This window comes from Enemella evansiae, from assembly GCF_004362375.1.
Classification (GTDB): domain Bacteria; phylum Actinomycetota; class Actinomycetes; order Propionibacteriales; family Propionibacteriaceae; genus Enemella; species Enemella evansiae.
The window spans coordinates 1-56029 of the sequence record NZ_SNXA01000015.1; the positions used below are offsets into that span (position 1 = coordinate 1).

The window sequence follows — 56029 nt, forward strand, 5'->3', positions numbered from 1 at the left end:
GCCAGTGTCGAGATCGGTCAAACGAACAACCCAGACCCCAAAGACATCATCCCCAAGGCCACCGGACCCCCACCACCATCCTCACTGTGTCGAGATGACCGCGTCGGGCTGGGCTCAGTCGGCGCCTGCCTGGTCGAGGAGGGCCTCGGCGATCGCCAGGTCCACGGGTTCGGTGATCTTCATCGCCAGCCGGGAGCCCTCGACGAGTTCGACCGGGACGCCGATCGCCTCGCAGCAGGCGGCGTCGTCGGTGACCACTGCGCCCGCCTCGGCCACGTGCTCGTGGGCCCGGCGCAGGGTGGCCAGGTCGAATCCCTGCGGGGTCTGTACGCCGACCAACGCGCTGCGATCGACGACCGTCGATGTCCGTCCGGCCGGACCGGATGACACCCGGCGGATCGAGTCGATCACCGGCAGCACCGGTACCACGGCGGCATGGCCCGCGCGGACCGCGGCGATCACCCGCGCGACCAGCGCGGCCGGGACCAGCGGGCGGGCCGCGTCGTGCACCAGCAGCACGGCATCCCCGCCGTCCGGCGCGCAGGCGGCCAGGCCGCGGCGTACCGAATCCTGACGCTCCGCCCCGCCGACGACCAGCTCGGTCGCTATCGGTGCGCCGGCCAGGGCCGCGGTGAACTCGTCCGCCAGACCGGCCGGGACGGTGACCACGGCCCGTTGCACCCCGCCGGCGGCGAGCTGCTGCACCGACCGCCGCACCAGCGGTACCCCGCCGAGCTCGCGCAACGCCTTGGGCAGGCCGCCGCCGAGTCGGGAACCAGAACCGGCCGCCGCCACGAGGGCGACGACCGGTTTCAGTGAATCAGTCAACTCTTGCAAATCACACTGTGGTTGAAGATCAGGACGCGAGGACCTCGTCGAGCATGGTCTCGGCCTTGTCCTCCTCGACCTTCTCGGCGAGCGCGAGCTCGGACACCAGGATCTGACGGGCCTTGGCGAGCATCCGCTTCTCGCCGGCCGACAGTCCGCGGTCCTTCTCACGACGCCACAGGTCACGCACCACTTCGGCAACCTTCATCACATTGCCGGAGTGCAGCTTCTCCAGATTCGCCTTGTAACGCCGCGACCAGTTGGTGGGCTCCTCGGTGTGCGGAGCACGCAGGACGGAGAAGACCTTCTCCAGTCCGGCCGCGTCCACCACATCCCGAACCCCGACCAGATCCAGGTTGCACGCCGGCACCCGAACCACCAGGTCGTTCTGGCCGACGATCCTCAGCACCAGGTAGAGCTTGTCCTCACCCTTGATCTTGCGGGTCTCGATGTCCTCGATGACGGCCGCCCCATGATTGGGATAGACCACCGTTTCGCCGACTGTGAAGGTCATATGTTGTAACCCCTTTCCCGCAGACCAGTTTAGCACGGCCCGCGACCACACCTCCGGGCGTTTCCCGTAGCCAGAGCGGGATCGGCGCCCCTTCTCGATCTTGACAAGCCGGTCAGCGTGTGCATCGGGACGGGGCCCGGCGGATTCTTGGTACGCTGCCACCGACATTCCCAGGTGAGTCAGGAGCCCAGCAGAAGTGGACCCCGTGAAGATGAAGCGTGCCAGGTTCGCCCGCGGCGTTGCCGCCCTCGCACTGACCGGTGCCCTGGCGGGCGGGCTGGCCGGCTGCGGTGCGCCGCAGACCCTGCAGCCCTACACCCCGGCCGCCGGTGTGAACACCGACATCGGTCCCGAGGGGGCCACCCCGCTCAAGGTGCGCAACCTGCTGGTGATCAGCAGGGAGCCGGGTCAGGGCTTCCTGTCCGGGGCGATCGTGTCGCCGACCGACCAGGTCGTGCCCGAGGGGATCGTCACCCGCCGGGTGCCGGTGCCGGCGGACGCGCTGGTCGGGGTGAGCGGTGCCGCACTGGCGCCGAACGATGCCCCCGAGGGCCAGTTCGCCCCGGTCCAGACCAATGTGACGCTGCCGCCCGGCCAGCTGGTGGTGCTCACCGATCAGCAGCCCATCCAGCTCACCGCGCCCGGACTGACACCGGGCCTGCTGGCCGACGTCACGCTCACCTTCCGCAGCGGCGCGACCACCACGCTGCGGGTCCCGGTCGTCGACGGCAACCTGCCCGACTACCGCACGGTGACCCCGGGCCCGCCGGCCGGCTCGGCCTCCCCGTCCGCCGGGGCGACACCGGCCGCCGGGGCGACACCGGCCGCCGGGGCGACACCCTCCCCCGCGGCGACCCCCGGCTGAGATCCCGCGGACAGCACAACGGCCCGGTGGCGTGACCACCGGGCCGTTCGCGTTTCCCGCTCCGATCAGTTGAACAGCGAGGACACCGATTCCCCGGAGTTGTGCCGGCGGACCGCCTCGGCGAACAGCGGCGCGACCGAGCGGGTCTCCAGCTTGTCCGGGGTCCGCTCGGCGGTCAGCGGGACGGTGTTGGTGGTGACGATCTCCGACACGTCGTCCTGGTTGTTCAACCGCTCCACCGCCTTGCCGGTGAACAGGCCGTGGGTGCAGGCGATCGAGATCGACTTCACGTTCTCCTCGCGCAGCCGGTCCATCAGCTCCAGCATCGAACCGGCGGTGGCGATCTCGTCGTCGATGATGATGACGTCCTTGCCGGCGACGTCACCGACGATCCGGTCGATGACCACCTTGTCGTCGGCCATCCGCTGCTTCGAACCGGCGGCGACCGGCAGGTTCAGCAGCCGGGCGAACTGGGAGGCGACCTTGGCGTACCCGAAGTCCGGCGACACGACGACGGTGTTGCTGAGATCCTTGCTCTTGTAGTGATCGGCCAGCTCGTGCACCGCGGTCAGGTGGTCCACCGGCACCGAGAAGAAGCCGTGCACCTGCTCCGAGTGCAGCGCCATGGTGATCACTCGGGTGGCACCGGCCGCGGAGAGCATGTCGGCGACCAGCCGGCCGCCGATCGAGATCCGGGAGGCGTCCTTCTTGTCCGAGCGGGCGTAGGCGTAGTGCGGGATGACCGCGGTGATGTGGCTCGCCGACGCGCCCCGGGCGGCGTCCAGCATCAGCAGCAGCTCCACCAGGTTCTCCTGCACCGGCGGCACCAGCGGCTGGACGATGTAGACGTCCTTGCGCCGGCAGTTGGCCTGCAGCTGCACCTGGAGGCAGTCGTTGGAGAAACGGGTGATGTCCGCCGGGGAGAGTTCGACACCGAGGATGTCGCACATCTCCTTGGCGAATTCGGGAGAACCAGAGCCGGAGAAAACGGTGATGTCGTCGGTCACGGGGGCCACCCTAGCCGTTCACCTGCCGTTCAATCGACCTCACCGGTGGTGCCGAGCAGCTCACGGATCTCGCCGGTCAGCTCGGCGAAGACCGGGCTGGCCATGGTCTCGGCGTACCGGCGGTGATCGGGCAGGGGTACGCCGAAGGTCTCGACGATCCGTCCGGGTCGCGGACTCATCACCACCACCCGGTTGGCAAGGTAGACGGCCTCGGGCACCGAGTGGGTGACCATCAGCACCGTCACCCCGGTCTCCTCCCACAACCGCTGCAGTTCGACATTCATCTTCTCCCGGGTGAGCGCGTCCAGGGCACCGAAGGGTTCGTCCATCAGCAGCACCTCGGGGCGGTGCAGCAGGGCCCGGCACAGACTGACCCGTTGCTGCATGCCACCGGACAGCTCGTGCGGGTACGCCTGTTCGAAGCCGCGCAGCCCGGTCAGCTCGATCAATTCGGCGGCGCGTTGCTTCGCCTCCGCCTTCGGCATGCCGCGCATCTCGGCCTGCAGCAGGATGTTCCCCTCGGCGGTCCGCCACTCGGCCAGCGCGGCCCGCTGGAAGACGTAGCCGACATCGGTCCGCGGTTTCGTCACCGCCGTGCCGTTCAGACTGACCGCCCCGCGACTGGGTCGGATCAGGCCGGCGACGACCTTGAGCAGTGTCGACTTGCCGCAGCCCGAGGGCCCGACCAGGCTGATGAACTCCCCGCGCTGCACCGTCAGATCGATCTCGGTGAGCGCCAGGGTCTCGGTCTTCTTGCTGCGGAACAGCACGCCGATGTCGTCGATCTCGACGGTCGGGCCCGCGGTCGGTGCCGGGCCGGGGCGTACCGATTCGGTCTGCATCTCCACGCTCTCCACGCTCACGTTCAGCTCCCCGCCGGCTGGGCCGACCTGTCGAAGTAGGTGTCCACCGGCTTGGCGGATTCGATCAGCTTGGCCTCGGCCAGCACCTGGATGGTTGCCTGCCAGTCGCTGTCGGCATTGGTACCGGGCGCCTTCCCCCTGGTGGCCGAGGTCTCCAGCAGTTTGGTGGTCTCCTGCCACTGGTCCAGCAGCACCGGCTCCGGCGGCATCTGCGGATCCTTGCCGACCATCGACTTGACCGCATCCTGGGGTTTGGCCTGCGCGGCGGCGAAGGCCTCACTGGTGGCCGCGACCATCTTCTTCGCCAGCTCCGGCTTCTCCTTGGCGAGCGCGTTGTTCACCACCAGGCCGTTGGAATAGAAGCTCAGGCCCGCATCGGAGTAGCGGAAGTATTTGACCTCTTTGCCGGACTTGTTGGCGATCGTCGGCCCCTGGTCGTGGGCGAAACCGATCAGCCCGTCCACCTGGCCCGACATCATCGCCGAGATCTTGCCGGCCGCGTCCAGGTTCTGCTGCTTCACATCGTTGGGCTGCAGGCCGGAGCGCTGCAGGAAGATCGGGAAGGTGGTGGTCGGCGCGTCACCGGCGGAGACCGCGATGGTCTTCCCCTTCAGGTCCGCGACCGAGTTGATGTTCTTGTCGGCGAACACCTGCACCGCCGAGGGGGTCGTCTGCAGGAAGACGCCGACGCTCTTGATCGGCATCCCCTTGTCGATGTTCGCCAGCACGGCCGGGGTGTCCGCCCAGCCGAAGTCGACCTGCTTGCTGCCGACGGCCTGGGCGGTCTTGGTCGATCCCTGGCCGGCCTTCACGGTCAGGTTGATCCCGTGCTTGGCGAAGATGCCCTGGTCGAGCCCGTAGTAGAAGGGTGCGTGTTCACCGTAGGGGTACCAGTTGAGCATCAAGGTGACGTCCTGCGGGCCGGAGTCGGCCTGGGCGCCGGAACCGGCGCCGCTGCCGCAGGCGGTGGCGGCGAGGGTGAGCACGGTGGCCGCAAGGGTCGCGGCGATCTTCTTGAACTTCATTGTTCTGCCCTTTCGAGGTCAGGCCTGGACGGTGTTTGCGCCAGCTCCCCGGAAGGAGGAGTGCCAGCCGATGAGGAGTCGCTCCAGCAGCGCGATGGCGCCGAACAGGGCCACGCCGAGCAGCGACATGATGATCAGGGCGACGAAGAGGGTGGCGGTGTCGACGTTGCCGTTTGCCTGCAGGATCACGTATCCCAGCCCGGTGTTGGAGCCGACGAACTCCCCCACCACCGCACCGGTGACCGCCAGCGTCGCGGCCACCTTGAGGCCGCTGAACAGCTGTGGCAGCGAGGCCGGGAAGCGGATCTTGGCGAAGGTCTTCACCTTGGAGGCGCCCATCGTCGAGGCGAGTTCGAGCATCTCCGGATCCACCGCGCGCAGCCCGGCGAGCCCGGAGATGACGATCGGGAAGAAGGCCATCAGCACCGCGACCACGACCTTGGGCGTCATCCCGAAGCCGAGCCAGACGATGAACAGCGGCGCGATGGCGATCTTCGGGATCACCTGGGCGAACAGCACCACCGGATAGAGGGTGCGCTCGACCGGTCGGGAATAGACCATCAGGATGGCCACCAGCTCACCGATCACGAACGCGAGCAGGAAGCCGAGCACGGTCTCGATCAGGGTGACCAGGGTGTGTTCACCGAAGTAGGGCACGTTCGCCGCGAACGCCGCCCAGGTGTCGGCGGGTGAGGGCACCAGATAGCGCGGCAGCAGACCGGCGGCCGTGGTGGCCCACCAGAGCAGCAGCACCGCCACCGCGAAGGCCAGCGGCGGCCAGTGTCGACCCCATTGGATCGCGGCCCGCGCCGGCCGGTGACCGACGGCGGTCTGGACCGAGGCTGTCGTCATTGACATTCCTTCCTGAGGATCCGGGTCGTCACCGACCCGGGTTGGAAAGCGCTTCCCAAGATAGGTGTCGGGGGGTGCGCCGGTCAAGGGTGGTGGCCGAATCGAGACCTGTGGATTCAGGTGCGGGCCGGTTGCCCGGCGCCGGTCAGGTGCGGCAGGACCAGGTCGCGGTAGCGCCCGGTCATCTCGGTGAGCACCTCATCGGCCGACCGCGCGTAGATCTCGGCATTGAAGATCTCCACCTCCACCGGCCCGGTGTAACCGGCGCCCGCGACCATCGCACTGAGTGCGCCGAAGTCGATCACGCCATCACCCATCATGCCGCGGGAGAGCAGCGCGTCGGCCGCGATCGGCAGGTTGAAGTCGCAGACCTGGTACGCCGCCAGCCGGCCCTCGCGACCGGCGCGGGCGATCTGGTGACCCACCTCCGGATCCCACCAGACGTGGAAGGCGTCGACGACCACCGAGACCACCGAGGGATCGAACCCGTCGGCCAGATCGAGCGCCTGGCCGAGGGTGGACAGCACGGCGCGATCCCCGCAATACATGGGATGCAGCGGTTCGAGCACGAGTTGCACACCCCGCTCCGCGGCGTACGGGACGAGGTCGACCAACCGGTCCCGGACCCGCCGGCGGGCGGCGACCAGATCCCGGTCACCGGTGGGCAGTCCGCCGACCACCATGATCAGCTGATCGGTGCCGACGGCCACGCACTCGTCGATGGCGGTTCGGTTGTCGGCCAGGGCGGCCCGCTGCTCGGCCGGTTCGGCGGCGGTCAGGAAGCCGCCGCGGCACAGGCTGGTGACCCGCAGCCCGGACTCGGCGACGAGTTCGGCGGCCCGCTCGAGGCCGACCTCCTGGATCCGGTTGCGCCACAACCCGATGTGGCCGAGACCCGCATCCCGGGTCGCCGCCAACGCCTCGGCCAGGCTCAACCGGGGCGTGGTGCCGGTGTTCAGCGCCAGTTCGAAACTCATCGCACTCCCCCGATCGACGACAGTGCGGCGAATCGCTCGGCGGCCAGGTCGGGGCGGCGCAGCAGCCCGGCCTCCCCGGCCAGCCGGAGCGTCTGACCGAGGTGGACCAGCGACCGCGCCGACTGCATTCCGCCGACCATCTGGAAGCCCGGCTGGTCGCCGTTCAGCCAGGCCAGGAAGGCGATCCCGGTCTTGTAGTGGAAGGTCGGCGCGGCGAAGATGTGCCGGCCCAGCTCCCGGGTCGAATCGAGGATTTCCCTGCCCTGCTGGGGATCGCTGGCATCGTAGCGCTGGAGCGCGGCCGAGGCGGCGGGTGTGATCGCGGCGAAGATGCCGAGCAGTGCGTCGGAGTGCTGGTCACCGTCACCGTCGATCAGCTCGGGATAGTTGAAGTCGTCACCGGTGTAGAGGCGCACCCCGGCCGGCAGCGCGGCACGCAGTGCGACCTCGTGCCGGGCATCCAGCAGGGAGACCTTCACCCCGTCGACCTTGTCGGCGTGCTCCTCGATCAGGGACAGGAAATTCCGCGTCGCGGTGGGGATGTCGTCCGACCCCCAGTAACCCGCCAGCGCCGGGTCGAACATGGGGCCCAGCCAGTGCAGGATCACCGGCTGGTCGGCGCGGCGCAGCAGCTCGGCATAGGTGTCGCGATAGTCGCTCCAGTCCCGGGCGGTGGCCGCCAGGGCGCGGGAGCACATCAGCACCACCTTGGCTCCGGCGGCCTCGACGACCTCGAGCTGCTCGGCGTAGGCGCGGCGCACCTGCGCCAGGTCCGCACCCGGGGTGAGCTGGTCGGTACCGGCACCGCAGGCGATCAGGTCGCGTACGCCAAGCCCTGCCAGGGCGGGATTCCCGCGCCCCAGCTCGGCCGCGGCGGCCGCACTGGAGCGCTCGATCAGCTCGGCGGTGGCGGCCCAGTCCAGGCCCATCCCGCGCTGCGCGGTGTCCATCGCGTCGGCCACCCCCAGACCCAGTCCCCAGATCCGCCGGCGCAGTTCCAGGGTCGTCTCCCAGTCCAGCACCGCGGGAGCACCCGGGGTGTTGTCGGCGGTCATCACCGGTACCACGTGGGCGGCGGCGTACGCCTTGCGGGCGGTCAGCGGCTGCTGCGGGACCGGCCAGTCGGTCGGCTCGGGCAGCCGGTACGCCGACAGGGTTCCGTCGGGCTGCGGCAGTCGCACCGTCGACTCCAGCGTCGGCGCGCTCACAGCGAGAGCTCCGCGACGTCCAGGGTGCGACGCTCGTCGGAGGACTGCAGCCCCAACTCGGCGAGCTGGACGCCGCGGGCGGCCGAGAGCAGATCGAAGCGATGCGGCCGTCCGGCGATCACATCGCGCAGGAACTCCTCCCACTGCAGCCGGAACCCGTTGTCCAGGTCGCCGTTGGCGGGGACGTCGAGCCACTGGGCGCGGAAGGGTTCGGTGGCCGGCAGGTCGGGATTCCAGACCGGCTTGGGGGTGTGGGATCGCTGCTGGGCAACGCAACTGCGCAGCCCGGCGACCGCCGACCCGTGCGAACCGTCGATCTGGAACTCGACCAGTTCGTCGCGGAAGACCCGGACGGTCCAGGAGGAATTGATCTGCCCGATGACCGGATCACCGTCGGGGGTCTCCAGATCGAAGATCGCATACGCCGCGTCGTCGGTGTCCACGGCATAGGGCTCGCCGCGTTCGTCCCAGCGCTGCGGGATGTGGGTGACCGCGCGCGCGTTCACCGTGCGCACCTTGCCGATGATCCCTTCCAGGACATAGTTCCAGTGGCAGAACATATCGGTGGTGATGCCACCGCCCTCGGCCTTCTTGTAGTTCCAGGAGGGACGCTGCGCCTCCTGCTGCTCACCGGTGAAGATCCAGTAGCCGAACTCCCCGCGGAGCGAGAGGATCCGGCCGAAGAAGCCCTCATCGACCAGCCGGCGCAGCTTCACCAGGCCGGGCAGGTAGAGCTTGTCGTGCACCACTCCGGCGGTCACCCCGGTGCGTTCCCGCAGCCGCGCCAGCTCGACGGCCTCGGCCAGGGTCTCGGCGGTCGGCTTCTCCGTGTAGATGTGCTTTCCGGCCTCCATCGCCCTGGTCAGGGTCGGCACCCGCAGGTTGGTCATCGAGGCGTCGAAGACGATGTCCACATCGTCCAGCACCGAGTCCAGGTCGGTGGTCCACTCGTCGAGGCCGTGCTTCTGGGCGAGTTCGGACAGCTTCTCCGGGTTGCGGCCGACGAGGATCGGTTCCACCTGCACCCGGCCACCGTCGGGCAGCAGGATGCCGCCCTCGGCCCGGATCGGCAGGATCGAGCGCAGCAGGTGCTGCCGCAGGCCCATCCGGCCGGTCACGCCGTTCATGGCGATGCGCAACTTCTTCGGGGCCTCGTGCTGTGGGTCGGTCATGGCGTCCTCCGTGGGCTGGGACCAGGTCACCGGGACGAGGCGGATCGCCACGCCGGCACCGGCGCCGGACTATGTTGGAAAGCGGTTTCCCGAGTAGGTTATGCTGCAGGTACCGGGTCGTCAAGGCCCACCCCAGCGAGGAGGCGTCATGGCGATGGTCACCCTGTCCGAGGTCGCTCGGCATGCCGGGGTGTCCCTGGCCACCGCCTCCCGGGTGCTCAACGGCTCCGCCCGCACCCCCGCCGCCGACATCGCCGACCGGGTCCGGGCCGCCGCGACCACGCTGGGTTATGTGCCGAACGCGCAGGCGCAGGCGCTGGCCCGCTCCAGCACCTCGCTGATCGGGTTGGTGGTGCACGACATCGCCGACGAATACTTCGCCAGCATCGCCAAGGGGGTGCAGCGGGTCGCCGCCGACCGGGACCGGCAGCTGCTGCTCGCGGTGGCCGGATCGATCCACTCCGCCGCGCCCGAGGTGGACCGCGCGGTGACCGCGTTCGCCGCGCACCGCACCGACGCGATCATCCTGGCCGGTTCCCGGACCGCGGCCACCGACGCCGTCCGATCCCGGCTGGAGGCGTACCAGGGACGCGGTGGCCGAGTGGTCACCGTCGGCCAGTCCTGGGTGCCGGGAGCGGCCGCGGTGCGGATCGCGAACCGGGAGGGGATGGCCGAGCTGGTCGCCGCACTGGCGGCGGACGGGCAGCGGCGCTTCGCCTATCTCACCGGCCCGGACGCGGCACTGGCCACCGTGGACGACCGGTTGGCCGGTTATCTGGACGGCATCGTGGCGACCGGGGCGGAGAGCGTGGCGCTGATCCGGGGCGAGTTCAGCATGGCCGGTGGGCACGAATGCGGCCAGCGGCTGCTGGAACAGCTCACCAGCACCCGGCGCCGCCCGGTGACGGTGCTGGCCGGCAACGACGTGATGGCCCTGGGGGCCGCCTCGGCGTTCGCGGAGGCGGGCCTGCGGATCGGCCTGGACATCAAGGTCGCCGGCTTCGACGACATCGGCGTGCTCACCCACCTCTCCCCGGGCCTGACCACCTATCGGCTCCCGCTCGGCGAGATCGGCGGTCTGGCCGCGGAGCTGGCGATGGACCCCGAGCTGCCCGACCCGGCACCGGTCACCGGTGAGGTGATCCGGCGCGCCAGCGCCTGACCGCGATCCAGCGAATCTTGAGTGCATATCCCTAACCCTGTAGGGCTGGCGAGATGCACCGAGGATTCGCTGGATCGCACTGAGGGTGGCTATCCCTCGAACTTGTAACCCAGTCCGCGGACGGTGACCAGGTACCGGGGCTGGGCCGGATCGGGTTCGATCTTGGAGCGCAGCCGCTTCACGTGCACGTCCAGGGTCTTGGTGTCCCCGACGTAGTCGGCACCCCAGATCCGGTCGATCAACTGCCCGCGCGTCATCACCCGGCCGGCATTGCGCAGCAACATCTCGAGCAGCTCGAATTCCTTCAGCGCAAGGCGTACCGGCTCACCGTTCACCGAGACCGTGTGCCGTTCCACATCCATCCGGACACCGCCGCTCTCCACCACATCGGGGACCAGCTCGACATCCTGACCGCGGCGCAGCACCGCCCGGATCCGGGCCACCAGTTCGCGGTGCGAGAAGGGTTTGGTGACATAGTCGTCGGCGCCCAGTTCCAGTCCGACGACCTTGTCCACCTCGGCGTCCCGGGCGGTCACCATGATCACCGGCACGCTGCCGCGCAACCGCAGCTGGCGGCACACCTCCGTACCGGGCAGGCCGGGCATCATCAGGTCCAGCAGCACGATGTCGGCGCCGTTGCGGTCGTACTCCTCGAGCCCGAGCTGGCCGTTGGGCGCCTCGATGACATCGAACCCCTCCTTGCGCAGCATGTAGGCAAGTGCCTCGCGGTAGGACTCCTCGTCCTCCACCACCAGCACACGGGTCATCGCAGGACCTCCCCATTCTTCTGGCCGACCGGCCCGGTCTCGATCTCATTGGGCGCAACGTTGGAAAGTTCTACCAAATCGGCGTCACCGTCCCCGACCAGCTGCTGGTCGAGGTCGGCATGCGCCGGGATCCGGATGGTGAACGTCGAGCCCTGGCCGAGCTTGGACCAGACGCTCACCGTGCCACCGTGGGCCCCGGCGATGTGCTTGACGATCGACAGGCCCAGCCCGGTACCACCGTTGTCGCGGCTGCGGGCGTAGTCGACCCGGTAGAAGCGCTCGAAGATCCGGGGCACGTCCTTGGCGGCGATCCCGATCCCCGAGTCGGAGACGGTGAGCTCGACGTAGTCGTCGTCGGCATCGCTGGTACGCCGGGCCGCGACGGCGACGCGATGCCTGGGTTCGGAGTAGATCACCGCGTTCTCCACCAGATTCGACACCGCGGTGGTGAGCTGCTCGGTGTCGCCCATCACCTTGCATCCGCGCTCCCCCGCCACACTGAGGGTGACCCCGCGGGCACCGGCCCGCTCCTGGCTGCGGCGTACCGCGGTGGCCAGCACCCGGTCGATGTCGACCTCCTCGGCGGTGTGCAGCGGATCGTCGGCCTGCAACCGGGAGAGCTCGATGATCTGGGCCACCAGCTCGGACAGCCGCGCCGATTCACGACCCATCCGGGAGGCGAACCCGCGGACCGCCTCGGGATCGTCGGCGGCGTCCTCGACCGCTTCGGAGAGCAGCGAGATCGCCCCGATCGGGGTCTTCAGCTCGTGACTGATGTTGGCCACGAAGTCGCGGCGGGTCTCCTCCACCCGACGGGCCGCGGTGCGGTCCTCGGCGAGCACCAGCACCAGATCGGCGATCGGGGCCACCCGGGCGGTGAGATAGAGCGACGGGGCGCCGCGGCCGCGACGCAGCTCCAGTTCGGCGGTCCGGATCTGGCCGTCCCGGCGCACCTCGCGGATCAGATCGAGCACGATCGGTACCGCGATCCGGGTGCCGCGGACCAGCCCGAAGGTACGCGCCTGGCTGGTCGACTGCAGCACCTGGTCGTGCGGGCCGATGACGACGGCCGAGGAACGCAGCACACCGATCACCGCGGAGACCCCTTCGGGCACGACCGGCTCCGGCGTCGGCTCGGGCTGCACCGGCGCCTCCTCGGCGGCCCGGTCGCCGCGCCCGAAACGCGCGGCGATCAGCCAGCCGATGAGGACACCCAGGGTGACCCCGAGCAGGGTCCACCAGATCCACGTCACGCCTTGCATGGTAGGCCCGATTCGACGAGCCCGGCCCCACCCGGCGGGTCGATACCGGTCGGACCCGGCGCGTCTGGCATCTTGTTCTACAAGTGTTCACTCGGCGTTCATGCCCTTGGGGCCACGATGCTGTGGCATCCCGTAGGTTGGACGCCGAATGGGCCGCCGGCCCAGGACGCCCCGTCGGAGAACAGTGAGGTCATCTCGATGCGTGATTCCTACCGCGAACAGCTCGACACCGTGGTCAACGACCTGGTCGAGATGTCCCGGCTTGTGAGTTCGGCGGTGAAGCGGGCCACCCAGGCCCTGTTGACCGCCGACATCCAGCTCGCGGAACAGGTCATCTCCGACGACGCCAAGATCGACAGCGCCCACAACGACATCGAGCAGCGCTGCTTCTCCCTGCTCGCCCGGCAGGCTCCGGTGGCCGGCGAACTGCGCACCGTCGTCGCCGCGCTGCGGATGGTCGCGGAGATGGCCCGGATGGGTGACCTGTCCGCCCATGTGGCCAAGATCGCCCGGCTGCGTTACCCGGAGAAGGCGCTGCCGACCAACCTGGAGGGGAACTTCCGCCGGATGGCCGAGGTCGCCGACGAGATGGTGAACAAGGCCGGCAACACCCTGCACAGCCGCAATGTCGAGGTGGCCCACGAGCTCGCCGAGATCGACGAGGAGATGGACGACCTGCGCCGCAGCCAGTTCCGGATCCTGCTCAGCGACGACTGGACCCACGGTGTCGAGGCGGCCGTCGACGTCGCCCTGCTCGGCCGCTACTACGAGCGGATCGCCGACCACGCCGTCTCGATGGGCCGCCGGGTCGTCTACGTCGTCACCGGTGAGACCGCCGGCGACGACACCTGGACGACCGCCTGAGGCGTACGCCGATCCCCACGCTCATCGAGTGGGCCGCCATGCGCAGCGGAGCATGGCGGCCGTGTCGAGATGAACGTGAAGGGTCGGTACTACTTCTTGCCCTGGTTCTTGACGGCCTCGATGGAGGCGGCGGCGGCCTCGGGGTCGAGGTAGCGGCCGCCGGGGGTGACCGGGCGGTACTGGTCGTCCAGCTCGTAGTACAGCGGGATGCCGGTCGGGATGTTCAGCCCGGCGATGTCGTCGTCGGAAATGCCGTCGAGGTGCTTGACCAGGGCACGCAGCGAGTTGCCGTGCGCGGCGACCAGCACCGTCTTGCCCGCCGCCAGATCGGGGATGATGTCGGACTCCCAGTAGGGCAGCATCCGCTCGACGACGTCCTTCAGGCATTCGGTACGCGGCCGCTCGGCCTCGGGGATGTCGGCGTACCGCAGGTCGTTGAACTGGCTGTACTCGTCGTCGATGTCGAGCGGCGGCGGCGGGGTGTCGAAGGAGCGGCGCCAGGTCATGAACTGCTCCTCGCCGAACTCTTCCAGCGTCTGCTTCTTGTTCTTGCCCTGCAGGGCACCGTAGTGCCGCTCGTTCAGCCGCCAGCTGCGGCGTACCGGGATCCAGTGCCGATCACAGCCGTCCAGGGCGAGGTTCGCGGTGCTGATCGCGCGGCGCAGCAGTGAGGTGTGCACCACATCGGGCAGCAGCCCCTCGGCCTGCAGCAGTTCGGCACCACGCTTCGCCTCCGCGACACCCTTCTCGTTCAGGCCGACATCGACCCAACCGGTGAAGAGATTCTTGGCGTTCCACTCGCTCTCGCCGTGACGGAGCAGGATCAACTTTGCGCTCATGTCCCCCGAGCCTAGTGGGCGCGGTGCGAGCGTGCAGACCCCCGATGGCAGAATCGCGGCATGGACACCACACGTACTGCCGTTGTCACCGGAGCCAGCAGCGGGATCGGAGCGGCCACCGCGCGCACGCTCGCCGAGCTCGGCTTCAAGGTCATCTGCGCGGCCCGTCGGACCGAGAAGGTGGCCGCGCTGGCCGAGGAGATCGGTGGGATCGCGGTCACCTGCGATGTCACCTCCGACGAGTCGGTGGCCGAACTGGCGAAGACGGTCGGCGACCGGGTGGATCTGCTGGTCAACAACGCCGGTGGCGCACTCGGTCTGGAACCGGTCGCCGAGGCGGATCTCGCGGCCTGGCAGGCGATGTACGACTCCAACGTGCTCGGTTCGGCGCGGGTCACCAAGGCGCTGCTGCCCGCGGTCGAGGCCGCCGGGGGGCAGATCGTGTTCATCACCTCGGTCGCCGCCGACGGCGGTTATGAGGGCGGCGCCGGATACTGCGGGGTGAAGGCCGCCGAGCGCTCGATCGTGCAGTCGATGCGGCTGGAGTGCTTCGACAAGCCGGTGCGGATCGCCGAGGTGGTCCCCGGCATGGTGAAGACCGACTTCTCCCTGGTCCGCTTCGGCGGCGATGCGGAGAAGGCCGACAAGGTGTACGCCGGGGTGGTCGAGCCGCTGGTCGCCGAGGACATCGCCGAGTGCATCGGTTTCATCGCCGAGCGGCCCGGCCATGTGAACATCGATCGACTGGTGGTACGCCCCCGCTCCCAGCCCGCACAGCACAAGGTGCACCGGGTCTGACGGACCCCGGTTGCGATCCGGTACGCCGGATCAGTCCTCGCGGAGGTGTTCGAAGGCCGCCAGGTTGTGGGTGGGCTCGCCCCGGGAGAGCCGCCACCGCCATTCCTTGCGGATCGATTCGGCGAAGCCGAGCTCCAGGATGGTGTTGAAGGAGTCGTCCGCGGTGTCGGCAACGGCGCCGAGCACCCGGTCGACCTCCTCGGAAGTCACTGCGTGGTAGGGAATCCGGCCGATCAGGTAGATGTCGCCGAGCCGGTCGATGCAGAACGAGACGACGTAGAGCCGCAGGTTGCGTTCCAGCAGCCAGCGATAGACCGCCTGATGGTTCTCATCCGGGTTGCGGACCACGAAGGCGCGCACCTCGAGTGCCTGCGCGCTGAACACCAGCGCGCACTCGGTCTGCAGCTTGCGGGTGCCGGGCAGGGTGACGCTCACCGAGTCGGCGGTCTCCCGGCTCTCCAACTCCAGTTCGGCCAGGCAGGCCATCACGACCTCGTGGGCCCGATCGCGTTGCGCCAGCTGCTGATTCGCATCCATGCCCCAACGGTACGCCACCGATACCGACGTGAGATTGGGCACATCCGCACCCGGTGAGCGGCGCACCGCACACCCCTTCGGTGCCATTTCTCCTGTGCTGGTTGCGAATGCGGGAATCGACCAGCGGCTCGAACCCGGCGGAACGCCATCTCAAAAGGTACTACAATACGTAGTAGACGGGATCGGAGATCCGGTCCCGGAGGATGGATGAAGGAGCTGGACCGCCATGACCACCACCAGGACCGAGGAGGATCTCCTCGGCGCCCGCGACGTGCCCGCCGACGCCTACTGGGGAATCCACACCCTGCGCGCGATGGAGAACTTCCCGATCAGTGACCGGACCATCAACGACGCACCCGACTTCATCCGCGGCATGGTGCAGGTCAAGAAGGCCGCCGCACTGGCCAACGCGGAGCTGGGCGTCCTTCCGGTCGAGATCGCCGACGCGATCACCACCGCCTGCGACGAGATCCTCACCGAGGGGCGCTGTCTGGACCAGTTCCCCATCGACGTCTTCCAGGGTGGTGCTGGGACCAGCGTGAACATGAACACCAACGAGGTGATCGCGAATCTGGCGCTGGAGCAGCTGGGGCGACCCCGGGGGGACTACCGGACGATCAACCCCAATGACCATGTCAACCGCAGCCAGTCGACCAACGACGCCTACCCAAGTGGTTTCCGGCTCGGGGTGTACGCCGCCCTGCAGCGACTCACCGCTGCCCTGGCGGAGCTCGCGGATTCCCTGCAGCAGAAGGGAACCGAGTTCGCCGGCGTGCTGAAGATGGGGCGCACCCAGCTGCAGGACGCGGTGCCGATGACGTTGGGTCAGGAGTTCGACGGCTGGGCCGCGACGATCCGCGAGGAGATCGTGCAGCTCGACCACACCGCCGAACTGCTGCTGGAGGTCAACCTCGGCGCGACCGCCATCGGCACCGGGGTGAACACCCCGGTCGGTTATGCGCATCTGGCGGTGCAGAAGCTCGCCGAGGTGAGTGGCTACCCCTGCGTACCCGCACCGAACCTGATCGAGGCGACCAGCGACTGCGGGGCGTACGTGATGGTGCATGCGGCGCTGAAGCGGGTGGCGGTGAAGCTCGGCAAGGTCTGCAACGACCTGCGCCTGCTGGCCTCCGGGCCACGCGCCGGGCTCAAGGAGATCAACCTGCCCGAACTGCAGGCCGGCTCCTCGATCATGCCCGCCAAGGTGAACCCGGTGATTCCGGAGGTGGTGAACCAGGTCTGCTTCAAGGTGATCGGCAACGACCTCACGATCACCCTGGCCGCCGACGCCGGGCAGCTGCAGCTGAATGTGATGGAGCCGGTGATCGGCCAGGCGATGTTCGAGTCGATCGGCCTGCTGGTCAACGCCTGCGACACCCTGCGCACCCGCTGCATCACCGGAATCACCGCGAACGAGGAACGGTGCCGCGACTACGTCGAGAACTCGATCGGGCTCGTCACCTACCTCAACGACATCATCGGCCACCACAACGGTGACCTGGTCGGCAAGGAATGCGCCGAGACCGGCAGGACGGTCCGCGAAGTGGTGCTGGAACGCGGCCTGCTGACCGCCGAACAGCTGGACCGGATCTTCTCGGTGCAGAACCTGATGCATCCGCGCGATCTCTCCACCCTGGCAGAGATCCAGCACGACCCGCAGGCGACGAGGTAACCGATCATGATGCTCTGGATCCACCTGCTGATCGTCCTGCTGGCGATCTTCCTGGGGGCCCGCCTCGGCGGTATCGGCATCGGTTTCGCCGGCGGGCTGGGCGTGATCGCGCTCGGCCTGACCGGCGCCCAGGTGCGGACCTTCTACGTCGCCGACGGTGCGGTGAAGCTGGACATCCCGGTCGATGTGATGACCATCATCATGGCGGTGATCGCCGCGATCGCCGCCATGCAGGTGGCCGGTGGTCTCGACTATCTGGTGCACCTGGCCGATGTGGTGCTGCGCAGGAACCCCAAGCACCTGATGTTCCTGGCACCGATCATCACCTATCTGATGACCTGGATGGCCGGTACCGGGCACACCGCCTTCTCCACCATGCCGGTGATCACCGAAGTGGCGAAGGAGAACAACATCCGACCCAGCCGGCCGCTGTCGATCGCCGTGGTCGCCAGCCAGATCGCCATCACCGCGTCCCCCATCTCGGCGGCCGTCGTCTGGCTCTCCGGCGCGCTCGGCACCCCGCACGCCGGCCAACCCGCCGTCGACTATCTGCAGATCCTGGCGATCACCTTCCTGTCGACCTTCCCGGCCTGCATGATCGTGGCCGGACTGATGCTCGCCTGGGATCGCTGGGTGAACAAGAAGTCCGCGCTGGAGTTCGACCCGGTCTATCAGCAGCGGGTCACCGCGGGCCTGGTGCATCATCGCGACAACCACGACTACCGGGCGCCCAGGGGTGCCAAGGCATCGGTGCTCATCTTCGTCATCGGCCTGGTGCTGGTGATGGTCTATTCGGCGGCCATCAGCGACAAGCTGCAATGGATCGCGAATCCGCCGATGCCACGCGACGCAGCGATCATCGCGATCATGCTCTCGATCGCCGCAATCGTCGTGATGGTTGCGAAAGTGCGGCCCGCCGACATCCTCAACGCACCCACCTTCAAGTCCGGGATGAGCGCCTCGGTCTGTGTGCTGGGGGTGGCCTGGCTGGGCACGACCTTCGTGAACGCCCACATCGATACGATCAAGTCCGCCGCCGGTGGTCTCCTGCAGGATCACTCCTGGCTGCTCGCGGTGGTGCTGTTCTTCGCCGCCTCGCTGCTCTATTCCCAGGCCGCGACCGCCAAGGCACTGATGCCGGCGGCGATCGCCCTCGGGGTGAGCAATGTCGGCATCGTGGCCAGCTTCGCGGCGGTCTCCGCACTGTTCGTGCTGCCGACCTACCCGACGCTGATCGCCGCGGTGGAGATGGACGACACCGGTTCCACCCGGGTCGGGCGGGCGGTGTTCAACCACCCCTTCCTGGTGCCCGGGGTGCTGACCATCGGGATCGCCGTCGGGCTCGGCTACCTCTTCGGTGGGCTGATCCTCTGACATAGGCTGCCGATCATGACCGACAGCTATGACGTGATCGTGATCGGCGCCGGTCCGGCCGGTGAGAATGCCGCGGACCATGCGATCCGGGGCAGCGACCGGACGGCGGTCCTCGTCGAGCAGGAGCTGGTCGGCGGGGAATGCTCCTACTACGCATGCATGCCGAGCAAGGCGCTGCTCCGTCCGCTCGAGGTGGCCGCCACCGCCAATCAGCTGCAGGGCATCGGCAAACCGGTGGAACTCGATCCGGCCGGGTTGCTGGCCCGCCGCGACGCCTGGGTGTCGAACTATCAGGACGCGGGCCAGGTCGACTGGGCGCGCGGCGTCGGCGTGGACGTCGCCCGGGGCCGCGGCCGGGTCGTCGGCGAACGGGAGGTCGAGGTGGTCGACTCCGCGGGCGGGGTACGCCGCCTGACCGCGCGCCAGGCGGTGGTGATCGCCACCGGCAGCACGCCGACCGTTCCGGCACCGTACGCCGACATCGCGCCCTGGTCCTCCCGGGATGCGACCGGCGTGGTCGAGGTGCCGCAGCGGATCGCGATCGTCGGTGGCGGCGTGGTCGCCTGCGAGGCGGCGTACTGGCTGCGCGCCCTGGGTGCCGAGGTGACCATGCTGGTTCGCGGTGAACGACTGCTGGCGCAGGCCGAACCGTTCGCCGGTGAGGCGGTGCTCGCTGGATTGCAGGCGGCCGGCGTCGACGTCCGCCTGGGCGCCGACGTCGATTCGGTACGCCGCGACCGGGTCGACGACGAGCCGGAGCTGGGTCGCCCGCACGGTGGACCGGTGCGGCTCGCCCTGTCCGGTGTGGAGCTGGAGGTCGACGAGGTGCTGGTGGCCACCGGCCGCAAGCCGGCCACCGACGGCCTCGGGCTGGAGGCGTACCCGGACGCGGAGTGGCTGTTCTCGGTCGGTGATGCGTCCGGCGAGGCGCCGCTGACGCACTGGGGCAAGTATCGGGCGCGGCAGCTCGGCGCCCGACTGGCCGCCCGCGCCGAGGGGCGTCCCGAACCGGAGCAACGCACCGATGCGCCGGTACCGCAGGTGGTGTTCACCGATCCGCAGGTCGCCTGGGTGGGTCGGACGAAGGCCGCCGCCGAGGCCGACGGCATCGAGGTGACCACCAGGGATGCGGCCTACACCTCGGCCGCCGGCGCGGCGCTGCTCCGCGACGACGCCGACGGTCACGCGCGACTCGTCGCCGACGCCGCCACCGGCCGACTGCTGGGCGCCACCTTCGTCGGCCCCGAGGTGGCCGAACTGCTGCACTCGGCGACCGTCGCGGTCGTCGGCGGACTCACCCTCACCCAGCTCGAGGACGCGGTCCCGAGCTATCCGACCGCCAGCGAGGTCTGGTTGCGCCTGTTGGACCAATGACCGAACGCTCTCCGCTGCGCATGGTGGCCTACTCGATGAACGTCAGCGCAGCGCGGACTTCTGCTGCCACTGATCCCAGCTGAGATCCCACTCGCTCCAGCCGTTGCCGAACTCCGTCGGCCGGTCGGATCCGGTGAACACGACCGGATCGCCGATCTGCGCGTTCTCGAACAGCGCGTACATCTGCTCGGTGGACATCCCCACGCAGCCGTGCGAGGCGTTCACCTTGCCGAACTTGCCCTCGTTCCACGGCGCGGAGTGGATGAACTCCCCCGATGAGGTGACCCGGAGTGCGTACGCGACCTTGAGTGAGTAGCCCTCCGCGGAGTCGCGGGCGATGCCGGTGGTCTCGGACTCCATCTGGATGTTCTCGGCCTTCTCCATCACCACCTTGGTGCCGGAGCGGGTGGTGAAGCCCTCCTTGCCGGCCGACATCGGGTAGGTCTTCGGCGCCTGGTCACGGGTCTGCCAGGAGACGGTCTTGCCGGAGATGTCGACGCGGCCGATCTGCTTGCGACCGATCTTCAGCTTCAGCTTCCGGCTCTCCTGGCCGTAGCGGCCCTCCCCGGCGTTCACCCCGTTGAGATTGGCATCGAGGGAGATCTCGGTGCCGGGCTGCCAGTAGTCCTTGGGCCGGAAGTGCACGGTCTTGTCATCGATCCAGCCCCACGACCCCTCCTGGGCGGGAACCGAAGTGACATGGAGATTGCGCTCGAACTCGGCCTTGTTCGTCACCGGCTGGTCGAACTGGAGCACCACCGGCTGGGCGACCCCGAAGGGTCCGCCCTGCACCGGGGTGAGGGTCGGGAAGACCTCGTTGGCCCGCGACACCGCGGCGGTGGTGAAGGTGGCCTTCTCGGTCCTGGTGCTGCCGTCGGCGCCGGTGCCCTTCGCGGTCACGGTGTAACTGGCCGAGGGATCGAGCCGGCTGTCGGCGGTCCAGGCGCCCTGGTCGTTGACCGCGCCGCCGATCTTCGGGTTGGTGCTCTTGCCGGAGGCGGTGGTGCTGACCTGCACCTGGTCGACCTTGCCGAACTTCGGGGTGACGGTGATCAGGGTGTCCACCGGTACGCCCTTGGCACCGTTGGCGACGTTGAGATCCAACGCGAAGGGGCCGCTCTCCGGGGTGGGGCGGTCGGGGTCTGACTGCTCGGCGCGGCCGTCGGGGGTGCCGCGCTCGCCGCCGGCGCGTCGCCCGCGGCGGGCGGCGTACTCCCCGCGGTGGCGGTGCTCGCGCCACCACTGCAGCCGACGAGCAGCAGACAGCTGCCGATCACTCCGACCAGTCCGACACCACGCATTGAATCCCCCGATCCGTTCCGCGGCCGATCCTGCCACGCGCCGATGGCAATCCGCGCGGCCGGCCGGCGGGCGAGCTGCGGATCGTGACCTGATCGTTGGGGAAGCCCAACCAGCGTGCTCAACCGAGGTCCGCGGCGATCCGTTCGGCACTCTCCTGGGCCAGCCCGCGGACCCGGCCGCGCAGATCGGCCACCGAGCAGCGGGCCGTCGGCGCGGAGACCGAGAGCGCGGCGGGTGCGAGGTGGGCGGGCCGGGGAATCCGCACCGCGACCGAGCGGACACCGATCTCGAGCTCCTCATCGGCGACGTCCCAGCCACGCTCGGCAACCGTCGCCACTCGCTCGATGATCCAGTCCACCTCGGTCGGGGTGCGGTTGGTGTGCCGCGGCCGGGGGCTCTGCCGCACCAGCTCGGCCACCTGCTCCGATGGCAACCCGCTGAGCACGGTGCGCCCCATCGCGGTGCAGTAGCAGGGCAGCTCGTTGCCCAGCGTCAACCGGATCGACAACCCGGTCTCGGCATTCGCCACCCCGACGAAACAGGCGGTCGCCCCCGACAGCACGGTCACCGCACAGGACTCCCCCGTCTCATCACGCAACGCCCGCAGCGGCTGCTCGGACGCCGCGGCCAACGGATCCGACCCCAGGTAGTTCCAGGCCAGCGTGAGGATCTTGGGGCGCAACCGGAAACTGTCCCCGGGCATCCGGGCCAGATAACCGAGCTGCTCGAGGGTGAGCAGGTAGCGGCGGACCACGGCCCGGTCGAACCCGGTCGCCTCGGCCGCCTGGCGCAGATTGAGGGTCGGCCGGTCCGGGCCGAACACCGCGAGCACCTCGAAGGCCCGCTGCACCGATCGCACCTGATCCCGTTCGGTGGCCATTGTGAACTCCTCCATTGACGTGCTGGCATCGGCATGCCTACGCTCGTGCGCACACCGCATCTATTATGCGCATAGCGCACGGAGGATGTCATGCGAATCGCCTGCACCGTGATCACCGCAACAGCCCTGCTGCTCGTCGCCGGCTGCTCGGACCGGCCCGCCGAACCGGCACCCGGCGCCGCGGCCAGCACCCCCGGCGGGTTGCCCGCCGATCTGAAGGCGAGAGGGATCGTCGCCGGGGCGGAGCTCACCGTGCCCCCGATGACCTTCTTCGAACCGGACGGCAGGACCCCGACCGGCGTCAACTACGAACTGGCACAGGCGATGGCGGAATCGCTGGGAACGAAGATCACCTTCCAGCAGTACGCCTTCGAGGGCCTGCAGCCAGCGCTCAAGGGCGGCAAGATCGACATCATCTTCGACGTGCTCAACGACACCAAGCAGCGCCAGCAGCAGTTGGACTTCGTCGACTATGTGAAGTCGGGCAACACCCTGTTGCTGCCGGCCGGGAATCCCAAGCAGATCAGGGATCTTGCCGGGTTGTGCGGAGCGACGATGTCCACCGTGCGCGGCTCGGTGCAGATCGCGATGGTGGAGAAGGCGTCGACCGACTGCACCGCAGGCGGCAAGCAGGCGATCACCATCAACCAGCTCCCGAGCGCGGCCGACGCTCGACTGCAGGTGCAGAACGGTCGCGCGGATGCCTTCATCGGCAACACCCCGGTGCTGCTCTATGTCGCCAAGACCGCCGGGGAGGGCAAGGTGTTCAGCACCGCGGTGCTGGAGGGCACCGGTTCGTACTACGGAATCGGCGTACCCAAGGACAAACCGGAGGTGCGCGACGCGCTGGTCCGGTCCTTGCAGCAGACGATGGATGACGGCACCTATCAGAAGGTGTTGGCGAAATACGGGCTGGAGCAGATCGCCCTCGACAAGCCGCTGGTCAATGCGGCGACCAGCTGAGATGGCCGAGCAGATCGACGCGCCGGCAGCGGAGGCCTGGCCGCCCCGCGTCCCCGACCGGCTCGTCGAACCGCGGCACCCCGGGCGCTGGGTCGGTGGCGTGCTGCTGGTCGCGGTCGTGCTCGCGCTGGTGTGGTCGGTGGCCACCAATCCCAAGCTGCACTGGCAATCGGTCGGTGAGTTCCTGTTCAGCCCGACGATCCTCGGCGGCCTGGTCACGACCGTCGTGCTCGCCTGCCTGTCGATGCTGATCGGCATCGGCATCGGTCTGCTGATGGCTCTGTTGCGCAGCTCGGCCAACCCGGTCGCCAGGGTTTTCGCCGGTGGTTACATCTGGCTGGTCCGGGGTACGCCGCTGCTGGTCCAGGTGCTCGTCTGGGGCAACCTGGCGCTGTTCGCCGAACGCATCTTCATCGGCATTCCGGGCACGGATCTCTATCTGCTCGACTATTCCACCAACAACCTGATCACCCCGTTCGTCGCCTCGGTGCTCGCCCTGTCCATCAACGAGGGGGCCTACATGGCGGAGGTGTTCCGTGGTGGTCTGCTGGCCATCGACCGGGGTCAGCATGAGGCGGTCGCCGCCCTCGGACTGTCCCGACTGCAGGGTCTGCGCAAGGTGATCCTGCCGCAGGTCGTCCGGGTGATCACCCCGCCGACGGGGAACCAGTTCATCAACATGCTCAAGATGACCTCGCTGGTCTCGGTGATCGCGGGTGGGGATCTGCTCACCCAGGCGCAGAACATCTCCGCCGGCAACCTGCGCACCTTCGAGCTGCTGATCGTCGCGAGCATCTGGTACCTGGCCGTGACCAGCATCGCCACCATCGGTCAATATCTGTTGGAGCGGCGGATGGATCACAGCACCCGGCGTCCGCGCACCGTCGCGGTGGCGAACGAACCGGCGGGTGAGCCCGCATGAGGCCCCCGGTGGTTGTTGATCAGGTTCACAAGAGCTACGGCTCCTTGAAGGTGCTGAAAGGCGTCTCGCTGACGGTGGAGCAGGGTGAGGTCGCGTGCCTGATCGGGCCATCGGGTTCGGGCAAGAGCACCCTGCTGCGCTGCCTGAATCTGTTGGAGGACATCGATTCCGGCGCGGTCTGGGTCAACGGTGAGCTGCTCGGGCGGCGGGTCGGCGGCGACCGGCAGCACCGTCTCGACGACGGCCGGATCCGGCAGCAGCGCCAGGGCATCGGAATGGTGTTCCAACACTTCAACCTGTTCCCCCATCTGACCGCGCTGGAGAATGTCACGCTCGCCCCGACACTGCGGCGCGGGGCGGATCGCGCCGAGGTGCGCCGTCGCGCGGAGGACCTGTTGGCGGCCGTCGGGCTGGCCGACAAGCGGTTGCATCATCCGGCACAGCTGTCCGGCGGACAACAGCAGCGAGTGGCGATCGCCCGGGCACTGGCGCTCGAACCGGCGGTGCTGCTGTTCGACGAGCCGACCTCGGCCCTCGATCCGGAGGTGGTCGGCGAGGTGCTCGCCGTGATGAGCGACCTGGCCGGGCAGGGCATGACGATGATCGTGGTCACCCACGAGCTCACCTTCGCCCGCGAGGCCGCCGACACGATCCATTTCATGGACGGTGGCACGATCATCGAGTCGGGTCCGCCGGAGACGGTGCTCGACCGCCCCGAACAGGCCAGGACCATCGAGTTCCTGCGCCGCTTCACCCGATGACCTTCAACCCCAGGAGCGCGACGTGACGACCCAGTTGGTGCTGCTCGGCACCGCCGGCGGACCCACCCCGAAGAAGGACCGCTCGGCACCGGCGCAGGCGATCGTCGTGGACGGCCGGGTGATCGTCGTGGACTGCGGGAACGGCATCACCAGGCGCCTGGTCCAGGCCGGGATTCCGTTCACCAGCATCGATTCGGTGCTGATCACCCACCACCACTCCGACCACAACGCCGACCTGGGGAACCTGTTCCTGCTGGGTTGGGCCGGGGGCCTGTCCGACCCTGTCCAGGTGCTCGGGCCGCCGCCACTGGGCGAGCATCTCGAACACTTCTTCGCCATGCAGCGCTTCGACATCGAGACCCGCATCCTGGACGAGGGCCGGCCCGATGTGCGGGCGCTGCCGCAGGTCACCGAGGTGACCGAACCCGGCGTACTGGTGGATCGGCCCGGGTTGCGGATCAGCTGCGCCCGGGTGAACCATCCGCCGATCGCACACGCCCTGGCGTACCGGATCGACACCACGGATCGGTCGATCGTGATCTCCGGTGACACCACCCCGTGTGACGAACTGGTCGAACTGGCCCGCGGTGCGGATCTGTTGGTGCATGAGGTCATCCACACCGAGAGCCTTGAGGCGACCCTGGCCCGCAGCAACGGCACCCGGTTGCTGGAGCATCTGGTGAACAGTCACACCCGCGTCCAGGACGTCGGCAAGCTGGCCGAGCAGGCCGGGGTCGGGACCCTGGTGCTGTCCCATCTGGTGCCCAGCGACGACTCGGTGCCCGAGAACGTCTGGGTCGAAGCCGCCCGGGAAGGGTTCAGCGGCGAGGTCGTGCTGGGCCGCGACCTGATGGTTCTCTAGCGACCCGGGGTGGTCTGGATCTGCAACCGGGCCAGCACCCCGAGGTGGTCGGAATACTGGGCGGTGCGCAGCTCACCGGACAGGGTGCGGATCGGGCCGGCGTGCAGCACGTAATCGATCCGGCGATCGGGAGCGTTCGTGGGATAGGTGTAGGCGTCGTCGCGGCCCAGCTCGCGGAAGGTGTCGGCGAAACGGGTCCGCAGCAGCTCCATCTCGGGGGTGTCCGGGATGGCGTTCAGATCACCGGTCAGCACCGTGGGGCGTGCCGGATCGTCAAGCCTGGAAAGGATCTCGCGGACCTGGGAGATCCGCTGCTCGGAGCGCTGGTGGTCCAGGTGGGTGTTCCAGACCTGGACGAACGCACCCCGCACGTTGATCGTCGCGGTCAGCAATCCGCGCTGCTCGGTCGGCCGGGTCGGGTAGGGGATGCTGGTCAGCGGGACGTTCTCGCTCGCCACGATCGGGTACCGGCTGAGGATCGCGGTGCCGTACTGCCGGCGTTCGGTGCGACCCTCCGGCGGCGCTTCGTCGAGGTTCGCGCCGTAGGCGAGCTGGTAACCGAGCAACCGGGCGAGCTCGGCGCCCTGGTCGGCCCAGTCGCTGCGTTCACCCCAGTAGCGGTCGACCTCCTGCAACCCGACCACGTCGGCACCGCTGGCCCGGATCTCCTCGGCGATCCGGGCGAGGTCGAGCCGGCCGTCCTCACCGACACCGTGCTTGATGTTGTAGCTCAGCACGGTGAGCTGGAAATCCTTGCGTGGTGCGGCATCCACGGCGGTGCTGAATCCGCCGAGACCGAGCAGCAGGGCGAGGGACAGGACGAGGGTGGTGACCAGTCGCATGGCGGTGACGTTACCGCTACGCCACCGCGGGATGGCGAGCGGTCACCGACGGTCACCCAGAATTCACCCGGGCGTACCAGCGACGGAGACCGCCGATCAGGAGTCCTTGTGGCGGATTCCCGGTACCCGCTTGCGGAACTCGGCGTTGAACAGATCCTGCACGGCCTTGGCGTCGATCACGCCGTCCAGCCCCTTGAGCCTACCGGCGATCAGTTGCTGGCAGACCGCCAGCCAGGCCTGCCCCATCGCGAAGGTGAACGTGGAGGCGACCCCGGCGCTGATCGCTCCCCCGGCGACGGTGCCGGCACCCGGGATCAGCTTGAGCAGGTTCGTGAAGGCGGCGCGCCCGCCGACGGTGGCCGCCGAGGTGGAGGCGACCGCCAGCATCGCCGCGCGTTCGAACTTGAGCTGATAGATCTGCGCGATCCGCGCCATCATGCCGAGCTGGATCGGGACCAGCATGGCGGCATCCGAGAACGGGATCGGGCTCGCGGCCGCGGCGGCCGAACCGGCCGCCGCCGTCGTTATCGCTTTCCGCGCCTCCCGGGCCTTGGCACCGAGATCCACCTGTTGCGACGCGGCGAGGGCTGAGTGGACGGCCTCGGGCGCGACCTGAAAGGTCGCCTGCATCAGGTCGATCAAGCCGTGGACCGACTGACCAGTGAACTGGTCCCTCACCGCGTTGGTCATGAACGGACGGCCACCGACGATCGGCAGTTGGAGGCTCTCCACGTAGCGGGCGAGCTGGACGGCATCGGGGTGATAGTTCGGCACACCGTTGTCGAGCTGGGCCGGCACCTGGGTGAAGACCACGATCACCGGCAGGCCGAGCTTGTCGATGCGGCGGATGAACTCGGCCTCGGCCTCCTCGAAGCGGCGGTCCATCCCGCGCACGCAGTACCAGGCCACATGCACCTGCTCGGTGATCGGCTTGCGGCGCTGCTGGGTGACCAGGGCGTCCAGGTCCTTCAGCAGCACTTTGTCATCGCGACCGACCTCGAGGCCCTGGGTGTCGACGATGCCGAGCTGGCCGCGATGACCCAGATAGAGGTGCGACCCCTTGGTGACCGGCTCACCGATGCCGGTCGGGGCGACGTTCTCGCCGAAAACCGCGTTCAACAAGGTGGATTTGCCCACCCCGGTCTTGCCGAAGATCGCCAGATTGAACCGGCCCATCACCTCGGCCTGCCGGTCGAACTCCGCTCGAAAGGAGTCGGTGAACCATTGCGCCATGGGCCTAGGGTACGCAGCCGTGCGGAACGCATGGTTGAATCCCCACCATGTCCTTCCAGGTCCTCGTGCTCTGCACCGGCAACATCTGCCGCTCCCCCGCCGGCGAACTCCTGCTCCAGCACGGTTTGGGCGACTCGGTGACGGTCCGCAGCGCGGGTACGCACGCCCTGGTGGGCAACCCGATCGAACCCCAGATGGCCGCACTGCTCCCCGCCGACATCGACACCGACGGCTTCGCGGCGCGCCAGCTGGGCGTACGGATGCTGCGGGACGCGGACCTGATCCTGCCGATGACCAGGTCGCATCGCGAGGTGGCCCTGCAGGAGTATCCCGCGGCGCTGAAGCGTGCCTTCACCTTCGTCGAGTTCGCCCGACTGCTGCGACTGCCCGAACTGACCGCGACCGCGGCCTCACCCGCCGAGTTCCTGGCCGAGGCAGTGCCGATGGCCGCCGCGCTCCGCGCCGGGGTGCGCGGCACCGATCCCCGTGCCGACGACGTGAGCGACCCCTACCGCCGAGGCGATGAGGCCTTCCGCACCGCGTACGCCGACATCCACCGGGCGACGAGGGCGATCGCCGATGCCGCCGGCGTCAGCCGACCCGCTTGACCAGTTCGTCGCGCCAGACCCGCGACCCCGTCCCGTTCGGCAGCACGCCGTCGCGGTCAAGCAACTCGGCCAGCGGTTCCGGTGCCTGGATGAACGCATCGAACACATCCACCGTCGGCGCCCTGTTCCGACTCGCCCAGTCGGTGACCGCACGCACCCGGTTGCGCTGCGCCTGCTGAGTGGCGCCGCGCTCCGGGTTCTGCAGCATCACCAGCCCCGTGGCGGACGGCGGGATCCTGTTCCACAACCGGTCGAGATCGGCCGAGATCGAACCCTCCGACTCCTGGTGCCCGAAGTTGAGGATCACCAGATCGGTGCCGGCCGGCACCAATTGGTCGAATCGGCTCGTCGCATCCCGCAGGGTCAATCCCGATTCGCTGACATTCCGCAGCACCGTGGAACTTCCCGAGTTGCCCAGGTTGCGGGTGCTGGTGCGACCGTTCTCGATGGCGCGCAGTTCGATCCGCCGGTTCGCGGCGAGACTGTCCGCCCACTGGGCGACCCACTTGTCCTCACCGGCCCCGGACGCGTCGCCCAGCACCACGATGTCGAGCTGGTCCTCGCTGCGGACGAGGTCGCGGATCGCCTCGAGTGATCGCTGCCGCGGGGTCGCGCTCGCGGCCGGGGTGGTTCTGGGTGTTGCCGCCGACGAAACCGTGGGCGCCGGCGATCCGGCCGCCGGCGCCGCCGGTGAGCCGGGACCGTTCATCGGGACGGCGTTCACACTCGGCGGCCGCGCATGGCGGAATGCCAGCACCACCAGGACCATGGTGATCACGGCCAGCACGACCAGGCCCAGCACGGGCCACCGCTTCAGCTGCATCTCGCCCGCCCGATCCCGTGCGGTGCGTTCACTCGCGCGCCTGGCGCGGGGTCAGCACGAGGTCGTCCGGACGCTCCCCCGAGGGCGCGGCCCGCCGGCCCGTCGCAGCGCTGCTCGACCGCTGTCGACCGGGCTCGGAGCCGTAGGCGTAGTAGCCATAGGCATCCCCACGCTCCTTGCGGCGCACCATGTTGAGCACCACACCCTGCACCTTGACATCCACCGTTTCCAATGCAGCAAGGGATTCCGCGAGCTGCGGTTTCTTGACCCGCTCGATCCCGGTCACCAGCAGCGCGCCACCGACGAGCTTGCCCAGCACCAGACCGTCGGAGACCGGCAGCAGCGGCGGCGAGTCGATCAACACCACATCGTATTCGGCCAGTGCCTCATCGAGCAGCGCACGCATCTGTGCGGAGTCGAGCAGCTCGGTGGGGTTGGGCGGCACCACACCGGAGGTCAGGACATAGAGATCCGGGTGCCCCGAGAACGGCTGCACCAGGTCCGACAGGGTCGCCTGACCGGCCAGAATCGTGGAGAGCCCGGCGGTCCCGACCAGCCCGAAATTGTCGGCCACCGTGGGCCGTCGCATGTCCGCATCGATCAGCAGGGTTCGGTTTCCGGCGTCCGCCATCGCCAACGCCAGGTTCGCCACGGTGACCGACTTTCCCTCACCCGGCACCGAGGAGGTGACCACCAGGGCGGTACGCCCCTGCGGTGCGGCCACGAACTGCACGTTGGTCCGCAGCCGGCGATAGGCCTCGAACCGCTGATCGGTGTGCGCCCCGAGCTCGAGCGGATGCTCGGGCGTACCGGCCACATAGGGAATCGAGCCCACCTGGGAGGCGGTGGTCACCGCCGCGACATCGGCCTCGTTGCGGACCCGGGTGTCGAGACGTTCACGCACCAGCGCGGCGGCGAACCCGAGCGCCAGGCCGAGCAGCAGCCCGAGCGCGAGATTCTGTGCCACCTTGGGAGAACTCGGGCTCGGCGGGGGCAGCGCCGGGGAGATGGTGGTGGCCTTCACGGTGTCCTGGCCGTCGCGCTTGGGCGACAGCTCACGGACGGTTTCGGCGACCTGGTCACCGATCGCGTTGGCGATCCGCGCGGCGCTCGCCGCGTCCGGATCGGTGACCGTCACCTCGACGATCACCGTCTTCTGCGGAACGGTCGTGGTCACCCGTCGGGCGAGTTCGGCCGGGGTGCTGTTCAGCTGCAGCCGTTGGATCACCGGGTCCAGCACCAGCGGTGAGGCGGCCACCTCCGCATAGGACTGGACCTGCTTCTCGGCATAGGTGCTGCCCTGGGCGAGGTCGCTGGCGCTGGCGGCTCCCTGGACCGCGAAGAGTATGGAGGTTCTGGCCTGGTACTGGGGTTGCATCAACAGGGTGGCAAGCGCCGCGAGCGATACTCCGCAGAGCGCGATCGCCGCGATCATCAATGATCTGCGGCGCGCCAGCCCCAGATAGTCACGCAGTTCCATAACGTCCTTCCGGCCGGTCGGCGGCAGCGTGGCCGCCGCGAGTTGGGGTGTTCCTGCTCAGCCCTCGAGGGTGGCCGTCTGTCAATCAGACCTCGAGGGTGGTCGTGCCAGCCTATTTCATCGCATGCTAAATTCTGCACGTCCACCCCCTGGATCGAAGGACCGGCATGAGCCCCCGCATTCCGGCCGCGTCGCCCCCACGACCGCGCCATCTTCAGTTGGCACTGGGCGACGCCCTCGCCTGGGGCGTGGCGACCCTGGTCGTCCTGGGTGGCCGATACGACTTCGAGTTGAAGCGGGTGCTCTGGGCGGAGGTGTTCGCCTATCTCGCCGCCGCGATCCTGCTGCATCTCGTCCTCGGCTGGTTCTTCCGGCTCTATCGGGGTCGCTATCGCATCGGCAGTTTCGAGGAGAGCCTCGGGCTCGGACTGGTCACCTTCATCAACTGGGCGACGCTGTGCCTGATCTTTCTGATCTTCCGGCCGGCGATGCCGCGCGGCCTGGTCGTTCTCGCCCCGATCGCCGCCCTGGCGGGAATGGCCGCGGTACGCCTGATGGCTCGGGTCTACCTCAACCGCATCGCTCCCAATGCCGAAGCGGAGAAGGTGCTGATCTACGGCGCCGGCAACGCCGGTACGCAGCTGTGCCGCCTGCTCGACCAGGATCCACACGCGCCCTACGTGGTGGCCGGGATGATCGACGACGACCGCGGCAAACGCAACCTTCGGATCGGCCGCCATCCGGTGCTCGGCACCGGTGGGGAGCTGCTCGAGGTCGCCGCCGCCAGCTCGGTCCGGACGATCATCATCGCCATCCCGACCGCGAGCCCGGAGTTCCTCCGCGAGACCATCGGGGCCATCGAGACCGCGGGCCTGAACGTGCTGATCCTGCCGCCGATCCGGGAGATGATCAACGGCCGGGTCAAGGTGGACCAGTTGCACCAGGCCGACGTGGCCGACCTGTTGGGACGACCCCAGGTGAAGACGGACCTGTCCCAGATCGCCGGCTATCTGAACGGCAAGGTGGTGCTGATCACCGGTGCGGGTGGGTCGATCGGCTCCGAGATCGCCCGTCAGGTGCACGGATTCGGCCCGCAGGAACTGGTCCTGCTGGACCGCGACGAGTCCGGTCTGCACGGGGTGCAGTTGTCCATCTACGGCAAGGGTCTGCTCGACACCCCGGACATGGTGCTCTGCGACATCCGCGACCCGGCGGCCCTGGACCGGGTCTTCGCCCACCACCAACCGCAGGTGGTCTTCCATGCGGCCGCGCTGAAGCATCTGCCGATGCTCGAGCAGTATCCGAGCGAGGCCTGGAAGACCAACGTGCTCGGCACTCTGAACGTGCTGGACGCCGCCCAGCGGCACGGGGTGACCCACTTCGTGAACGTGTCCACCGACAAGGCCGCCGACGCCACCTCGATCCTGGGTCGGTCGAAGCGACTGGCCGAGCAGCTCACCGCCTGGCACGCGCAACACCACCGCGGTGTCTGGCTGTCGGTGCGGTTCGGCAACGTGCTCGGATCTCGCGGATCGGTCCTGCACACCTTCATCCGTCAGATCGCCGAAGATCTTCCGATCACGGTCACCCATCCCGACATCACCCGTTATTTCATGACGATTCCGGAGGCCTCGCAGCTCACCATCCAGGCCGGTGCGCTCGGTGATCCGGGGGGCGTGCTGGTGCTGGACATGGGTGAACCCGTCCGCATTCTGGACGTCGCCGAGCGCCTGCTCAAACAGTCCGGGAAGCAGATCCCCATCCACTACACCGGGCTCCGGCCGGGTGAGAAGGTGCACGAGGTCCTGTTCAGCCGCAATGAGCAGTCGACCCTCACCAGCCATGAGCTCATCAGTCGTGTCGGCGTACCCCCGGTTGGCCCGGACGATCTCCCTCGGTACTGTTTCGTCACCGCTCCGGCGCGGGCAACCCCGCGTGCCCGGCCGACGCCGGCGCACGAACCGATCTCGGAGGGGATTGCGCTGTGACTCGCGATCAGGACCAGTTGTCATTCTTCGCTGACGACACCGAACCGACACCCGACGATCAGCCCGCCAAGGCTGAGACCGCTCCCCGACGCCGCGGCACGCGACGCGCGCTGATCGTGCTGCTGTCATTGGTGGCGGTGCTGGCGATCGGCGCGGTGGCGGCCGTCGGCTTCTACACGAACCGGTTGAACAAGGCCGTCTCCCAGATCCAACGCGACGATCTGATGCCCGCGCGTCAGGATCCTGCCCCGGCCGCGATCCCGACGCCCACCGCGGTTCCGCCCGGCGGGCTCAATTACGTCCTGCTGGGCACCGATTCCGCCCCCGGGGACGCTGGTCGCTCGGACTCCCTGATGGTCGCGCACATCCCGAAGGACCGCTCCAAGATCTATCTGATCTCCTTCCCCCGGGACTCCTGGGTCGACATCCCCGGCCGCGGCAAGGGGAAGATCAACTGGGCGTACGCGTTCGGCGGCGCCCCCCTCACCGTGTCCACCCTGGAACAGTTGTTGAACGTCAAGATGGACCACACCGCGGTGGTGGACTTCAGCGGATTCATCGCACTCACCGAGGCACTCGGTGGCGTCGAGGTCTACAACAAGAACAACTTCAGCGCCGGCGGGTATCGCTTCGAGCAGGGCTGGATCACCGTCCGCGGCGAACAGGCACTGGCCTTCGTCCGGGAGCGCAAGAGCCTGCCGAACGGCGACCTGGACCGTGCCGAGAACCAGCGTGCCGTCGTCACCGCCATCATGGAGAAGGCCAGCAAACCCGAGACCCTGGCCAATCCGGTCGCGGTGGACCGCTTGCTGACCGACGCCTCGAAGGTGGTCAAGGTCGACCGCGGGTTGAGCGACGACGAGATCCGGAAGACCGCGACGTCCATGCGGATCACCCGATCGAGCGACATCGTCTCCACCCAGGCGCCCATCGTCGGTTTCGGTTGGGCCGGTGACCAATCGATTGCCGTGGTCGATGAGAAGCAGACCGCCGAACTGGCCAAAGCACTGCGCGAGGACACGATGGATGACTATCTGAACCGGTTCCCCAAGTCCTGCACCGGCCCGGACTGTTGACCCTCCGAACACCCACCGGCCGGATCCCCTGCCCCGCAAGCAAAGGACCACGCGTTGCCCACCACTGATCTCGTCGTCGTAGGCCTTGGCTACGTCGGTCTGCCGCTGGCCCAGCAGGCGACCCGCAGTGGGCTCACCGTGCGCGGCTTCGACATCGACGCCGCGGCCGTGGACTCCCTGAACGACGGCAGGTCCCACATCGACGACCTCACCGATGCCGACATCCGCGAGATGCTCGATGCCGGTTTCACCGCGACGGCCGACCCCGGCAGCATTCGGGACGCGGCCGTCGTGACGCTGTGCGTACCCACACCGTTGTCGCCGCTCGGCGGGCCGGATCTCTCGGCCCTGCTGTCGGCCGCAGCCACGGTGTCGGAGAACCTGAGCCCGGGGACCCTCGTCATCGTGGAGTCGACCACCTATCCCGGCAGCACCGAGGAGGATGTGCTGCCCGTTCTGGAGCGGTCCGGGTTGACGGCGGGAGAGCAGTTCGGGCTCGCGTTCTCACCGGAGCGCGTGGATCCGGGCAATGCGACCTTCGGCATCAAGAACACCCCCAAGGTCGTCGGCGGCCTCACGCCCGAGTGCACCGACCGCGCCGCCGCGTTCTACGGTCGCTTCGTGGACAGTGTCGTCCGTGCCCGCGGCACGCGCGAGGCGGAGATGGCGAAGCTGCTCGAGAACACCTACCGGCACGTGAACATCGCGCTGGTCAACGAGATGGCCAAGTTCTCACACGAGATGGGCATCGACATCTGGAACGTGATCGAGTGCGCGTCGACGAAACCGTTCGGGTTCCAGGCGTTCCGGCCGGGACCGGGCGTCGGCGGGCACTGCATCCCCATCGATCCCAACTACCTGTCCTACAAGGTGCACGCCGATCTGGGGTATCGGTTCCGGTTCGTCGAACTGGCGCAGGAGATCAACGCGGGCATGCCCGCCTACATCGTCCAACGGGCCCAGTCGATCCTGAACGGTGATGCTTTGCCGCTGGCGAACTCCCGGGTGCTGCTGCTCGGTGTCACCTACAAGCAGGACATCGCCGATGCCCGGGAATCACCGGCGGTGGAGATCGCCGAACGGTTTCTGGCGGCCGGGAGCGATCTGCGGTTCCACGACCCGTTCTTCGAGCAGTGGACGGTCGGCTCGCGGACCCTGGACCGCGTCCCGGACGTCGTTTCGGCCGTGGCCGAGGCGGATCTGGTCGTGCTGCTGCAGGCACATGCGGCGTACGCCGATGGGACGATCACCAACGGCGCCAAGAGATTGTTCGACACCCGCGGCCGGCTCAGCGGCCAGGGAGTCGCGCAGCTGTGAGCGCCCATGGAGGGATCCACGACGCGACCTTCGCCATCACCGGTGGAACCGGCTCGTTCGGTTCGACGATGGCCGCCCAGTTGCTCGACCGGGGCGCCCGGCAGATCCACATCTTCTCCCGGGACGAGGCCAAACAGGACGCCATGCGGCGCCGCTTCGGCGACGAGCGGCTCCGTTTCTTCCTGGGTGATGTGCGTGACAAGGACTCGATCGTCCCGGCGATGGCGGGTGTCGACTACGTCTTCCACGCCGCCGCCCTGAAACAGGTCCCGTCCTGCGAGTTCTTTCCGCAGCAGGCCGTCAAGACCAATGTCATCGGTTCCCAGAACGTCCTCGATGTCGCCGCCGCGAGCGGGGTGCGCTCGCTGGTCTGTCTCTCCACCGACAAGGCCGTCTATCCGGTGAACGCGATGGGCATGTCCAAGGCACTGATGGAGAAGACGGTGCAGGCATTCGCCCGCAACCACCCGGACTCCCAGATGACCGTCTCGCTGACCCGCTACGGCAATGTCATGTATTCGCGTGGTTCGGTGATCCCCCTCTTCGTCGAGCAGCTCACTCAGCACAAACCGCTCACGGTCACCGAACCGTCGATGACCCGTTACCTGATGTCGCTCGCCGAGTCGGTCGACCTGGTCCTGCACGCGTTCTTCCACGCGACCTCGGGTGATCTGTTCGTGCAGAAGGCGCCCGCATCGACGGTCGAGGTGCTGGCCCGGGCCGTGTCCGAGCTGCTCGGACATCCCGATGCCGAGATCAGGACCATCGGCATCCGGCACGGGGAGAAGATGCACGAGACCCTGCTGAGCCGGGAGGAGATGGCGAAGGCGGAGGATCAGGGCAGCTACTTCCGCGTACCGCTGGATGCCCGGTCGCTGCAATACGAGCTGTACTTCGATGAGGGCGACCGTACGATCACCCGGGACCGCGACTACGACTCCCAGAACGCCCTGCGCCTGGATGTGGCGAGCACGAAGGAATGCCTGCTGCAGCTGCCCGAGATCCAGCGACTCGTGAAGGACGTGCCATGCGGGTGCTCCTGACCGGCGCGGCCGGTTTCCTCGGCTGGCACACCCGGTGCCGGCTGCACGCCCTCACCGAGCATGACGTCGTCGCGGTGACGCGAACCACCTGGGACGACCTCCCCACGTTGGCCGCGGATGCCGATGCGATCATCCACGTCGCCGGCATCAACCGCGCGGACCCCGACGAGGTCCGGAACGGCAATGCCGAACTGGCTCGCGCCGTGGCCGCCGCCGCCCGCGCGGCCAAGCAGCCGCCGGTGATCGTCCACGCCGACTCGATCCAGGCCGGCAATGGAACCGCCTATGGGGAAGGGAAAGCGGCCGCGGGTCAGATCCTGGCCGAGACGGCGGACGCGCTCGGTTCGGTGTTCGTCGACGTGCGTCTGCCCAACCTGTTCGGTGAACACGGCCGACCGCACTACAACTCCTTCGTGGCGAGCTTCGTCGACTGGCGCATCAGGAACGAGACACCATCCATCACCGATCGCCCGATCGATCTGCTGCACGCCCAGGACGCCGCCCAGGCGCTCATCGACGGCCTGGCGGCCACCGGATCGGGTGAGACCGCCCCCCAGGGACACCCGACCACCGTCCAGCAGGTGTGGGACCGGCTCAGCGTGTTCCACGAGCTGTATCCGGATCGTGGTGACATCCCGGCGCTGGCCTCGGACTTCGAGGTCGCGTTGTTCAACACCTACCGCGCCGCACTGTTCCCCACCGCGTACCCGATCGCTCTGACCCCCCGGGCCGATGACCGCGGCCGGTTGGTCGAGACGGTCCGCTCCCACGGTGGGCAGGGTCAGAGCTTCGTGAGCACCAGCAGGCCCGGAGTGGTGCGCGGCGACCACTACCACCTGACCAAGATCGAGCGGTTCGCGGTGCTGGCCGGTCGAGCGCGGATCGCGCTGCGCCGCATGTTCAGCGACGAGGTCATCGAGTTCGACGTCTCCGGCGATGCGCCGGTGGCCATCGACATGCCGACCCTGTGGACCCACAACATCACCAACACCGGGGACACCGAGGTGCTCACCCAGTTCTGGACCCACGTGCTGTTCGACCCCGACAACCCCGATACCTTTCCGGTGCAGGTCGATTCCAAGGAGTGCACCCAGTGACCAAGGTCATGACGGTCGTCGGCACGCGACCAGAGATCATCCGGCTCGCTGCCGTCATGAAGCATCTGGACGCCAGCCTCGACCACGTCGTCGTGCACACCGGGCAGAACTACGACTATGAGTTGAACGAGATCTTCTTCGACGAACTGGGGCTGCGGAAACCTGATCATTTCCTCAACGTCGACACCTCGAGCCTCGGTGCGGTGCTGGGCGGGGTGCTGACCGGTGTGGAGCGGGTCATCGCGGCGGAGCAGCCCGACGCCGTCCTGGTGCTGGGTGATACGAACTCCTCCATCGCCGCGGTGATGGCCAGGCGGATGCGGGTGCCGGTCTACCACATGGAGGCCGGAAACCGTTGTTTCGATGAGAATGTGCCCGAGGAGACCAATCGGCGCATGATCGACCACGTGGCCGACTTCAACCTCGTCTACACCGAGCACGCCCGCCGGAATCTGCTCGCCGAAGGCATCCACCCCCGCCGGATCCTGTTGACCGGTTCACCGATGCGGGAGGTGCTGCTGGCCCAGCGCCCGGCGATCGAGGCCTCCGATGTGCTGGACCGTCTCGAGTTGACCGCCGACGGTTATTTCCTGGTCAGCGCGCACCGCGAGGAGAACGTGGACAGTCCCGAACGATTGTCCGCACTGCTGGACTGTCTGGAAGCGGTGGCGGAAAGGTTCGACCTGCCGATCCTGGTGTCCACCCATCCGCGTACCCGCAAGCGTCTGGAGTCGCTCGGCCGGGAGGTCGATGCGCGGATCGTCTTCCACAAGCCGCTGGGTTTCCATGACTACAACCACCTGCAACTGCACGCCAGATGCGTGCTGTCGGACTCCGGCACGATCGCCGAGGAGTCGTCGATCCTCGGCTTCCACGCTGTCACCCTGCGGGATTCGATCGAACGCCCGGAAGCACTCGACACCGGTGCGATCATCATGACCGGTCTGGATCCGCAGAATGTGATCGAGGGAGTCGAGCAGGTGCTCCGATCCTCCGCGGCAGCACAGATTCCCGCCGAATACCTGATCGACAACTGCGCCGAGCGGACGGTCAACTTCATCATCTCCACCAGTGCCCGGCACAAGTCGTGGTCCGGGTTGCGCTGAGCATGCGCATCGGCTTCATCTCCCAGTGGTACGCCCCGGAGAACGTCTGGGTGCCCACCGCGATCGTCGACGGTCTGCGCGCCGAAGGTCACGACGTGGTCGTGGTGACGGGTACGCCCCACTACCCCACCGGTGCGGTGGCCGACGGTTACTCCGCGACGCAGTGGCGGACCGAGACGATCGATGGGGTCCGGGTGCACCGGGTCCCGGAGTTTCCCTACCGTGGTTCGGGTCTGCTCGGACGGCTGCTGGGATATGCCTCCTTCGCGGTCACCGCGAGTTGGCGCGCGCTCGCGGAGCTGCGCGACCGTGAGGTGATCCTGGTCTACGGCTCCCCCGCCACTGCGGCCCTGCCGGCCATGGTGCTGCGCGCCCTGACCCGGATCCCTTACGTGCTGCAGGTCCAGGACGTCTGGCCCGATTCGGTCGTCGACTCCGGGTTCGTCCGCCGCTCCCTCACCCTGCGAGCGATCTCGACGATCCTGCACGCCTTCGTGAGCGCCTCCTATGCCGGCGCCGCCCGGATCGTGGCCATCACCCCCTCGGCCGTCACGCTGATCGGCGGGCGCCCCGGGGCCCGCGGCAAGGTCGAGCTGGTCCACAACTGGACCCCCGATCCGGCCGTCGCCGGGGCCGCCGAGACGCGCGGCCTGCGGGCCCGTATCGGTGCCGACCCGGATGCCCCCGTCTTCCTGTACGCGGGTGCGATGGGGGCCCCGCAGAACCTGGGCGCGGTCGTCGACGCCTTCGTGGCCGCCGACCTCGATGCCCATCTGGTGCTCATCGGCACGGGTACCGACCGCCAGGCGCTGCGGGAGCGGTCGGCCGCCGCCGATCGGGTGCACATCCTGCCTGCGGTCCCGCTCCCGGAGGCCACCGCCCTGACCAGGGAAGCGGACGTGGCTCTGGTCTCGCTCGCCGACACCGCCCTGCATCGGGCCACCTTCCCGAGCAAGATCCAGTTCCTGTGCGGGCTCGGCATGCCGCTGCTCGTCGCCGCCCCGGGGGATGCGGCCACCTATGTCACCGACAACGGTGCGGGTCTGGCGGCCGATCCTGCCGATCGCGGCAGCATCACCGCAGCGTTCCGGTGGTTCGCCGCCCTGGGCCGCGAGGACCGGTGCATCCTCGGCCAGGCAGCGCGCCGCTGCTATGACGCGGACTTCGCACCGAGCGTCGGCGCCGGGGCGCTGTCCAGGATTCTGCAGCACGCCGCGGATCCCGATACCGCGGTTGCTGGTTCCCTCCACGTCCAGTCCAAGGATCGGTGACCTGTGGCCAATCGCATCTTCATGTCCTCACCCGATGTCGGGCGGGCCGAGCAGGAGGCCCTGCTGCGCGGGTTCGACAGCGGGTGGATCGCGCCCCTGGGCCCGGAGGTCGACGCCTTCGAGGCCGAGCTGGCCGCACGGTGCGGGCGTGAGCACGCGGTCGCCCTCTCTTCCGGCACCGCTGCGCTGCACCTCGGACTGCTCCACCTGGGTGTGCGACCCGGAGATGTCGTGATGACCGCCTCGATGACCTTCGCGGCGACGGCGAATGCGGTCACCTACACCGGAGCGACCCCTGTGTTCGTGGACGCGGACGAATCCGGGTCGATGAACCCTGAGCTGTTGCAGCAGGCCGTCGCGGACCAGCTCTCCCGAGGCGCCCGGGTGGCGGCCATCGTCCCCGTCGACCTGCTCGGCAAGGTGGTCGACCATGATGCGATCGCCGCGATCGCAAGCCGGCATGGCATTCCGGTGCTCGCCGATGCGGCCGAGTCGCTGGGTGCGCTGCGCAACGGGAAGCCCGCTGCGGCGTACGGTGACGCCGCCGTGCTGTCGTTCAACGGCAACAAGATCATGACGACCTCCGGTGGTGGTGCCCTGCTCACCGACGATCCGCAGATGGCTGAGCGCACCCGGTATCTGGCGACCCAGGCCCGCCAGCCCGTCGTGCACTACGAACACACCGACATCGGTTACAACTACCGGTTGTCCAACCTGCTCGCCGCCCTGGGGCGGGCGCAGCTCGATCGGTTGACGGAGATGGTCGATCGGCGGCGCGGATGGCGCAATGCCTATCGTGATCTGGTTTCCGACGTTCCGGGTGTCACGATCTTCAGCGATGGCGATGGTGCGGACAATCCGGAGATGACCGGTACGCGGGACAACTTCTGGCTGACCTCGATCCTCATCGATCCGATCGCCTCGGGCCTGGACCGCAACCGGGTGATGGCCGAGCTCGCGGACCAGCAGATCGAATCCCGTCCGCTCTGGAAGCCGATGCACCGGCAACCGGTGTTCGCGGACAACCCTGCCTATGTCGACGGGACCTCGGAGCGACTTTTCGAGCAGGGGCTGTCCTTGCCGAGCGGTTCCGCGATGTCCGACGCGGACTTCGATCGGGTACGCACCGCACTCGCGACCGCCCTGAGGCGAGCACCGGCATGACCCTCACCCTCGTGCTCGCGCTCGCGCTGCAGGCACTGACCATCTACCTACTCCGCCGATTCCTGGGGCGGAACTGGCTGACCCATCCATTTGCACTCATGCTGCTGGCCGCCACCGTCTACCACGGGTTCGGCGAGCTCCTGATGCTCACCCCTGGTGCACTGGCGGCGAATCCCTATCGCATGATGCTGACCCCCGATGAGGTTCACCGCGGCGCGCTGGTCATCAGTGGTGGCATGTTGGCGACGACGGCTGGCTACCTGTGGGCCGTACGCCGGCGAGGACTGGTCACGACCGATCGAAGCCAGGAAGGTGCCGCAATGGCTCCGCTCGACTGGCGCATTCTTGTCCTCTGCCTGATCCCATTGGCCGCAGCCACCTATTCGGGTGAAGGGTTCACAACGGCCGAAGTCCTGGACTCCCGAAACCAGTCGAGCATCCAGGTGCTGGCCATGTCCCTCTTCGTCATGTTGATGACATTGACGACTTTCAGTGTCATCTGGCGGTTCGGCAGTCGGTCCTTCGTACCCGTCATGGCGGCCAACGTGCTTCTCCTGGCTGCCGCCGGCCAGCGTCTGGAGATCGCGGTCAGTGCGATCACCGTCTGGGCGATGCTCGGATTCATGCGTCGCCTACCGCGCACACGCGACCTGATCATTCTGGTGGTCATCGGAGCGGCCTGCGCATTCGCCATCACCAGCGTGCGTTCAGCCCAGGGACGAGAGATCTTCAACACTGACTCCGGTCTGGAGAGCAGAGTGAGCGCGATCGTGAACGCCTTCGGCTCGACCGCAGCAGACACTGTGAGCGGTGGGGACCTGATCACACAGACTGCCGTGCGACTCGACTCCAACGAATGGGCCGGTCACGTGGTCTTGGCTCTCTCCCAGGGCACCGAGCCGATGGGGTTGACCGCCGTGGTGCGGTCGATGAGCCAAGCAGTTCCGAGTTTTCTGAACCCCTCGAAGAATTCTGGGGATGTCACCGATCGATCGAGCGAGGCAGCCCAGATCTGGTACTACGGGATGCCCGACAATGACCATCTGCCGGGGCACTTCGGGCTCTGGCTCGGGCTGACCGGCATTGCGCTCTACTTTCCGGTCATGGGGTTCTTCGGTTACCTGTACGGGCGCCTTGAGCGTTGGATCTTCGCTCGAGTCTCCACCGCACGACTCCTCACCCTGATCCTGCTGTTGATCGGATCGCTGTTCGTGGAACGCGGCATTCCCAGTTTGATCATCATGCTGCGATACGCGATACCACTGGGCATCCTCGGTTTCGTCGCCCAGCGACTGTGGCCCGCTTGAGCAACACCCCGGCCGTACCCTCACACAGACTGACGAGCAGCTCATGACAGACCCGGACCTGGTGATATCCGCAGCGCTGTTCCCACCATCGGTTGCAGGCGGTGGCCCCGTCCAGTCCCTGGCTGCAGTTGCCACTGCCATGGCACGGTTGGGGAAACAGGTCGAGGTCCTGGCAGCAGATCGCGAGCCGGGCGGGCAGAAGTCCTATCCGTCAGGCAGTCTCTTCCGGATGCCGGGGGTCACGGTGATCTACCTGCGGGCCAGAACGCTCGCCGACCAGTTGGTGGGTGTTGCACGCGCACTGTGGGGCCGGAGCAACTATGCGTTATACCTCAACTCACCGTTCAGTCCGGCGTATGGGATGCTCCCGCTGCTTCTCGTGCGTCTGAGGCGCACGCGCCCCGACCGGGTGGTGCTCGCTACGCGGGGTCAGTTCATGAGCAATGCACTCGCGCATCACGCAAGGCGCAAACAGTTCGCTCTGCCTCTTGTGCGCAAGGTATTGTTCCGCGCGGTGGATCTCTACCACGCCACCAGCGAGGACGAAGCTCGGGAGCTCCGATCCTGGGTCCCCCAGGAAAAGATCCGGTTGATTCCGAATACACGTCTCCCCCGGGAGCCGCAACCCAGGCAACCGGATGAGGGACGGTTGCTCTACGTCGGCCGGATCGTTCCGATCAAGAACGTGCACGTCATCCTGGAAGCACTACGGCACACCGATCGTCCCATCGCACTCACCTTGGCGGGCCCCCTAGAAGATCCCGCATACGTCGAACGGTGTCGTGCGATCGAGTCGGGACTACCGAAGCACGTACGCGTTGAGTGGCTGGGAACCGTCGACCGCGATCGGGTCGGCGTCGAGCTTGCCCGTTCGTCGGTCTTCGTTCACCCCACGCAGGGGGAAAACTTCGGGCACTCCATCGCTGAAGCCCTGGAAGCAGGATGTCCGGTCGTTGTGGGTGCGCGTACCCCCTGGACCGGGTCCATTCGCGGAACGCAACCCTCTCCCGGGATCGTGTTGGATGACCCTTCGGACGCACTGGCCGCGTGGAATGCCATTCAGTCACTCCTCGACCGGGACTCCATCACCAAGGACCGGGCGGAGGAGGCTGGCCGAGCCGTCGCCAGGAGGGCGAATGGCCCCGAACAGTTCAAACCCTAGGTTGAGCTCTTTTTCGCAGCCCTTTGATTCTGAGGAGATTCGGCGTGCGCATTGCTGTGGCGGGACCCCTGGGCAGGGACAGCTTCGCCGACAACGTCATTCATCAACTGTGCAGTGACGGTCATGAAGTAGCGGCACTGGGTGCCGCCCGACGTCCACTCGGCATCAAGAAGGCGAACGGATTGGTCTCGGTGGTGGCCGATCACTATCTTCCACTCGACGCTCGCCGTCAGGCCCCGATGCGGAAGGCGATCCGTCAGTTCCGCCCACATGCCCTGATCACCGTGGATCGGCGTCTGCACGCCTCAACGGTGTCGGCTGCCAAAGAGTGCGGAGCGCGGGTTGCTCTCTGGTTTCCTGATGCGGTCGGGACGATGGGCCTTCACGACATGTTCACAAACGGTTATGACCGGATCTTTCTGAAGAATCCGGTGCTCACCCAGTGGCTTCGGGACGTGCAAGGGCTACCGGTGCGATTCCTTCCAGAGGCAGGAAATCCGCGTTGGCATAGATCCGGACTTCCATATGGCACCCGGCCCGTCATCGTGATGGCAGGCAACGTCCATCCCACTCGCGCGGTACTGCTTCAGCGGATGATCCGTGCAGGCCTGCCGCTGGAGCTCCACGGGTCCGGAATCCCGAGCTGGTTGAACGTCCCCGAGTTACGACGCGCCCATACCGGTCGATACCTGACCGCCGCGGACAAGGGGGACACCTTCCGATCGGCACGGATCGTCCTGAACAACCTGCATCCGGCCGAGTACGCAGGAACGAACTGCCGTCTCTTCGAAGGTGCGATGTCCGGGGGACTGGTCATGACCGAACTGCGCCCGGGGTTGGAGGACCTCTTCCTGCCCGGCAAGGAGGTTGCCGCCTTCAGCACGTTCGACGAGCTCGTCGACCAGTGCCGCTGGCTTCTCGATGATCCTGAGAACGGCCGGCCGATCGCCGATGCGGGACGGGCTCGGGCCCTGGCCGATCACACGTACTCCTTGCGGCTCGGAGACCTGTTGGACGAGCTTCTTGGCTGAAACATGAGGAATCTGCCACGGTTGATCGCCGCTCTCCGGCACGCCATCATCCGAACGGCCGCGGTGAACGTGTGCATGTTGATGGCCACGACGGTCACCGGCATCCTGGTCGCCCGGGTTCTCGGTGAGTACGGCCGCGGGCACTTCGCGTCCATCGTCGCCGCACAAGGGATCGCTCTGGTGGTGGGCGAGGTCGGGCAGAGCGCCGCCGTCACGTTTGCGGTGAGCCGGGAGCCTGATGCCGCTCGGGCCATCCTCCGAGCCAGCCGACGCATCATGATTCCAGTCAATCTGATCGTCACGGCGGTGGCGTGCGCTGCAGCAATGCTGTTTGCCCGGGGAGACCAGCCGGTACTGGTCGCCTACTGGCTTGCTTTCGGCAGCCTCCTCATCAACGCCGTCGGCGGACCATCGATGTATGCGCTGCAGGCCCTGTCGATCGACGCATGGAATCGAGTGCGGCTCGCGCAACCCGCGGCGTACCTGTTGATCTCCACTGCCCTGTTTCTCACCGGGCGGTTGACCATCATCGCCTCGAGCGCGGCTCTCCTGCTGAGTTACCTGGTCTGCATGGGTTCTGCCGTGATCAACGAGCGGCGACTGCGACCGGCATCGCAACGTGCCGAGGCGCCGGTGAACCTCCTGAGTTATGGCCTCAAACAAGGAGGATCATCGGTCCCCGAAGTGCTCTCGGCCAACCTTGACCGGGTGCTCCTGCTCGGCATCGTCGGGGCGCCAGCGCTCGGTCAGTACGCCGTGGCGCAATCCGTGGTGAGCGCATCCGGCCCGCTCGCCACTGCTGTCAGCAGCGTTGCCTTCCCCGGTCTTGCAGCAGACCAATCGGCGGGACGCGGGCGTCAACGGCGAGAATGGCGCATCTTCGCCGGCGCCGGGCTCCTGACCGCCACAGCGCTGATCCTGTTCGGGATCATCTCGCCATGGGTGATTCCGCTCCTCTTCGGCCAGGCGTTCGCACCCGCGGTCGGGCTTGTGTGGCTCCTAGCACCCACCGCGCTTCTCCGGGCATTCCTGCAGGTAGGCGGAATGATTCTCCGCGGACGAGGGGCACCTGGTCTTGCCACGATCTCGAGCATCGCCTGCCTGGTCACGACGACAATTCTTCTTGTCGTCCTTGCTGGACGCTACGGCCTCCACGGAGCTGCCGCGGCGACTGCGATAGGGCAAGGTGCCGGCCTGGTGTGCGCAAGCCTGCTGATAGCTCGACCGAGACCCACGTTGCCCCGACCGGATGGATCAGCCGGCTCCGCGGGGTGAACCCAACGCCGTTTCATAATGCCTGATGAAGTTGCCGAGACAGGCTTCGGTGGAGAACATCTCCACCGCGCGCACCCGAGCCGCCTCACCCAACTCATCGCCGCGCTGCAGGCAGCCTTCGATGGCGAGGGAAAGTCCGTCGGCGATGGCGTCCGCGTCGCCCAGCTCGCACAGGTACCCGGTCTCGCCGTCCGCGACCGCCGCGCGTGAGCCGTCGGTCGCGGTCGCGGCGACGGGCAGTCCGCACGCCATGGCCTCGATGCTCGAGAGTCCCAGCCCCTCCTCGAAGGATCCCTGCACGAACACACCGGCCGAGCGATAGAGCTCGGGAAGCCCGTCCTGCGGCACATCGCTCAGCACCGTGATCCGGTGTCTGACCGGGGAGTTCTGCAGCGCCTGCTCGGCCACCGGGTAGAGCGTTCCCCGGCCGGCGAGCACCAGGTCGGGAACCGTTGCGTGACGAGTTGCGAGCAGCCCGTACGCCCGGATCAGGTTCTCCAATCCCTTGCGTGGTTCGCCGAGCCGGCAGACCGACAGCAGCGGGCCGTCACCGGCTCGCTGGTCCGCCGGGAAGAAGCGCTCGACATCGGTGCCGGGAGGAGCGAAGTGCGCATTCCGCTGTCCGACCGACTGGGTGTAGCGCAGCATCTCCCAGTTCTCCAGGAATGCGACGTCCGCCCGGCGGAGCGCAGGAGCCTCGAGGCGGGCGACCGCGTCGGTCATCGCACCGCGCAGCTTCCGTTCGAGCCCCGAGTGCCGGGCCAGGATGCTGGCCCGTTCCCAACTCACCCGCGTGGCCGCCTGCACGGCCACCGGTCGCTCCACGTGTCTGGCCACGGTGGCGAGTGCCGGCCCGCCGCAGACGACCTGGACGAGGTCGTAGCCGTTCAGCTCATCGGTCAATTCCTTGCGTGGCAGGTAACGCATGAACTCCAGCTCGACGGCGTTCGCACCCCACGCCTGCTGTCCGAGCTCCAGGGTCTCCCCGGCCAGCGTTCGCCGACGCCAGGTCTGCGGGGCCGTCAGACGCCTGCTGAACACGTCACTGCGGGACTCCGCCAGCTCGAGGACGTCGACCTCGAGCCCTCGGGCGCGCAGACCGTCGACGAGCCATCTGGCGACCGTCGCCACACCGCCCACGTGGCCGAACTTCTGCGCCACAACCGCAATGCGCATGACCGCCCTTCGAGTTTGGAAATACGATGGAGACCCTACGGCACAAGCAGCAGCGCCGGGCCGATGGTCCGGTGGGTTGCGGAAGGATGGGTAGTGATCTACGACCGGTTGAAGCGGACCTTCGACATCGCCGCGAGTTGTGCCGGGCTGGTCCTGACCGCTCCGCTTCAGGTCGGTATCGCTGCCGCTGTGCTGAAGATCCACGGACGCCCCGTGCTCTTCCGCCAACCCCGTCCGGGCAAGGATGGCGAGGTCTTCGAGCTGCTCAAGTTCCGCACCATGCTGGAACCGGATGCAACCCACCGGACCGACGCCGAACGGCTCACCCGCTTCGGCATCCTGCTGCGCTCCCTGAGCCTCGATGAGCTGCCCAGCCTGTGGAACGTCCTCCGTGGGGAGATGAGCCTGGTCGGGCCGCGTCCGCTGCTGGTCGACTATCTCCCGCTCTACGACGCACGACAGGCGCGCCGGCACGAGGTCCGCCCCGGGATCACCGGCTGGGCGCAGATCAATGGCCGCAACAGCACCCCGTGGGAACAGCGGCTCGAACTCGACGTCGAATACGTGGAGAACCGTTCGCTCACCCTGGACGCCAGGATTCTCCTCGGCACGGTGCTGACGGTCCTGAGACGGCAGGGCATCAACGCCGAGGGAGAGGCGACCGTCGCCAGATTCCAGGGCAGCCGATGATCGCGGCACCGGTGGTCATCGTCGGTGCCGGTGGTTTCGGGCGTGAGGCGGCCGATGTGGTCATCGCCTGCGGCCGTCCCGTTCTGGGTGTGGTCGATGACTCCCCCGCCACCAGGAATCTCGACCGGTTGCGCGACCGTGGGATCCCGCACCTCGGCTCACTGCGCGACCTTCTCACCACCGGGCCGGGTGATGCCCAGATCATCATCGGGATCGGGGATCCCGCCATCCGCAGCGGGCTCGGCGGCGTCCTGGCGGAAGCGGGTTTCGAGTTCGCCACCCTGGTCCATCCCCGCGCAACCATCGGCAGTTCGGTGCGGATGGGTCCGGGAACCGTGATCTGCGCCGGGGCCTGTGTCTCCACCAATGTCACCCTGGGCCGCCACGTGCACCTGAACCCGAACTGCACGATCGGCCACGACACCGTCATCGACGACTTCGCCTCGGTGAACCCGGCCGCGACAGTGGGTGGGGAGGTCCGGGTCGGCGCGCGTACGCTGCTCGGCTCCGCCGCCAATGTCCTGCAGGGATTGACGATCGGCACCGATTCCCTCATCGGGGCCTCGTCGCTGGTGACCAGGCACGTCCCCGATCAGGTCATCGTCAAAGGCATCCCGGGGCGCTGGTGAATGCCGCGCACCCCTTCGGTCGACGCGTACAGTCGGCACCGTGCGCGCTTCGACCACTCGACCCAGAGTGCTGCGCCGACTCCTGATCGCCACCGGCGCCCTCGGGTTGCTCTGGTTCGGTGGCTGCCTGAAATGGTTCCGCTACCCGGCCACCGATGAGCCCCGGTCGACCGACGCCGCATACGTCCTCGCCTCCGGTGGCGGGGTGGCGCGGGTGGGGGACGGTGACCTGGACGCCCTACCGGGCCGGACGATCGTGCTCTCCGTCTCCGATGTGCTGGCCGGTCGGCCGGATTATCAACAGGCCTGCGCCCAGCCCGATGTCGTCTGCCTGAGTCCGGACCCGGTGACCACCCGTGGCGAGGCCCGGGTCTTCGCCGAACTCGCCCGCGAGCGGGGCTGGCGGTCGGTGACGGTGGTCACCCACCAGTCCCACATCACCCGCAGCCGGATGCTGATGAAGCGCTGTTTTCCCGGCGAGGTGCGGATGCAGGCGATCGACGCCGAGAACGGGCGCCGCGCCTGGGCGTACGCCTTCGCCTATGAGACCGGCGCGATGATCAAGGCCCAGCTGATCCGCTCCTGCTGAGATCGGGCTGCTTCGACCCGGTCGTCATCTTCAACCCGACCATGGCAGCGATCAGGCCGACGAGCAGCAACCCGCGTACCACGCTGAACGCCTCGCCGAAGAACACGGCACCGACGAGCACCGTGCCGACGCTGCCGATACCGGTCCAGACGGCGTAGGCAACGCCGACATTGATCGACTTCAGTGCCCGGGAGAGGAACTCGAAGCTGAGGATGCAGCAGACCAGGAAGGCACCCCACCAGCGCGAATCCTGTTTCGCGAGCATCATCGAGGTGGTGAAGCCGATCTCGAAGATCCCGCCCAGGACCACCCAGAACCAACCCTGTCTCATGCCGTCACCTTCAATGCCACGATCAGCGCCACGATCACCCCGAGCAGCCCCACCGTCGCGGGCCGCAGCTTCTCCCCGAACGCGAGCGCCCCGACCAGCACCGTGCCGACCGCGCCCATGCTGGTCCAGATCGCGTACGCCGTGCCCATCGGTATCTCCCGGGTCGCGCGGTCCAGGAAGGTGAAGCTGATGAACGCGCACGGCAGAAACGCCCAGAGCCAGTTCCTGTTGCGCTGCTCGAGTTTCAGGAAGGTCGTCATGCCGACCTCGAACACCCCCGCCAGCAGCAGGCTCCCCCATGCGAGCATCTCCGCCTCCTTATTTAGCCCGTCTGTGTCATAAACCTTTTTAGCACGGTTGTGTCACCAACGCCAAACCGCCTAGGATCGACCCATGCCGCGCATCGTCGACCACGACCAACGCCGCCGAGAGCTCGCCACCGCGGTCTGGTCGATCGTGCGTACCGACGGCCTGGGCGCGGTGAGCATCCGCCGAGTGGCCGCCGAGAGCGGCTGGTCCACCGGCGCCATCCGGCACTACCTGCCGAGCCATGACGAGCTGATTTCCTTCGCTGCAACGGAAATGGCCCGCCAGGCCACCGAGTACGTGGCCTCACTGCCACGCACCGACGACCCGGTCGCCGACTTCCGCGCCTTCCTGCTCGCCACCCTGCCGCTGAACGAGGAGGCGCGGACCTTCCTGGAGGTGTGGCTGGCGTTCATCGGTGCGGCGGTGACCAGCAACGACCTGTCCGACGCCCACGGCATCCTCTACCGGGACCTGCACACCGGGCTGCTGCAGTGGCTCACCGCGCTGGACCGCCGGGGCCTGCTGGCCGGTGATCCCGAACCGGCCGCGGACCTGATCCACTCCGGCATCGACGGCCTGGCGGTGCACCTGCTGCTCGGCCAGACCACCGCCGAGCGCGCCGAGTCGGTCGTCGACGGGCTGCTCACCGCGGTGCTGCGCCCCTGATCGGAACCTTCCGGCCACATCCGGGCGACGACGCACCGCCGGCTCGCTAGCGTCGCGAACGCCAGCTCGCAGGGCACCGGAAGGGGCCAGCATGTCGAAACGTCGAGTGATCTCGGGCGCCGTGGTCGCCGCCCTCACCGCAGGCCTCGCTCTGGTGGGGTTCAGCACCTCGGGGGCTGAGGCCGCCTCGGCCTCCTCGGTCACTCCGCTGGCCGATCCGGACACGCTGGTGGCCGAGAACGGACGCTACGTCACCTACGGCACCTCGCTCGGCAAGCAGAGCGGCCGGTGCAACACCACCGCCAAGGTGGTTCCCTACCTGGTCCACGGCTCCGGTGAGAATCCCGGCATGGGCGAATGCGTGAGCGGTGACGCGATGCCCGGCGGGCCCGGGGCCTGGGCCCAGGGCGCGGTCTGGGCCCCCGGGGTGGCCCGGCACGGCGATCGCTACTTCATGTACTACACCGCCAGCCGCAAGGGCAGTGGCCAGAAGTGCATCGGTCGCGCCGTGTCGAAGTCGGCGACCGGACCGTTCACCGACGGCAAGGAATGGGCCTGCCCGCCCGCCGGCCGCTGGGCCATCGACGCCAATCCATTCGTCTCCGGCGGGAAGCTGTACGTCGCCTACCGCGACGATGCGGTGGCCAGCGGCGCCGAGACCGGGTTGTCGGTCGTCCGGGTCGGTGCGAGCGGGTTCGCCGACTGGTCCACCCGACGCACCCTGTTGCTGAGCACCGATATCCGCTGGGACACCACCGGCACCTCCGGCGGTACCCATGTGATCGAGAATCCGTCGATGTTCCGGACCGGGAACGGCGAGTGGTACGTGACCTATTCGGGCAACAACTGGGACAGCCCGCGCTACGCCACCGGCATCGCCCGCTGTGGCACGAACCCGTTGCCGAGCAAGCGGTGCAGCCCGATCGGCCAGGGTGTCACCCGTCCGTACTTCGGCTTCCGGGGTGCCGGGGACATCAACCCGCTCAAGGGACTGCCCGCGAACCACCGCGGACCCGGCGGGATGGATGTGTTCCGGACCCCGTCCGGTGACAACCGGGTGGTCTGGCACTGGTGGAACGGCCAGCGGTACGTCAAGACCGGTGATCTGAAGGCCGCCGGCAGCGGCTTCGTGGTCGACTGAGCACCCGAGCCGGATCACGATTCTCCCCCTGGCGTACCCCTCGAATAGACTCCGCAGGTCATCCCTCGAGGAGAAAGATTCCGCATGCCCACTCGCGCCGACCTGCGCAATGTCGCCATCGTGGCCCACGTCGACCACGGCAAGACCACCCTCGTGGATGCCATGCTGTGGCAGTCCGGGGCCTTCCGGGAGGGGTCCGAGGTCGACAACCGGGTGATGGACTCGATGGATCTGGAGCGCGAGAAGGGCATCACCATCCTCGCCAAGAACACCGCGGTGAAGCACACCATCGACGGTGCAGAGGTGACCATCAACATCATCGACACCCCCGGCCACGCCGACTTCGGCGGCGAGGTGGAGCGCGGTCTGGAGATGGTCGACGGTGTGGTGCTGCTCGTCGACGCCTCCGAGGGCCCGCTGCCGCAGACCCGGTTCGTGCTGCGCAAGGCACTGCAGAAGAAGCTGCCGATCATCGTGGTGGTGAACAAGGTGGACCGCTCCGATGCGCGGATCGCCGAGGTCGTCTCCGAGACCGAGGACCTGTTCATGGACCTCGCCGACGACGCGGCCGATGCCGACGTCCTCGACTTCCCGGTGGTGTACGCCTCGGCGAAGGCGGGCCGGGCGTCGGTGAACCAGCCCGAGAACGGTGGGATGCCCGATTCGGAGGATCTGGAGCCGCTGTTCTCCACGATCATGCAGCACATCCCCGCGCCGACCTACACCGAGGGCGCCACCCTGCAGGCGCACGTCACCAACCTGGACGCCTCCCCCTACCTCGGCCGGCTGGCACTCTGCCGGATCGTGGAGGGCGAGCTGAAGCGCGGCCAGAACGTCGCCTGGTGCCGCGCGGACGGCAGCGTACGCACGGTGAAGCTGTCCGAGCTGCTGATGACCGACGCGCTGGAGCGCAAGCCCGCCGATTCCGCCGGCCCCGGTGACATCGTCGCGATCGCCGGCATCGACGAGATCACCATCGGTGAGACGATCTCCGATCCGGAGGACCCGAAGCCGCTGCCGCTGATCACCGTCGACGAGCCGTCGATCTCGATGACCATCGGCATCAACACCTCCCCGCTGGCCGGCAAGGCCGGCAAGAACCTCACCGCCCGACTGGTCAAGGCCCGCCTCGATCAGGAGCTGATCGGCAACGTCTCGATCCGGGTGAACAACACCGAGCGCCCCGACACCTGGGAGATCCAGGGCCGTGGCGAGCTGCAGCTCGCGGTGCTGGTGGAGATGATGCGCCGGGAGTCCTTCGAGCTGACCGTCGGCAAGCCCGAGGTGGTCACCCGCACCATCGACGGCAAGCTGCACGAACCGGTGGAGCGGCTGACGATCGACGTGCCCGAGGAGTTCGTCGGCACCGTCACCCAGCTGCTCGGCACCCGCAAGTCGCGGTTGGAGCAGATGGTCAACCACGGCACCGGCTGGGTCCGGATGGAATACATCGTGCCGGCGCGCGGGCTGATCGGCTTCCGCACCGAGTTCCTCACCGAGACCCGCGGCACCGGGCTGATGCACCACGTCTTCGAGGCCTACGAGCCGTGGGCCGGGGAGCTGCGCACCCGGCCGACCGGGTCCCTGGTCGCCGACCGCAAGGGTGTGGTCACCTCCTACGCGCTGTTCAACCTGCAGGAGCGCGGCACCATGTTCGTCGGCCCGGGCGCCGAGGTCTACGAGGGCATGATCGTCGGCGAGAACTCCCGCCCCGACGACATGGACGTCAACCCCACCAAGGAGAAGAAGCTCACCAACGTGCGCTCCTCCACCGGTGAGGAGCTGGAGCGGCTAATCCCGCCGAAGCTGCTGAACATGGAGCAGGCGCTGGAGTTCTGCCGCGAGGACGAGTGCCTCGAGGTGACCCCGAACGCGGTCCGGATCCGCAAGGTGCAGCTCGCCGCCAACGACCGGGCCAAAACGCGCAACCGGAACAAGAACAGCTAGCCGCCCGGGGGCTGCGCCCCCGCGTACCCCCGTCTCGCCATCCATCGAACCCTGGCTGCACCCGGCGCACCCTGGAGCACGCGCCGGATGCACCCAGGGTTCGATGGATCGTGTGCGACCGGCGAGTTCCCGGGTGAGAGAACTGTTATCTGTTCGTGACCGGCTGGGGCCGGGTGGGGCGGCGACTTACCGTAGGTTGAACGGTGCGTCCATGGGCGCCGGGGTCTGTTCGTCGGCGGTTCATGGGGTGCCGGGCGACGCTTCCCCTACCCCCGGGTGACTTGACCGATCCGACCCAGCACGAGGACGACAGATGAAGCCAGTCGTTTCGACCGCGGTGGGGGTGGCAGCAGTAGCGCTCGCTATGGCGCTGCCCGGCCTCGCCCACGCGGCACCGACTCCCACCCCCGCTGTTTCCACTCCGACCCCGGGCGCGACGGCCACGCCGCGCGCGACCGCTTCCCCCTCACCGGCACGCTCCGCGTCGCCCTCCGGTACGCCGTCAGCGGCCCCGTCGGCCCGCGTCGCCGCCACCCCGGCAGCCACCGCGACACCGACCCCCGGCCCGACACCGACCGCGAACCCGATCGGCACCCCGCAGATCCAGGCCCTCTGGCTCGCCGAGGGCGGCCCCGCGGGCTGGCTCGGCAACAAGGTCGGCGACGAGGTCGCCGTCCCCGGTGGCGTGAAGCAGGTCTTCGACGGCGGTGACATCTACTACTCCGCCGGCACCGGTGCGCACTGGATCAAGGGCACGATCCGGGCCAAGTACGACGCCCTCGGTGGCGCCGGCTCCGCGCTCGGCCTGCCGAAGACCAACGAGAAGGACTCCAGCCGCCGGGCCGGGGCGAAGGTGCAGGACTTCGCCAACGGGCTGATGATCTGGACGCCCGACAACGGCGCCTGGGGCCTGTCCGGCAAGATCGCCGACAAGTACCTCCAGCTCGACGCCGAGGGCGGCGCGCTGGGGCTGCCGACCAGCGACGAGTTCGCCGGCCGGAACAACACCCGGGTGCAGCGCTTCGGCAACGGCCTGATCGTGCTGAACCACGACACCAACGAGGCCTGGTCGGTGCAGGGTTCGATCCTGCAGCGCTACGGCGACTACGGCTGGGAGGGCGGCGTGCTCGGCCGGCCCACCAGCGACGAGTTCGCCGGCCAGAACGGCGCCCGGGTCTCCACCTTCGAGCGCGGCCTGATCATCTGGACCCCCGAGACCGGCGCGCACGCGGTCTACGGCTCGATCATGACCAAGTACGGCGCCAAGGGCTGGGAGGGTGGCGAGCTCGGCGCCCCGACCAGCGAGGAGTTCGACGCCGGTCGCGACGGCCGGGTGCAGAACTTCCAGAACGGCTACATCATCTGGAGCGCCGCCACCGGGGCGTACGCCGTGCAGGGCCGGATCGCCGCCGACTACGCGACGCTGAACTGGGAGCGCGGCCCGCTGGGCCTGCCGATCAGCGACGAGTTCGACGGCGCCCGTCCCGGGACCCGGATCTCCCGCTTCCAGGGCGGCATCATCGTCTACACCGCCGAGACCGATGCGCACGCGGTCTACGGTTCGATCTACGAGACCTATGGGGCGTACGCCTGGGAGTCCGGCGTGCTCGGCGTCCCGGCCACCGACGAGTTCGGCGGCGGGCGCGGTTCGCGGGTGCAGAACTTCACCGGCGGGCAGATCCTGTGGAGCCCGGGCACCGGGGCGCATGCGGTCTATGGCCGAATCGCTGCCAAGTTCGCCGAGCTCGGCTGGGAGAACGGCCCGCTCGGCCTGCCGCTGACCCCGGAGTTCGACGCGGCGCGCGAGACCAAGGTGCAGAACTTCCAGGGCGGCCAGATCGTCTTCTCCCAGCGCACCGACGCGCACGCGGTCTACGGCTCGATCTACCAGACCTACGCCGACCTGGGCTGGGAGGCCGGGGTGATGGGCCCGCCCAACACCGATGAGTTCAACGGCCAGAACGGCGCCCGGGTGAATGCCTTCGAGAACGGCGGCATCATCATCTGGACCCCGCGCACCGGGGCGTACGCCGTCCGCGGGCTGATGCTGGAGGAATACGGCCGACGCGGCTGGGAGGGCGGCGAACTCGGCGCCCCGATCAGCAACGAGACCCCGATCCCCGGCGGCTGGGCGCAGGACTTCGAACGGGCCCGGCTGGAGTTCGTCGACGGCCGCTTCAATGTCATCTGGCCCGGGCCGAAGGTGGACCCGCGCTGCATGACCGGCCGGGTGATGTGCATCTCGAAGTCCGACCGCAAGCTGCGCTGGATGATCGACGGCAAGGTGCTCAAGGAGATGGACGCCCGCTTCGGTGCGGAGGCCACCCCGACCCGCGAGGCCGAGTTCCGGGTCTTCTCCAAGGTCCGCGACGAGGTCAGCTGGATGTACGGCAACACCCCGATGCCGTTCGCGATGTACTTCTCCGGCGGCCAGGCCGTGCACTACTCCTACGACTTCGCTGCTCGTGGGTATGCCGGCGCCTCGCACGGCTGCGTGAACATCCGCGACTGGGACGGCATCCAGTGGCTGTTCGACACCCAGGTCCGGATCGGCGACAAGGTCGTCGTCTACTGGTGACCAGCTGAACCGAGGTACGCAGGCGGCCCCCGACCGATCCGGTCGGGGGCCGCTTTGTGTTCAGCGGGTGCGGCGACCGCGCAGCGCGTCGAGCTGGCGGCGTTCCCGCTTGGTCGGGCGGCCGGCGCCGGGGTCGCGGTGGATCGGGGCCGGGGCCAGCTCGCGCGGCAGCCGCGGCGGTGAGTGGTCGGCGTACGCCTCGACCGCGAGCGGGGCGCCGACCCGGGTCTGCAGCAGTTGCTTGACCTCGAGGATCCGATCGAATCCCTGCACCCGCAGGCGTACCTCGTCACCGACCCGGACCGGGGTGGACGCCTTGGCCGGGCGGCCGTTCACCCGGACGTGGCCGGCCTTCGCGGCGGCGGTGGCCAGCGAGCGGCTGCGCAGCTGGCGCACCGTCCACAACCAGGTGTCCACGCGTACGCTCTCCATCGACCCAGCGTAACCACCGATGTGAGCTTGCTTGCAATAGTTTGCGTTTTGCTAGCAGCAGCTAGCAT

54 protein-coding genes are annotated in these 56029 nt (G+C 68.1%); 31 read left to right on the forward strand and 23 right to left on the reverse strand.

The features are described 5' to 3' along the window. Positions 1 to 114 precede the first annotated feature (114 nt). Entirely contained in the window at positions 115 to 828 is a 714-nt protein-coding gene (ispD, locus tag C8D81_RS19790) for a 2-C-methyl-D-erythritol 4-phosphate cytidylyltransferase (RefSeq protein ID WP_229237989.1), read from the reverse strand. A 28-nt stretch (positions 829 to 856) separates the two neighbouring features. After that, positions 857 to 1342 carry a CarD family transcriptional regulator gene (locus C8D81_RS19795; protein ID WP_094357255.1) on the reverse strand — a complete coding sequence of 162 codons (486 nt, stop codon included), beginning with the start codon at positions 1340 to 1342 and terminating at the stop codon, positions 857 to 859. Positions 1343 to 1547: 205 nt separating this feature from the next. Between C8D81_RS19795 and C8D81_RS19800 the strand changes: the two genes are divergently transcribed. Then, entirely contained in the window at positions 1548 to 2207 is a 660-nt protein-coding gene (locus C8D81_RS19800; RefSeq protein ID WP_133626659.1) for a hypothetical protein, read from the forward strand. Positions 2208 to 2272: 65 nt separating this feature from the next. Here C8D81_RS19800 and C8D81_RS19805 read toward each other — a convergent pair whose 3' ends face one another. The 7 genes from C8D81_RS19805 to C8D81_RS19835 all read right to left on the reverse strand — a co-directional run bounded on the left by C8D81_RS19805 (position 2273) and on the right by C8D81_RS19835 (position 9311). Then, positions 2273 to 3214: a ribose-phosphate diphosphokinase gene (locus C8D81_RS19805; RefSeq protein WP_094357259.1), complete on the reverse strand. Its 942-nt coding sequence runs from the start codon at positions 3212 to 3214 to the stop codon at positions 2273 to 2275. Between the two features lie 29 nt (positions 3215 to 3243). Beyond that, positions 3244 to 4077: an ABC transporter ATP-binding protein gene (locus C8D81_RS19810; RefSeq protein WP_229119275.1), complete on the reverse strand. Its 834-nt coding sequence runs from the start codon at positions 4075 to 4077 to the stop codon at positions 3244 to 3246. Between the two features lie 2 nt (positions 4078 to 4079). Beyond that, positions 4080 to 5102, reverse strand: coding sequence for an ABC transporter substrate-binding protein (locus tag C8D81_RS19815; RefSeq protein WP_094357261.1), 1023 nt, complete (start codon positions 5100 to 5102; stop codon positions 4080 to 4082). Positions 5103 to 5120: 18 nt separating this feature from the next. Next, positions 5121 to 5954, reverse strand: coding sequence for an ABC transporter permease (locus tag C8D81_RS19820; protein WP_208109418.1), 834 nt, complete (start codon positions 5952 to 5954; stop codon positions 5121 to 5123). A 116-nt stretch (positions 5955 to 6070) separates the two neighbouring features. After that, positions 6071 to 6931 carry a sugar phosphate isomerase/epimerase family protein gene (locus C8D81_RS19825; RefSeq protein ID WP_133626661.1) on the reverse strand — a complete coding sequence of 287 codons (861 nt, stop codon included), beginning with the start codon at positions 6929 to 6931 and terminating at the stop codon, positions 6071 to 6073. Next, positions 6928 to 8139: a dihydrodipicolinate synthase family protein gene (locus C8D81_RS19830; protein WP_229237990.1), complete on the reverse strand. Its 1212-nt coding sequence runs from the start codon at positions 8137 to 8139 to the stop codon at positions 6928 to 6930. Before C8D81_RS19830 ends, C8D81_RS19825 begins: the two co-directional genes overlap by 4 nt. Then, positions 8136 to 9311 (reverse strand): Gfo/Idh/MocA family protein, encoded by a 1176-nt coding sequence (locus C8D81_RS19835; RefSeq protein ID WP_208109419.1) that lies wholly within the window; start codon positions 9309 to 9311, stop codon positions 8136 to 8138. Before C8D81_RS19835 ends, C8D81_RS19830 begins: the two co-directional genes overlap by 4 nt. A 148-nt stretch (positions 9312 to 9459) precedes the next feature. On the opposite strand from C8D81_RS19835, the gene C8D81_RS19840 reads away from it, so the two are divergent. After that, positions 9460 to 10473: a LacI family DNA-binding transcriptional regulator gene (locus C8D81_RS19840; protein ID WP_094406141.1), complete on the forward strand. Its 1014-nt coding sequence runs from the start codon at positions 9460 to 9462 to the stop codon at positions 10471 to 10473. A gap of 89 nt (positions 10474 to 10562) precedes the next feature. Here the strand turns inward: C8D81_RS19840 and C8D81_RS19845 are convergent, their stop codons facing one another. Beyond that, the gene (locus tag C8D81_RS19845) at positions 10563 to 11240 is read right to left on the reverse strand and encodes a response regulator transcription factor (protein ID WP_094357270.1); all 678 of its coding nucleotides are present in this window, start codon (positions 11238 to 11240) and stop codon (positions 10563 to 10565) included. Further along, positions 11237 to 12502 (reverse strand): sensor histidine kinase, encoded by a 1266-nt coding sequence (locus C8D81_RS19850; protein ID WP_094357272.1) that lies wholly within the window; start codon positions 12500 to 12502, stop codon positions 11237 to 11239. The genes C8D81_RS19845 and C8D81_RS19850 overlap by 4 nt, the downstream gene beginning before the upstream one ends. A 198-nt stretch (positions 12503 to 12700) precedes the next feature. Here C8D81_RS19850 and phoU point away from each other — a divergent pair, with 198 nt between their 5' ends. Continuing rightward, entirely contained in the window at positions 12701 to 13366 is a 666-nt protein-coding gene (gene phoU / locus C8D81_RS19855) for a phosphate signaling complex protein PhoU (RefSeq protein WP_094357274.1), read from the forward strand. A gap of 89 nt (positions 13367 to 13455) precedes the next feature. Here the strand turns inward: phoU and C8D81_RS19860 are convergent, their stop codons facing one another. Further along, positions 13456 to 14205, reverse strand: coding sequence for a phosphoglyceromutase (locus tag C8D81_RS19860; RefSeq protein WP_094357276.1), 750 nt, complete (start codon positions 14203 to 14205; stop codon positions 13456 to 13458). Between the two features lie 60 nt (positions 14206 to 14265). On the opposite strand from C8D81_RS19860, the gene C8D81_RS19865 reads away from it, so the two are divergent. Further along, positions 14266 to 15003: an SDR family NAD(P)-dependent oxidoreductase gene (locus tag C8D81_RS19865; protein ID WP_094357278.1), complete on the forward strand. Its 738-nt coding sequence runs from the start codon at positions 14266 to 14268 to the stop codon at positions 15001 to 15003. 30 nt (positions 15004 to 15033) lie between these two features. Here C8D81_RS19865 and C8D81_RS19870 read toward each other — a convergent pair whose 3' ends face one another. Further along, complete coding sequence (locus tag C8D81_RS19870; RefSeq protein WP_166646912.1) at positions 15034 to 15540, reverse strand: type III secretion system chaperone family protein; 507 nt, start codon at positions 15538 to 15540, stop codon at positions 15034 to 15036. Between the two features lie 226 nt (positions 15541 to 15766). Here C8D81_RS19870 and aspA point away from each other — a divergent pair, with 226 nt between their 5' ends. The 3 genes from aspA to C8D81_RS19885 are packed head-to-tail and all read left to right on the forward strand — an operon-like array spanning position 15767 to position 19960. Then, the gene (gene aspA / locus C8D81_RS19875; RefSeq protein ID WP_094406142.1) at positions 15767 to 17212 is read left to right on the forward strand and encodes an aspartate ammonia-lyase; all 1446 of its coding nucleotides are present in this window, start codon (positions 15767 to 15769) and stop codon (positions 17210 to 17212) included. A gap of 6 nt (positions 17213 to 17218) precedes the next feature. Continuing rightward, positions 17219 to 18586 carry an anaerobic C4-dicarboxylate transporter gene (locus tag C8D81_RS19880; protein ID WP_133626662.1) on the forward strand — a complete coding sequence of 456 codons (1368 nt, stop codon included), beginning with the start codon at positions 17219 to 17221 and terminating at the stop codon, positions 18584 to 18586. 15 nt (positions 18587 to 18601) lie between these two features. Further along, complete coding sequence (locus tag C8D81_RS19885) at positions 18602 to 19960, forward strand: dihydrolipoyl dehydrogenase family protein (RefSeq protein WP_133626663.1); 1359 nt, start codon at positions 18602 to 18604, stop codon at positions 19958 to 19960. 42 nt (positions 19961 to 20002) lie between these two features. On the opposite strand, the gene C8D81_RS19890 is transcribed toward C8D81_RS19885, so the two are convergent. Both C8D81_RS19890 and C8D81_RS19895 read right to left on the reverse strand, forming a co-directional pair. Beyond that, positions 20003 to 21298: a L,D-transpeptidase gene (locus tag C8D81_RS19890; RefSeq protein WP_133626664.1), complete on the reverse strand. Its 1296-nt coding sequence runs from the start codon at positions 21296 to 21298 to the stop codon at positions 20003 to 20005. 82 nt (positions 21299 to 21380) lie between these two features. Then, complete coding sequence (locus C8D81_RS19895; protein WP_166646913.1) at positions 21381 to 22142, reverse strand: IclR family transcriptional regulator domain-containing protein; 762 nt, start codon at positions 22140 to 22142, stop codon at positions 21381 to 21383. 90 nt (positions 22143 to 22232) lie between these two features. On the opposite strand from C8D81_RS19895, the gene C8D81_RS19900 reads away from it, so the two are divergent. Genes C8D81_RS19900 through C8D81_RS19915 form a run of 4 tightly spaced genes read left to right on the forward strand, consistent with a single transcriptional unit; the run spans position 22233 to position 25650 of the window. Further along, complete coding sequence (locus tag C8D81_RS19900) at positions 22233 to 23105, forward strand: ABC transporter substrate-binding protein (protein ID WP_133626665.1); 873 nt, start codon at positions 22233 to 22235, stop codon at positions 23103 to 23105. Between the two features lies 1 nt (position 23106). After that, positions 23107 to 24027 (forward strand): amino acid ABC transporter permease, encoded by a 921-nt coding sequence (locus C8D81_RS19905; protein ID WP_133626666.1) that lies wholly within the window; start codon positions 23107 to 23109, stop codon positions 24025 to 24027. 8 nt (positions 24028 to 24035) lie between these two features. Continuing rightward, the gene (locus tag C8D81_RS19910) at positions 24036 to 24788 is read left to right on the forward strand and encodes an ATP-binding cassette domain-containing protein (protein WP_438940862.1); all 753 of its coding nucleotides are present in this window, start codon (positions 24036 to 24038) and stop codon (positions 24786 to 24788) included. A gap of 22 nt (positions 24789 to 24810) precedes the next feature. Beyond that, positions 24811 to 25650 (forward strand): MBL fold metallo-hydrolase, encoded by an 840-nt coding sequence (locus C8D81_RS19915; protein ID WP_094399201.1) that lies wholly within the window; start codon positions 24811 to 24813, stop codon positions 25648 to 25650. On the opposite strand, the gene C8D81_RS19920 is transcribed toward C8D81_RS19915, so the two are convergent. Together C8D81_RS19920 and C8D81_RS19925 are read right to left on the reverse strand one after the other, a co-directional pair. Then, positions 25647 to 26492, reverse strand: coding sequence for an endonuclease/exonuclease/phosphatase family protein (locus tag C8D81_RS19920; protein WP_098476996.1), 846 nt, complete (start codon positions 26490 to 26492; stop codon positions 25647 to 25649). The genes C8D81_RS19915 and C8D81_RS19920 overlap by 4 nt on opposite strands. Before the next feature lie 96 nt (positions 26493 to 26588). Next, positions 26589 to 27725, reverse strand: a complete 1137-nt coding sequence (locus C8D81_RS19925; RefSeq protein WP_094460191.1) for a GTPase family protein — start codon at positions 27723 to 27725, stop codon at positions 26589 to 26591. Between the two features lie 47 nt (positions 27726 to 27772). Between C8D81_RS19925 and C8D81_RS19930 the strand changes: the two genes are divergently transcribed. Next, positions 27773 to 28333 carry an arsenate reductase/protein-tyrosine-phosphatase family protein gene (locus C8D81_RS19930; protein WP_098476995.1) on the forward strand — a complete coding sequence of 187 codons (561 nt, stop codon included), beginning with the start codon at positions 27773 to 27775 and terminating at the stop codon, positions 28331 to 28333. Here C8D81_RS19930 and C8D81_RS19935 read toward each other — a convergent pair. Both C8D81_RS19935 and C8D81_RS19940 read right to left on the reverse strand, forming a co-directional pair. After that, positions 28317 to 29156 carry an SGNH/GDSL hydrolase family protein gene (locus tag C8D81_RS19935; RefSeq protein ID WP_133626667.1) on the reverse strand — a complete coding sequence of 280 codons (840 nt, stop codon included), beginning with the start codon at positions 29154 to 29156 and terminating at the stop codon, positions 28317 to 28319. The two genes, C8D81_RS19930 and C8D81_RS19935, sit on opposite strands and share 17 nt — an antisense overlap. Before the next feature lie 28 nt (positions 29157 to 29184). After that, positions 29185 to 30636: a polysaccharide biosynthesis tyrosine autokinase gene (locus C8D81_RS19940; protein ID WP_133626668.1), complete on the reverse strand. Its 1452-nt coding sequence runs from the start codon at positions 30634 to 30636 to the stop codon at positions 29185 to 29187. A 167-nt stretch (positions 30637 to 30803) separates the two neighbouring features. Between C8D81_RS19940 and C8D81_RS19945 the strand changes: the two genes are divergently transcribed. Genes C8D81_RS19945 through C8D81_RS20000 form a run of 12 tightly spaced genes read left to right on the forward strand, consistent with a single transcriptional unit; the run spans position 30804 to position 45473 of the window. Continuing rightward, positions 30804 to 32624, forward strand: coding sequence for a nucleoside-diphosphate sugar epimerase/dehydratase (locus tag C8D81_RS19945; protein WP_133626669.1), 1821 nt, complete (start codon positions 30804 to 30806; stop codon positions 32622 to 32624). Next, positions 32621 to 33700: an LCP family protein gene (locus C8D81_RS19950; RefSeq protein ID WP_133626670.1), complete on the forward strand. Its 1080-nt coding sequence runs from the start codon at positions 32621 to 32623 to the stop codon at positions 33698 to 33700. The genes C8D81_RS19945 and C8D81_RS19950 overlap by 4 nt, the downstream gene beginning before the upstream one ends. A gap of 54 nt (positions 33701 to 33754) precedes the next feature. Beyond that, positions 33755 to 35017: a nucleotide sugar dehydrogenase gene (locus tag C8D81_RS19955; protein ID WP_094357308.1), complete on the forward strand. Its 1263-nt coding sequence runs from the start codon at positions 33755 to 33757 to the stop codon at positions 35015 to 35017. After that, entirely contained in the window at positions 35014 to 36060 is a 1047-nt protein-coding gene (locus C8D81_RS19960) for a polysaccharide biosynthesis protein (protein ID WP_324252397.1), read from the forward strand. The genes C8D81_RS19955 and C8D81_RS19960 overlap by 4 nt, the downstream gene beginning before the upstream one ends. Next, positions 36045 to 37157 (forward strand): polysaccharide biosynthesis C-terminal domain-containing protein, encoded by a 1113-nt coding sequence (locus tag C8D81_RS19965; RefSeq protein WP_094399186.1) that lies wholly within the window; start codon positions 36045 to 36047, stop codon positions 37155 to 37157. Before C8D81_RS19960 ends, C8D81_RS19965 begins: the two co-directional genes overlap by 16 nt. After that, the gene (gene wecB, locus C8D81_RS19970) at positions 37154 to 38263 is read left to right on the forward strand and encodes a non-hydrolyzing UDP-N-acetylglucosamine 2-epimerase (protein WP_208109420.1); all 1110 of its coding nucleotides are present in this window, start codon (positions 37154 to 37156) and stop codon (positions 38261 to 38263) included. Before C8D81_RS19965 ends, wecB begins: the two co-directional genes overlap by 4 nt. Before the next feature lie 2 nt (positions 38264 to 38265). Further along, positions 38266 to 39534 (forward strand): glycosyltransferase family 4 protein, encoded by a 1269-nt coding sequence (locus tag C8D81_RS19975; protein ID WP_094399184.1) that lies wholly within the window; start codon positions 38266 to 38268, stop codon positions 39532 to 39534. Between the two features lie 3 nt (positions 39535 to 39537). Beyond that, entirely contained in the window at positions 39538 to 40698 is a 1161-nt protein-coding gene (locus C8D81_RS19980) for a DegT/DnrJ/EryC1/StrS family aminotransferase (protein ID WP_179254496.1), read from the forward strand. Beyond that, positions 40695 to 42005, forward strand: coding sequence for a hypothetical protein (locus C8D81_RS19985; RefSeq protein WP_133626671.1), 1311 nt, complete (start codon positions 40695 to 40697; stop codon positions 42003 to 42005). Before C8D81_RS19980 ends, C8D81_RS19985 begins: the two co-directional genes overlap by 4 nt. A 43-nt stretch (positions 42006 to 42048) precedes the next feature. After that, entirely contained in the window at positions 42049 to 43167 is a 1119-nt protein-coding gene (locus C8D81_RS19990) for a glycosyltransferase family 4 protein (RefSeq protein ID WP_133626672.1), read from the forward strand. Between the two features lie 44 nt (positions 43168 to 43211). Further along, positions 43212 to 44198 carry a CgeB family protein gene (locus C8D81_RS19995; protein WP_133626673.1) on the forward strand — a complete coding sequence of 329 codons (987 nt, stop codon included), beginning with the start codon at positions 43212 to 43214 and terminating at the stop codon, positions 44196 to 44198. 3 nt (positions 44199 to 44201) lie between these two features. Continuing rightward, positions 44202 to 45473: a lipopolysaccharide biosynthesis protein gene (locus tag C8D81_RS20000; protein WP_133626674.1), complete on the forward strand. Its 1272-nt coding sequence runs from the start codon at positions 44202 to 44204 to the stop codon at positions 45471 to 45473. On the opposite strand, the gene C8D81_RS20005 is transcribed toward C8D81_RS20000, so the two are convergent. After that, complete coding sequence (locus C8D81_RS20005) at positions 45453 to 46649, reverse strand: glycosyltransferase family 4 protein (RefSeq protein WP_094427783.1); 1197 nt, start codon at positions 46647 to 46649, stop codon at positions 45453 to 45455. The two genes, C8D81_RS20000 and C8D81_RS20005, sit on opposite strands and share 21 nt — an antisense overlap. Positions 46650 to 46742: 93 nt before the next feature. Here C8D81_RS20005 and C8D81_RS20010 point away from each other — a divergent pair, with 93 nt between their 5' ends. Genes C8D81_RS20010 through C8D81_RS20020 form a run of 3 tightly spaced genes read left to right on the forward strand, consistent with a single transcriptional unit; the run spans position 46743 to position 48557 of the window. Then, the gene (locus C8D81_RS20010; protein WP_324252367.1) at positions 46743 to 47339 is read left to right on the forward strand and encodes a sugar transferase; all 597 of its coding nucleotides are present in this window, start codon (positions 46743 to 46745) and stop codon (positions 47337 to 47339) included. Next, on the forward strand, positions 47336 to 47968 hold the full coding sequence (locus tag C8D81_RS20015) for an acetyltransferase (RefSeq protein ID WP_094427785.1): 633 nt from the start codon (positions 47336 to 47338) through the stop codon (positions 47966 to 47968). The genes C8D81_RS20010 and C8D81_RS20015 overlap by 4 nt, the downstream gene beginning before the upstream one ends. A 40-nt stretch (positions 47969 to 48008) precedes the next feature. Further along, positions 48009 to 48557, forward strand: a complete 549-nt coding sequence (locus C8D81_RS20020; protein ID WP_166646914.1) for a YdcF family protein — start codon at positions 48009 to 48011, stop codon at positions 48555 to 48557. Here C8D81_RS20020 and C8D81_RS20025 read toward each other — a convergent pair. Then, on the reverse strand, positions 48529 to 48888 hold the full coding sequence (locus C8D81_RS20025) for a DMT family transporter (RefSeq protein WP_094399171.1): 360 nt from the start codon (positions 48886 to 48888) through the stop codon (positions 48529 to 48531). The genes C8D81_RS20020 and C8D81_RS20025 overlap by 29 nt on opposite strands. Next, entirely contained in the window at positions 48885 to 49196 is a 312-nt protein-coding gene (locus tag C8D81_RS20030; protein WP_094357334.1) for a DMT family transporter, read from the reverse strand. The genes C8D81_RS20025 and C8D81_RS20030 overlap by 4 nt, the downstream gene beginning before the upstream one ends. Positions 49197 to 49281: 85 nt before the next feature. Here C8D81_RS20030 and C8D81_RS20035 point away from each other — a divergent pair, with 85 nt between their 5' ends. From C8D81_RS20035 to C8D81_RS20050, 4 genes are all read left to right on the forward strand, one after another. After that, positions 49282 to 49863 (forward strand): TetR/AcrR family transcriptional regulator, encoded by a 582-nt coding sequence (locus tag C8D81_RS20035; protein ID WP_094357336.1) that lies wholly within the window; start codon positions 49282 to 49284, stop codon positions 49861 to 49863. 91 nt (positions 49864 to 49954) lie between these two features. After that, on the forward strand, positions 49955 to 51004 hold the full coding sequence (locus C8D81_RS20040; RefSeq protein WP_094399169.1) for a family 43 glycosylhydrolase: 1050 nt from the start codon (positions 49955 to 49957) through the stop codon (positions 51002 to 51004). Between the two features lie 84 nt (positions 51005 to 51088). Continuing rightward, the gene (gene typA, locus C8D81_RS20045; RefSeq protein WP_133626676.1) at positions 51089 to 52951 is read left to right on the forward strand and encodes a translational GTPase TypA; all 1863 of its coding nucleotides are present in this window, start codon (positions 51089 to 51091) and stop codon (positions 52949 to 52951) included. Positions 52952 to 53264: 313 nt separating this feature from the next. Then, complete coding sequence (locus C8D81_RS20050) at positions 53265 to 55529, forward strand: L,D-transpeptidase family protein (protein ID WP_133626677.1); 2265 nt, start codon at positions 53265 to 53267, stop codon at positions 55527 to 55529. Positions 55530 to 55589: 60 nt separating this feature from the next. Here the strand turns inward: C8D81_RS20050 and C8D81_RS20055 are convergent, their stop codons facing one another. Next, a complete protein-coding gene (locus C8D81_RS20055) occupies positions 55590 to 55961 on the reverse strand; it encodes an RNA-binding S4 domain-containing protein (protein ID WP_094357344.1) in 372 nt (123 codons plus the stop codon). Positions 55962 to 56029 lie beyond the last annotated feature (68 nt).

What these genes read in the sequence shown, in the direction of transcription:
- C8D81_RS19795 (WP_094357255.1), bottom strand. Translation starts at nt 1,342, where the DNA reads ATGACCTTCACAGTCGGCGAAACGGTGGTCTATCCCAATCATGGGGCG.
- C8D81_RS19815 (WP_094357261.1), bottom strand. Translation starts at nt 5,102, where the DNA reads ATGAAGTTCAAGAAGATCGCCGCGACCCTTGCGGCCACCGTGCTCACC.
- C8D81_RS19820 (WP_208109418.1), bottom strand. Translation starts at nt 5,954, where the DNA reads ATGACGACAGCCTCGGTCCAGACCGCCGTCGGTCACCGGCCGGCGCGG.
- C8D81_RS19825 (WP_133626661.1), bottom strand. Translation starts at nt 6,931, where the DNA reads ATGAGTTTCGAACTGGCGCTGAACACCGGCACCACGCCCCGGTTGAGC.
- C8D81_RS19835 (WP_208109419.1), bottom strand. Translation starts at nt 9,311, where the DNA reads ATGACCGACCCACAGCACGAGGCCCCGAAGAAGTTGCGCATCGCCATG.
- C8D81_RS19840 (WP_094406141.1), top strand. Translation starts at nt 9,460, where the DNA reads ATGGCGATGGTCACCCTGTCCGAGGTCGCTCGGCATGCCGGGGTGTCC.
- C8D81_RS19845 (WP_094357270.1), bottom strand. Translation starts at nt 11,240, where the DNA reads ATGACCCGTGTGCTGGTGGTGGAGGACGAGGAGTCCTACCGCGAGGCA.
- C8D81_RS19850 (WP_094357272.1), bottom strand. Translation starts at nt 12,502, where the DNA reads ATGCAAGGCGTGACGTGGATCTGGTGGACCCTGCTCGGGGTCACCCTG.
- phoU (WP_094357274.1), top strand. Translation starts at nt 12,701, where the DNA reads ATGCGTGATTCCTACCGCGAACAGCTCGACACCGTGGTCAACGACCTG.
- C8D81_RS19860 (WP_094357276.1), bottom strand. Translation starts at nt 14,205, where the DNA reads ATGAGCGCAAAGTTGATCCTGCTCCGTCACGGCGAGAGCGAGTGGAAC.
- C8D81_RS19865 (WP_094357278.1), top strand. Translation starts at nt 14,266, where the DNA reads ATGGACACCACACGTACTGCCGTTGTCACCGGAGCCAGCAGCGGGATC.
- C8D81_RS19870 (WP_166646912.1), bottom strand. Translation starts at nt 15,540, where the DNA reads ATGGATGCGAATCAGCAGCTGGCGCAACGCGATCGGGCCCACGAGGTC.
- aspA (WP_094406142.1), top strand. Translation starts at nt 15,767, where the DNA reads ATGACCACCACCAGGACCGAGGAGGATCTCCTCGGCGCCCGCGACGTG.
- C8D81_RS19880 (WP_133626662.1), top strand. Translation starts at nt 17,219, where the DNA reads ATGATGCTCTGGATCCACCTGCTGATCGTCCTGCTGGCGATCTTCCTG.
- C8D81_RS19885 (WP_133626663.1), top strand. Translation starts at nt 18,602, where the DNA reads ATGACCGACAGCTATGACGTGATCGTGATCGGCGCCGGTCCGGCCGGT.
- C8D81_RS19895 (WP_166646913.1), bottom strand. Translation starts at nt 22,142, where the DNA reads ATGGCCACCGAACGGGATCAGGTGCGATCGGTGCAGCGGGCCTTCGAG.
- C8D81_RS19900 (WP_133626665.1), top strand. Translation starts at nt 22,233, where the DNA reads ATGCGAATCGCCTGCACCGTGATCACCGCAACAGCCCTGCTGCTCGTC.
- C8D81_RS19905 (WP_133626666.1), top strand. Translation starts at nt 23,107, where the DNA reads ATGGCCGAGCAGATCGACGCGCCGGCAGCGGAGGCCTGGCCGCCCCGC.
- C8D81_RS19920 (WP_098476996.1), bottom strand. Translation starts at nt 26,492, where the DNA reads ATGCGACTGGTCACCACCCTCGTCCTGTCCCTCGCCCTGCTGCTCGGT.
- C8D81_RS19925 (WP_094460191.1), bottom strand. Translation starts at nt 27,725, where the DNA reads ATGGCGCAATGGTTCACCGACTCCTTTCGAGCGGAGTTCGACCGGCAG.
- C8D81_RS19930 (WP_098476995.1), top strand. Translation starts at nt 27,773, where the DNA reads ATGTCCTTCCAGGTCCTCGTGCTCTGCACCGGCAACATCTGCCGCTCC.
- C8D81_RS19935 (WP_133626667.1), bottom strand. Translation starts at nt 29,156, where the DNA reads ATGCAGCTGAAGCGGTGGCCCGTGCTGGGCCTGGTCGTGCTGGCCGTG.
- C8D81_RS19940 (WP_133626668.1), bottom strand. Translation starts at nt 30,636, where the DNA reads ATGGAACTGCGTGACTATCTGGGGCTGGCGCGCCGCAGATCATTGATG.
- C8D81_RS19945 (WP_133626669.1), top strand. Translation starts at nt 30,804, where the DNA reads ATGAGCCCCCGCATTCCGGCCGCGTCGCCCCCACGACCGCGCCATCTT.
- C8D81_RS19965 (WP_094399186.1), top strand. Translation starts at nt 36,045, where the DNA reads ATGCGGGTGCTCCTGACCGGCGCGGCCGGTTTCCTCGGCTGGCACACC.
- C8D81_RS19975 (WP_094399184.1), top strand. Translation starts at nt 38,266, where the DNA reads ATGCGCATCGGCTTCATCTCCCAGTGGTACGCCCCGGAGAACGTCTGG.
- C8D81_RS19985 (WP_133626671.1), top strand. Translation starts at nt 40,695, where the DNA reads ATGACCCTCACCCTCGTGCTCGCGCTCGCGCTGCAGGCACTGACCATC.
- C8D81_RS19990 (WP_133626672.1), top strand. Translation starts at nt 42,049, where the DNA reads ATGACAGACCCGGACCTGGTGATATCCGCAGCGCTGTTCCCACCATCG.
- C8D81_RS20000 (WP_133626674.1), top strand. Translation starts at nt 44,202, where the DNA reads ATGAGGAATCTGCCACGGTTGATCGCCGCTCTCCGGCACGCCATCATC.
- C8D81_RS20005 (WP_094427783.1), bottom strand. Translation starts at nt 46,649, where the DNA reads ATGCGCATTGCGGTTGTGGCGCAGAAGTTCGGCCACGTGGGCGGTGTG.
- C8D81_RS20015 (WP_094427785.1), top strand. Translation starts at nt 47,336, where the DNA reads ATGATCGCGGCACCGGTGGTCATCGTCGGTGCCGGTGGTTTCGGGCGT.
- C8D81_RS20025 (WP_094399171.1), bottom strand. Translation starts at nt 48,888, where the DNA reads ATGAGACAGGGTTGGTTCTGGGTGGTCCTGGGCGGGATCTTCGAGATC.
- C8D81_RS20030 (WP_094357334.1), bottom strand. Translation starts at nt 49,196, where the DNA reads ATGCTCGCATGGGGGAGCCTGCTGCTGGCGGGGGTGTTCGAGGTCGGC.
- C8D81_RS20035 (WP_094357336.1), top strand. Translation starts at nt 49,282, where the DNA reads ATGCCGCGCATCGTCGACCACGACCAACGCCGCCGAGAGCTCGCCACC.
- C8D81_RS20040 (WP_094399169.1), top strand. Translation starts at nt 49,955, where the DNA reads ATGTCGAAACGTCGAGTGATCTCGGGCGCCGTGGTCGCCGCCCTCACC.
- typA (WP_133626676.1), top strand. Translation starts at nt 51,089, where the DNA reads ATGCCCACTCGCGCCGACCTGCGCAATGTCGCCATCGTGGCCCACGTC.
- C8D81_RS20050 (WP_133626677.1), top strand. Translation starts at nt 53,265, where the DNA reads ATGAAGCCAGTCGTTTCGACCGCGGTGGGGGTGGCAGCAGTAGCGCTC.
- C8D81_RS20055 (WP_094357344.1), bottom strand. Translation starts at nt 55,961, where the DNA reads ATGGAGAGCGTACGCGTGGACACCTGGTTGTGGACGGTGCGCCAGCTG.